This is a genomic window from Camelimonas sp. ID_303_24 (genome assembly GCF_053543495.1).
The window spans coordinates 1-56,072 of the sequence record NZ_JBLLJM010000002.1; the positions used below are offsets into that span (position 1 = coordinate 1).

The 56,072-nt window shown below is 66.3% G+C and carries 50 protein-coding genes and 1 pseudogene (1 of these 51 running past the window's edge); 23 read left to right on the top strand and 28 right to left on the bottom strand.

The window, feature by feature from the left end; genetic code table 11:
- The 4 genes from ACERNI_RS00600 to ACERNI_RS00615 all read right to left on the bottom strand — a co-directional run.
- A partial coding sequence (locus tag ACERNI_RS00600; RefSeq protein ID WP_448831781.1) for a trypsin-like serine protease occupies positions 1-1,941 on the bottom strand: 1,941 nt, incomplete at its 3' end.
- A 316-nt stretch (positions 1,942-2,257) separates the two neighbouring features.
- A complete protein-coding gene (locus ACERNI_RS00605) occupies positions 2,258-3,511 on the bottom strand; it encodes a cytochrome P450 (protein WP_448831345.1) in 1,254 nt (417 codons plus the stop codon).
- A 166-nt stretch (positions 3,512-3,677) separates the two neighbouring features.
- Positions 3,678-3,998, bottom strand: coding sequence for a 2Fe-2S iron-sulfur cluster-binding protein (locus ACERNI_RS00610; protein ID WP_191319042.1), 321 nt, complete (start codon positions 3,996-3,998; stop codon positions 3,678-3,680).
- Positions 3,999-4,231: 233 nt separating this feature from the next.
- Positions 4,232-4,873, bottom strand: a complete 642-nt coding sequence (locus tag ACERNI_RS00615) for a TetR/AcrR family transcriptional regulator (protein ID WP_448831346.1) — start codon at positions 4,871-4,873, stop codon at positions 4,232-4,234.
- Between the two features lie 376 nt (positions 4,874-5,249).
- Between ACERNI_RS00615 and ACERNI_RS00620 the strand changes: the two genes are divergently transcribed.
- Positions 5,250-5,504: a hypothetical protein gene (locus ACERNI_RS00620; RefSeq protein WP_448831347.1), complete on the top strand. Its 255-nt coding sequence runs from the start codon at positions 5,250-5,252 to the stop codon at positions 5,502-5,504.
- A gap of 141 nt (positions 5,505-5,645) precedes the next feature.
- Here the strand turns inward: ACERNI_RS00620 and ACERNI_RS00625 are convergent, their stop codons facing one another.
- Positions 5,646-5,924, bottom strand: coding sequence for a hypothetical protein (locus ACERNI_RS00625; RefSeq protein WP_448831348.1), 279 nt, complete (start codon positions 5,922-5,924; stop codon positions 5,646-5,648).
- Positions 5,925-5,928: 4 nt separating this feature from the next.
- Entirely contained in the window at positions 5,929-6,777 is an 849-nt protein-coding gene (gene panC / locus ACERNI_RS00630; protein WP_448831349.1) for a pantoate--beta-alanine ligase, read from the bottom strand.
- Positions 6,778-7,136: 359 nt separating this feature from the next.
- Between panC and ACERNI_RS00635 the strand changes: the two genes are divergently transcribed.
- Positions 7,137-7,853, top strand: a complete 717-nt coding sequence (locus ACERNI_RS00635) for a DnaJ domain-containing protein (RefSeq protein WP_448831350.1) — start codon at positions 7,137-7,139, stop codon at positions 7,851-7,853.
- A 457-nt stretch (positions 7,854-8,310) separates the two neighbouring features.
- Here the strand turns inward: ACERNI_RS00635 and ACERNI_RS00640 are convergent, their stop codons facing one another.
- A complete protein-coding gene (locus ACERNI_RS00640) occupies positions 8,311-9,807 on the bottom strand; it encodes a D-alanyl-D-alanine carboxypeptidase (protein WP_448831351.1) in 1,497 nt (498 codons plus the stop codon).
- A gap of 618 nt (positions 9,808-10,425) precedes the next feature.
- Between ACERNI_RS00640 and clpS the strand changes: the two genes are divergently transcribed.
- The 3 genes and pseudogenes from clpS (at position 10,426) to ACERNI_RS00655 (ending at position 13,904) form a co-directional block, all read left to right on the top strand.
- On the top strand, positions 10,426-10,770 hold the full coding sequence (gene clpS / locus ACERNI_RS00645) for an ATP-dependent Clp protease adapter ClpS (RefSeq protein WP_448831352.1): 345 nt from the start codon (positions 10,426-10,428) through the stop codon (positions 10,768-10,770).
- 20 nt (positions 10,771-10,790) lie between these two features.
- Positions 10,791-13,082, top strand: a pseudogene (clpA, locus tag ACERNI_RS00650) (ATP-dependent Clp protease ATP-binding subunit ClpA); the annotation flags it as partial.
- 624 nt (positions 13,083-13,706) lie between these two features.
- The gene (locus ACERNI_RS00655; protein ID WP_448831353.1) at positions 13,707-13,904 is read left to right on the top strand and encodes a hypothetical protein; all 198 of its coding nucleotides are present in this window, start codon (positions 13,707-13,709) and stop codon (positions 13,902-13,904) included.
- 307 nt (positions 13,905-14,211) lie between these two features.
- Here ACERNI_RS00655 and ACERNI_RS00660 read toward each other — a convergent pair whose 3' ends face one another.
- The 3 genes from ACERNI_RS00660 to ACERNI_RS00670 all read right to left on the bottom strand — a co-directional run bounded on the left by ACERNI_RS00660 (position 14,212) and on the right by ACERNI_RS00670 (position 16,424).
- A complete protein-coding gene (locus ACERNI_RS00660; protein WP_448831354.1) occupies positions 14,212-14,637 on the bottom strand; it encodes an HIT family protein in 426 nt (141 codons plus the stop codon).
- Between the two features lie 114 nt (positions 14,638-14,751).
- On the bottom strand, positions 14,752-15,948 hold the full coding sequence (locus tag ACERNI_RS00665) for a GNAT family N-acetyltransferase (protein ID WP_448831355.1): 1,197 nt from the start codon (positions 15,946-15,948) through the stop codon (positions 14,752-14,754).
- A 5-nt stretch (positions 15,949-15,953) separates the two neighbouring features.
- Entirely contained in the window at positions 15,954-16,424 is a 471-nt protein-coding gene (locus ACERNI_RS00670; RefSeq protein ID WP_448831782.1) for a RidA family protein, read from the bottom strand.
- 452 nt (positions 16,425-16,876) lie between these two features.
- On the opposite strand from ACERNI_RS00670, the gene ACERNI_RS00675 reads away from it, so the two are divergent.
- Positions 16,877-17,806 (top strand): cell envelope integrity EipB family protein, encoded by a 930-nt coding sequence (locus tag ACERNI_RS00675; protein ID WP_448831356.1) that lies wholly within the window; start codon positions 16,877-16,879, stop codon positions 17,804-17,806.
- Between the two features lie 18 nt (positions 17,807-17,824).
- The gene (locus ACERNI_RS00680; protein ID WP_448831357.1) at positions 17,825-18,013 is read left to right on the top strand and encodes a hypothetical protein; all 189 of its coding nucleotides are present in this window, start codon (positions 17,825-17,827) and stop codon (positions 18,011-18,013) included.
- Positions 18,014-18,223: 210 nt separating this feature from the next.
- Here ACERNI_RS00680 and ACERNI_RS00685 read toward each other — a convergent pair whose 3' ends face one another.
- Both ACERNI_RS00685 and ACERNI_RS00690 read right to left on the bottom strand, forming a co-directional pair.
- Positions 18,224-19,534: a DNA polymerase IV gene (locus ACERNI_RS00685; RefSeq protein WP_448831358.1), complete on the bottom strand. Its 1,311-nt coding sequence runs from the start codon at positions 19,532-19,534 to the stop codon at positions 18,224-18,226.
- 236 nt (positions 19,535-19,770) lie between these two features.
- Entirely contained in the window at positions 19,771-20,067 is a 297-nt protein-coding gene (locus ACERNI_RS00690) for a DUF3572 domain-containing protein (RefSeq protein WP_448831359.1), read from the bottom strand.
- A 171-nt stretch (positions 20,068-20,238) separates the two neighbouring features.
- Between ACERNI_RS00690 and ACERNI_RS00695 the strand changes: the two genes are divergently transcribed.
- Both ACERNI_RS00695 and ACERNI_RS00700 read left to right on the top strand, forming a co-directional pair.
- Positions 20,239-20,610 (top strand): response regulator, encoded by a 372-nt coding sequence (locus ACERNI_RS00695; RefSeq protein ID WP_191319026.1) that lies wholly within the window; start codon positions 20,239-20,241, stop codon positions 20,608-20,610.
- A gap of 559 nt (positions 20,611-21,169) precedes the next feature.
- A complete protein-coding gene (locus ACERNI_RS00700; RefSeq protein WP_448831360.1) occupies positions 21,170-21,385 on the top strand; it encodes a hypothetical protein in 216 nt (71 codons plus the stop codon).
- Between the two features lie 43 nt (positions 21,386-21,428).
- On the opposite strand, the gene ACERNI_RS00705 is transcribed toward ACERNI_RS00700, so the two are convergent.
- The 11 genes from ACERNI_RS00705 to ACERNI_RS00755 form a co-directional block, all read right to left on the bottom strand.
- The gene (locus tag ACERNI_RS00705; protein WP_448831361.1) at positions 21,429-21,797 is read right to left on the bottom strand and encodes a YARHG domain-containing protein; all 369 of its coding nucleotides are present in this window, start codon (positions 21,795-21,797) and stop codon (positions 21,429-21,431) included.
- 518 nt (positions 21,798-22,315) lie between these two features.
- Positions 22,316-22,483, bottom strand: a complete 168-nt coding sequence (gene rpmG, locus ACERNI_RS00710) for a 50S ribosomal protein L33 (protein WP_132005784.1) — start codon at positions 22,481-22,483, stop codon at positions 22,316-22,318.
- Between the two features lie 227 nt (positions 22,484-22,710).
- Positions 22,711-23,913 (bottom strand): MFS transporter, encoded by a 1,203-nt coding sequence (locus ACERNI_RS00715; protein WP_448831362.1) that lies wholly within the window; start codon positions 23,911-23,913, stop codon positions 22,711-22,713.
- A complete protein-coding gene (locus tag ACERNI_RS00720; protein WP_448831363.1) occupies positions 23,910-24,674 on the bottom strand; it encodes an NUDIX hydrolase in 765 nt (254 codons plus the stop codon). The genes ACERNI_RS00715 and ACERNI_RS00720 overlap by 4 nt, the downstream gene beginning before the upstream one ends.
- Positions 24,675-24,773: 99 nt before the next feature.
- Positions 24,774-25,232, bottom strand: a complete 459-nt coding sequence (locus ACERNI_RS00725; protein WP_448831364.1) for a DUF983 domain-containing protein — start codon at positions 25,230-25,232, stop codon at positions 24,774-24,776.
- A gap of 201 nt (positions 25,233-25,433) precedes the next feature.
- The gene (gene rnr, locus ACERNI_RS00730) at positions 25,434-27,797 is read right to left on the bottom strand and encodes a ribonuclease R (protein ID WP_448831783.1); all 2,364 of its coding nucleotides are present in this window, start codon (positions 27,795-27,797) and stop codon (positions 25,434-25,436) included.
- A 445-nt stretch (positions 27,798-28,242) separates the two neighbouring features.
- Positions 28,243-28,899 (bottom strand): hypothetical protein, encoded by a 657-nt coding sequence (locus ACERNI_RS00735; protein ID WP_448831365.1) that lies wholly within the window; start codon positions 28,897-28,899, stop codon positions 28,243-28,245.
- A gap of 7 nt (positions 28,900-28,906) precedes the next feature.
- Positions 28,907-29,875 (bottom strand): ABC transporter substrate-binding protein, encoded by a 969-nt coding sequence (locus tag ACERNI_RS00740; protein WP_448831366.1) that lies wholly within the window; start codon positions 29,873-29,875, stop codon positions 28,907-28,909.
- Positions 29,876-30,093: 218 nt separating this feature from the next.
- Complete coding sequence (locus ACERNI_RS00745; RefSeq protein ID WP_448831367.1) at positions 30,094-30,408, bottom strand: DUF1971 domain-containing protein; 315 nt, start codon at positions 30,406-30,408, stop codon at positions 30,094-30,096.
- 215 nt (positions 30,409-30,623) lie between these two features.
- Positions 30,624-33,440 (bottom strand): type I DNA topoisomerase, encoded by a 2,817-nt coding sequence (topA, locus tag ACERNI_RS00750; protein ID WP_448831368.1) that lies wholly within the window; start codon positions 33,438-33,440, stop codon positions 30,624-30,626.
- 280 nt (positions 33,441-33,720) lie between these two features.
- Positions 33,721-35,409 (bottom strand): acyl-CoA dehydrogenase family protein, encoded by a 1,689-nt coding sequence (locus ACERNI_RS00755; protein WP_448831369.1) that lies wholly within the window; start codon positions 35,407-35,409, stop codon positions 33,721-33,723.
- 480 nt (positions 35,410-35,889) lie between these two features.
- Here ACERNI_RS00755 and ACERNI_RS00760 point away from each other — a divergent pair, with 480 nt between their 5' ends.
- The 4 genes from ACERNI_RS00760 to dprA all read left to right on the top strand — a co-directional run bounded on the left by ACERNI_RS00760 (position 35,890) and on the right by dprA (position 40,358).
- Positions 35,890-36,840: an aspartate carbamoyltransferase catalytic subunit gene (locus ACERNI_RS00760; protein ID WP_448831370.1), complete on the top strand. Its 951-nt coding sequence runs from the start codon at positions 35,890-35,892 to the stop codon at positions 36,838-36,840.
- A 54-nt stretch (positions 36,841-36,894) separates the two neighbouring features.
- A complete protein-coding gene (gene pyrC / locus ACERNI_RS00765) occupies positions 36,895-38,223 on the top strand; it encodes a dihydroorotase (RefSeq protein ID WP_448831371.1) in 1,329 nt (442 codons plus the stop codon).
- Positions 38,224-38,315: 92 nt separating this feature from the next.
- The gene (gene plsY, locus ACERNI_RS00770) at positions 38,316-38,939 is read left to right on the top strand and encodes a glycerol-3-phosphate 1-O-acyltransferase PlsY (protein WP_448831372.1); all 624 of its coding nucleotides are present in this window, start codon (positions 38,316-38,318) and stop codon (positions 38,937-38,939) included.
- Between the two features lie 39 nt (positions 38,940-38,978).
- The gene (dprA, locus tag ACERNI_RS00775) at positions 38,979-40,358 is read left to right on the top strand and encodes a DNA-processing protein DprA (protein ID WP_448831373.1); all 1,380 of its coding nucleotides are present in this window, start codon (positions 38,979-38,981) and stop codon (positions 40,356-40,358) included.
- 650 nt (positions 40,359-41,008) lie between these two features.
- Here the strand turns inward: dprA and ACERNI_RS00780 are convergent.
- Positions 41,009-41,194 (bottom strand): hypothetical protein, encoded by a 186-nt coding sequence (locus ACERNI_RS00780; protein ID WP_448831374.1) that lies wholly within the window; start codon positions 41,192-41,194, stop codon positions 41,009-41,011.
- A gap of 133 nt (positions 41,195-41,327) precedes the next feature.
- On the bottom strand, positions 41,328-41,786 hold the full coding sequence (ruvX, locus tag ACERNI_RS00785) for a Holliday junction resolvase RuvX (protein ID WP_448831784.1): 459 nt from the start codon (positions 41,784-41,786) through the stop codon (positions 41,328-41,330).
- Between the two features lie 662 nt (positions 41,787-42,448).
- Here ruvX and ACERNI_RS00790 point away from each other — a divergent pair.
- From ACERNI_RS00790 to ACERNI_RS00820, 7 genes are all read left to right on the top strand, one after another.
- Positions 42,449-43,147: a metal-dependent hydrolase gene (locus ACERNI_RS00790; protein WP_448831375.1), complete on the top strand. Its 699-nt coding sequence runs from the start codon at positions 42,449-42,451 to the stop codon at positions 43,145-43,147.
- A 298-nt stretch (positions 43,148-43,445) separates the two neighbouring features.
- Complete coding sequence (gatC, locus tag ACERNI_RS00795; RefSeq protein ID WP_448831376.1) at positions 43,446-43,733, top strand: Asp-tRNA(Asn)/Glu-tRNA(Gln) amidotransferase subunit GatC; 288 nt, start codon at positions 43,446-43,448, stop codon at positions 43,731-43,733.
- A gap of 91 nt (positions 43,734-43,824) precedes the next feature.
- The gene (gatA, locus tag ACERNI_RS00800) at positions 43,825-45,306 is read left to right on the top strand and encodes an Asp-tRNA(Asn)/Glu-tRNA(Gln) amidotransferase subunit GatA (protein ID WP_448831377.1); all 1,482 of its coding nucleotides are present in this window, start codon (positions 43,825-43,827) and stop codon (positions 45,304-45,306) included.
- 46 nt (positions 45,307-45,352) lie between these two features.
- Positions 45,353-45,985: a 7-carboxy-7-deazaguanine synthase gene (gene queE / locus ACERNI_RS00805; protein WP_448831378.1), complete on the top strand. Its 633-nt coding sequence runs from the start codon at positions 45,353-45,355 to the stop codon at positions 45,983-45,985.
- Positions 45,985-46,362 (top strand): 6-pyruvoyl trahydropterin synthase family protein, encoded by a 378-nt coding sequence (locus ACERNI_RS00810; RefSeq protein WP_448831785.1) that lies wholly within the window; start codon positions 45,985-45,987, stop codon positions 46,360-46,362. Before queE ends, ACERNI_RS00810 begins: the two co-directional genes overlap by 1 nt.
- A 53-nt stretch (positions 46,363-46,415) precedes the next feature.
- Complete coding sequence (gene gatB / locus ACERNI_RS00815; RefSeq protein ID WP_448831379.1) at positions 46,416-47,900, top strand: Asp-tRNA(Asn)/Glu-tRNA(Gln) amidotransferase subunit GatB; 1,485 nt, start codon at positions 46,416-46,418, stop codon at positions 47,898-47,900.
- A 226-nt stretch (positions 47,901-48,126) separates the two neighbouring features.
- On the top strand, positions 48,127-48,849 hold the full coding sequence (locus tag ACERNI_RS00820; protein ID WP_448831380.1) for a glutathione S-transferase N-terminal domain-containing protein: 723 nt from the start codon (positions 48,127-48,129) through the stop codon (positions 48,847-48,849).
- Between the two features lie 55 nt (positions 48,850-48,904).
- Here the strand turns inward: ACERNI_RS00820 and ACERNI_RS00825 are convergent, their stop codons facing one another.
- Positions 48,905-49,588 carry a TetR/AcrR family transcriptional regulator gene (locus ACERNI_RS00825; RefSeq protein WP_448831381.1) on the bottom strand — a complete coding sequence of 228 codons (684 nt, stop codon included), beginning with the start codon at positions 49,586-49,588 and terminating at the stop codon, positions 48,905-48,907.
- 184 nt (positions 49,589-49,772) lie between these two features.
- On the opposite strand from ACERNI_RS00825, the gene ACERNI_RS00830 reads away from it, so the two are divergent.
- Together ACERNI_RS00830 and ACERNI_RS00835 are read left to right on the top strand one after the other, a co-directional pair.
- Positions 49,773-50,939 carry an HlyD family secretion protein gene (locus tag ACERNI_RS00830; protein ID WP_448831382.1) on the top strand — a complete coding sequence of 389 codons (1,167 nt, stop codon included), beginning with the start codon at positions 49,773-49,775 and terminating at the stop codon, positions 50,937-50,939.
- 140 nt (positions 50,940-51,079) lie between these two features.
- The gene (locus ACERNI_RS00835) at positions 51,080-52,672 is read left to right on the top strand and encodes a DHA2 family efflux MFS transporter permease subunit (protein ID WP_448831383.1); all 1,593 of its coding nucleotides are present in this window, start codon (positions 51,080-51,082) and stop codon (positions 52,670-52,672) included.
- Between the two features lie 298 nt (positions 52,673-52,970).
- On the opposite strand, the gene ACERNI_RS00840 is transcribed toward ACERNI_RS00835, so the two are convergent.
- Together ACERNI_RS00840 and ACERNI_RS00845 are read right to left on the bottom strand one after the other, a co-directional pair.
- Positions 52,971-53,468, bottom strand: a complete 498-nt coding sequence (locus tag ACERNI_RS00840) for a CinA family protein (RefSeq protein ID WP_448831384.1) — start codon at positions 53,466-53,468, stop codon at positions 52,971-52,973.
- 65 nt (positions 53,469-53,533) lie between these two features.
- Positions 53,534-54,841, bottom strand: coding sequence for a bifunctional 2-C-methyl-D-erythritol 4-phosphate cytidylyltransferase/2-C-methyl-D-erythritol 2,4-cyclodiphosphate synthase (locus ACERNI_RS00845; protein ID WP_448831385.1), 1,308 nt, complete (start codon positions 54,839-54,841; stop codon positions 53,534-53,536).
- A gap of 383 nt (positions 54,842-55,224) precedes the next feature.
- Between ACERNI_RS00845 and dusB the strand changes: the two genes are divergently transcribed.
- A protein-coding gene (dusB, locus tag ACERNI_RS00850) for a tRNA dihydrouridine synthase DusB (RefSeq protein WP_448831786.1) crosses the window boundary here: on the top strand, positions 55,225-56,072 show its 5' portion. The gene runs 109 nt beyond the window's last position; the window shows 848 of its 957 coding nt (coding positions 1-848); it begins with the start codon at positions 55,225-55,227; the stop codon falls past the right edge of the window.

Consider the following 56,072-nt stretch of genomic DNA (forward strand, 5'->3'; position numbering starts at 1 on the left):
GATGCCGAAGCCGGTCTGGGCGTGGAAGCCGGACGGCGGCAGGGCGAGCAGGGCGCGGCTGAGGGTCGTAGCATCCATGGTGTTGAGGCTGGCGATGGCCAGGGCTGGCGTCGACGGGAACGGGACGTCATCGGCGTCGATGCTGTCGGCAAGCGCCCCGGCCTCGGGGGCAAGTTGGGCGGCGAGGCGGTTGAGGGGCGCGATGGCGATGCGGCCTGAGAGGTGGCGCAAGGCCTCCTTTCCAGTGACGACGGCGGTTTCGTCAGCCAGAACATGGCCGTAGTCAATGCCGGTTGCGGTGAGGATGATGCGGTTGTCGTCGGCGTGGGTTGCCCAGGTGAAAGCGGGCAGCGAGCTGGTGATTTCGCTGAAATTGCCGGTGATTTCACTGGCGCGCAGCACGGTGAAGGCCTGACCGGTCGCGGGGGCCTTGCCCATGACGGTGACGGCGAGCTTGCCGGAGATATCCGCCTTGCCGGAGACGACAAGCCGGTCTGCGTTACCGCTGTCGTTGACGCGCACGGCCATGGTTCCGGGCCTGAGCTGGACATAGTCGCCCCAGATGACCAGCGCGCCCGGCGTTGCGATCTTGCCGGGGGCAATCACCCCGCCATGCTGGACAAAGCTGCCATTGACGACAATGGCGCCGCCACCAGAAATCCGGCCGCGGAGCAGGCGAAGGCCCGCATCATCGTCGGTGGGGCTATCGGATACCCGGGTTTCGAGCGTGCCGTCCACGATCATTGTGCCCCAGAATAGCAGGGCGTCGAGCTCGACTCCCAGTCGCCGTCCTTCAGGAATCAGTATGCTGGCCTCGGCATTGCTGATGATCAGGCGGTCAATGGACGCGGATTTGTCGAGCCGGATCTGCGACGGTTCGGACAGGTCGGCTTCGTAATAGCGCCCAGGTTTGCCATGAGGCTTGCGGGTCATTGAGCCGTGGCGATTGTCGGGCGCTTCCAGGGGCGCGTCAGGCGCGGCATGGCGATCGGTCCATGCCCTGGGGTCGCTCCAGTTCCATGCGCCGGGTTTCGCTGTGACATGGCGCAAGGGATTGTTCTGAAGAATCCAGGCATAATTGTCCTGAACGGGCGCATAGCTATCGATTGCGCCATAGCCACTTCCGCCGCCATGAAGCGCGCCGATCTGTGTCAGGGAACCGTCCGCCATCACCATGAACAACGGGCCGCCACTGTCCCCCGCCCCTGGCTGTCCCTGCCAGGCGGGGACGGGAGATGTCTGTTTGAAGGCGTTGTGCACTTCCGGATGCGCCGGGTCCCGGAACTCGACCTCGATCAGGCCAGGCATGGCCTTGCCGGCGCCGTGCACCAGGCCGATTGTCGTGAGCGCCGTACGGCGCAGGGCATTATTTACGGTCCTTTTCGCCGACGCCACGCCTGCGCGGCCATAGCCTGCAATGAGGACGACCGTTCCGCGCGGGGGCAGCGGCGCGCCCGGCTCGAGGAGGTGGACAGGCTTGATGCCAGTGACAGGCCGGTCCAGCGAAAACAGGGCCATATCCCTGTGTTTTGTTTCGTGGGCCGGGTCGCTCCGGTTGTCAAAGGCAGGGTGCGCGATGAATCCGCTAGCCTGCCTGTCGTGCAGGGATGGATTGGCGGCGTTCTGGTTGAAATGAATCCATGTATATTTTAGTTCTTTTGAGATTTTATTTGAATTGGAATCATAGGCGCAATGTGCGGCGCTAAGAATTGTCCTATGATTAATTAGCGTTCCTGTGCAGAATGATTCAATAAAATTGTTATTTTCGTCGTAGGTCGTGATTGCAACGACGTTGTCATGCGCGTTGCCGGCGTCATGCCATCTTTTGATGCGCTGGATGAGCTTGTGCGGGCCGGGAAGCGTGGCGGCCGCCTGGTCGTTCAGGATGATGGCCGTCGCCGGGCGCGGCGCGCATGCCAGGGCGCCTGAGGCAATCACCATGACAAGGCGCGATGCGCGATGCGCCTGCAGCAGCGTGCGTCGCGTCAAGGGGAATGCTTGTTGCTGGCCGTCGCGGCATGTGTTATTTGAAGTCAATATCCTGCACCGTATAATATTGAATTAATATTGAAATAAAATATTAACGGGCTGCTGCAGTATTTTTTATTGAAAGTCAATTCAACGTGCTGATAATTTATTATAAATAATAATGATGTTGCTGAAATATATCACGCGCCCGATGCTGTCTTGCATCGGGCGCGCGCTGGTCATGCTGGTTTGTCCTGGAGGCCTGCGACTGGCCGGGCAGGCTGCCGGATCAGCGGGTGACGCGCACCGGGAGTTCCGTGTAGCCCCGGATAAACGCGGAAAAGACGCGCTTTGGCGGCCCGACCACTTCCACCTTGCTGAACCGCTGCAGGATTTCCTCCCACAGGATGCGCAACTGCAATTCGGCCAGGCGGTTGCCGACGCAACGGTGGATGCCAAAGCCGAATGACAGGTGCTGTCGCGGCCGGGCCCGGTCGATGATGAACTGGTCCGGGTTGTCGATGGCCTCGCTGTCGCGGTTGCCGGAGGCGTACCACATGGCCAGCTTGTCGCCCTTGCGGATCGTCTGGCCATGCATCTCGAAGTCCTCCAGCGCCGTGCGGCGCATGTAGGCCAGCGGCGTCTGGTAGCGGATGATCTCCGACACCATGGAATCGACCAGGGCCGGATTGGCCCGCAACTTGGCGTATTCGTCCGGGTTCTGGTTGAGGAAGCAGACGCCGCCGGTCATGGAGTTGCGCGTGGTGTCGTTGCCTCCGACAATCAGCAGCACCAGGTTGCCGAGGTACTCGCGCGGGCTCATGTTCCGGGTCGCCGGCCCGTGCGCCAGCATGGAAACCAGATCAGACCCTGGCTCCGCGTTCACCCGCTCGTTCCAGAGTTTGGTGAAATAGGCGAGGCACTCGGCCAGGATGCGCTCCCGCGTCGCCTCGGAGTCGACGTAGCCCCCGCCCAGGGTGTTGGCGGTGGCGCTGTCCGACCAGTAGGTGAGCAGCGCCCGGTCCTCAAAGGGAAAGTCGAACAGGGTCGCCAGCATCATGTTGGTGAGGTCGATGGAAACCTTCTCCACCCAGTTGAAGGGTTCGTTCAGCGGCAGGGAATCCAGCACCTTCTGCGTCCGCTCGCGGATCAGCTTTTCCATGCTTTCGAGATTTTGCGGCGAAACGATCGGCTGGACCACCTTGCGCTGTTCGTCATGCTTTGGCTGGTCCATGGCGATGAACATGGGCAGTTCTTCCCGCTGGTCCATCAGCGTGATGCCGCCAAAGGTGGAGGAGGAGGAAAACACTTTGGTGTTCACCTCCGTCGCCATGATGTCCTTGTAACGGGTCAGGGACCAGTATGGCCCGATGATCTTGTCCTCGCAGTAGTGAAGCGGCGCCTCCTCGCGCAGCCGGCTGAAATAGGGCTGCCAGACGTCCATCTCCATGTATTTGGGGTTGGCCGGGCTAAGCTCCTCCAGCGGAATGGTCCGGGCCCGCCCGGTGTGTTCGGCGATGAAAGGATTGTGGAAGGGATCCATGGTGTTCCTCCAGCCTTGAGCTGTTCCCGCTCCGCCAGGCGGACCGGCGCTCGGTGTTGTCTGACGCTACATTCTGTTCCTGGCGTTGCTGTCGACGTACTGGGCGGTCCGCCGCCGCCCCGCGCCGCCACGCCCTGAGAGGAGACTGGCTGACCGGGGCCTGATGTCAGTGCTGGGCGGCCGGCGTCTCCACGACAATGCCGTCGAGCGCGCTGGTCAGGATAATCTGGCAGGCGAGGCGCGAGTTCGGCTGCGCCGTGGCCGCGAACGAGAGCATGCTCGTCTCCAGTTCGGAGGGCTCGCCGCATTTGTCGAGCCACGCCTCATCCACGAAGACATGGCAGGTGGCGCAGGCGCATTCGCCGCCACAGTCCGCATCAATGCCGGGCACGTCGTTGAGAACGGCCACCCGCATCAGGTTTTCGCCCTCGGGGCCCTCAACGGTGCGGCTCTGGCCGGCGTGGTCAATAAATGTCGCGCTGGGCATTGGTGTCCTCCTGTTTGTTATCCGGATGGGGCGCAGCCGAACCGGACCGGCGCTCCGTCCCCCTGATTGCAACTGGGGCGCCGTGCGCCTGCCAGAGCCTTTGTCCTGAGCGAATCCTGGTCGATCAGTCGCTCCGTCTGACCGGAAGTGGCGCCAGTTTTTCTGTTGGGCGCATTCTGTTCGACCGGACGGCTTCGCCCGGTCGAAAAGCGTTGCCGTCAAACCGGAGCCAGTCATGGCTCCGGTTCGTGGGTTTTGTCCTCTGGCGCCTGGAGTGCGGCGCGCGCGGCGTCCGGATCGATCACGAGGCGCATCACGCCGTCGATGAGCGCGTCCGGATCGACGTCGCCGATATGGCTGCGAAACATCGGGTCATGGAGCAGGGCGGCAAGGCCGCGCACGGTGGCCAGTCCGAAAACCATGGCGTGCAGGGCGGAAGCGTCCTGGCGCCAGCCGGCCGCCTGGGCCGCGTGGGTGGCGCGCAACAGCGCCTCCATGCGTCTGCCGTGCGCCTGTTTGAGGGCGTCGTCGGCCTGCGCCGCCACCTCTGGATGTCGCCCGCTGCGGTAATAGGCCGGGTGCTCCAGGCTGAAGCGCACATAGGCGTGGCCGAGCGCGGCGAGGTGCTCCAGCGGATCGGCGCCAGCCTGGTTGCTGGCGGCGAAGGTATAGCGGCCGAGCGTTTCGTGACCTTCCGTAGCGAGCGTGCGCAGCAGGTCGACCTTGTCGCGAAAGTGGCGGGACGGCGCGGCGTGCGATACGCCAAGGTCCTGGGCAAGGCCGCGCAGGCTGAGGCCTTCAACGCCCTGTTCCGCGATGACGGCGGCGGCGCGCTCAAGCAGCGCCTTGCGAAGATTGCCATGATGATAGGTCATGGTCACGCCCGATGTAGTCAATGCCTACATCGAGAATGGCAAAATTTTCTGCCGGGTCAACCGCTACATTGGAATGATATCAAAAATGACATTCGCGCTTCCGGATTGACGCGCCTGGCGGCTGGCGGGACAAGGTTCTGGCAAAATGTGTGGCCGGACCGGCGTTGCGGAGGGAAAAATGCGGATGCGGGAGACGAAATTGTTCTCAGGCGAAGCTGCGTCTTCCTCGCCGTCCCCGGGCGCGGACGGCCGGCCGGGACGGGGGCGAGGCGAAAGCCGGGCCAGGGCGTCGGCCGGAGTCTTTATTATTTCGGGCGAATTCGGGTCGATCAGGCGATTCTGGCTGATCGGAAAGCGCTCTGGCGCGCTCGCGCTGGTGCTGGGGCAATGCGCCCTCGTGGCGCTGGCGGGGCCAGTGGTTGCTGGCGAGCGTCAGCCGGGGCAGAAGCGCAGCCCGGCGCAACTGCGGCATGACAGGTTGCAGGCGCCGCGGCCGGACGCCAAAACATTGGCCGACCGGATCGACAGGCGTGAACCGGGATCTTCCGGCAAGGGCGTCATGCGCTTCGGCGACACCGAAATCCGCGTCGGCGGACGCGCCAGCTTTGGTTATGGCTATTCGGGGCGCTGACAGGCTCTGGTCTGGCGATGTGTTGCCGGCCGGGGCGGGGAGCGTGGCTTGCAGGCCCTTCAATCGAAGGCAGTTCGCAGGCGCGCTATCTCTTTGATCTGACCCGGTTTCCAGGCGGCTTCCACCTTTCAGGGCAGCGCTCTAACGAGCGCGCTGGAGGCGGCAGACCTTGACGCGGCCACCGCGCCCGTCCGCCTTCCAGACGCAGCCTTCATGACGCGGCTTCCGGTCATACAGATAAATGCGCCCGCGCCGTCTGGCGTTGAAGGTCTGGTTGGAAAAATCGTGGCCGCCAACGCGGACATTGTTGCCAAAGCGCACTTCGGCGACAGCCGGAGCGCTGAAACCGCTGGACGCCGCCAGCGCCAGCGCCGCGAAAGCGGCGCCGCAAACAGGGCGGATCAGGCTGCGGCGTCGCATGCGCTCACACGCCGATGTTGTCGATCAGTCTCGTGGCTCCCAGCCGCGCCGCGACCAGCAGGCGCAGGGGGCCATCGGCGATGCTGTTGACCGCCGCCAGCGTTACCGCATGGCGGGCGACCAGATAGTCAACCTTGAACCCTTCCGATTCCAGCGTCTTCACGCCATCGGCCATGATGGGCGCGGCGGCGGCGCCGGTGCGCAGCCGCTCGGCGCAGACGCTGAGCACGCGGGCGATGGCCGGCGCCAGGGCGCGGTCTTCCGGCGACAGGTAGCGGTTGCGTGAGGAGAGGGCGAGGCCGTCCGCCTCGCGCCGGGTCGGCGCGCCGATAATCTCCACGGGGATGTTCAGGTCGCGCACCAGCTGGTTGATCACCTGAAGCTGCTGGTAGTCCTTCTCGCCAAACACGGCCACGTCAGCGCCGGTTTGCAGCAGCAGCTTGGCGACCACCGTTGCCACGCCGTCGAAATGGCCGGGGCGGTGAGCATCGTCCAGTCCCGCCAGGGCCGGACCGCCGATGCCGATGCTGGTGGCGAAGCCCTCCGGATACATGGCTGCGACGTCCGGCGTCCAGGCCAGATCCGCGCCCACGGTTGCAAGCAGGGCAAGGTCCTCGGGCAGGGTGCGCGGGTAGCGGGAAAAATCTTCGTTGGGGCCGAACTGCTTCGGATTGACGAAAATGGAGACGATCACCTTGTCAGCATGCTGCTGCGCCAGCCGCACCAGCGACAGGTGGCCATCATGCAGGGCCCCCATCGTCGGGGTCAGCGCGACGCGGGCGCCTTCGCGTCGCCATTGCGCCACCTTCTCCCGCAGTTGCGCCACTGTGGTCGCCGTTTCAACGCTGCTCATGTGCTGGCTCCGTATTCTGCGTTGTGGCCGACAGCGGACCTATCGCGCATGCGCGTCGCTGGCAATCTGCCCATCTGGCGATATGGCCAGGACGTATGGCGATGGCGCCCAGGATGCATGGCGTCCCGGGATGCGCGCCGGCGAAGATGTGTGGCGGCGAAAATGCCTGGCGGAGCAAGGCGGGCCGCCCTGTCGACCAGAATGTTGACCAGGATGTCGCCCATGATCCCGGCAGGATGCGCATCATGCGCGAATGCGGTAGAGCAGATCTGGAGCGGCGGCTGAACGCGGACCGCGCGATCATGAAACGCGCGAGATCTGGAACGCGCGAGATCTGGAACGATGGAGAATTCTGGCGGATGGCGCTGATCGCAGGTCTGGTTGCCGTTGCGGCGCTGTGGTGGCTGCTCACGCAATATCGCAAGGCCGACATGGCGAAGCTGGCGCCGCTGTTGCGCAAGGCTGGCGGCATCGCGGCGTTTATAGTCGCCGGCGTCCTGCTCCTGCGCGGCCGGATCGACATGGCGTTACTGGTCGCCGGCACCGGCGCCTGGGCCTATGGCGAGCTGCCCTTCCGGCTTCCGTTCAATCTGCCGTTTCAGAAGGGCGCGTCTTCCGGACGGGTGTCGCGCGCCCGCTCGGCCTTTATCGAGATGACCGTCGATCATGACAGCGGCGCCTTCGACGGGCAGGTGATCGCCGGGGCGCGGGCGGGAGCCCGACTCGGGGCCCTCGGGCTGGCAGAGCTGATCGCCCTGCGCCGCGACTGCCTGGCGCGCGATCCGGATGGGTCGCGGCTGCTAGAGGCTTATCTCGACAGCCGGTTTCCCGCATGGCGTGAACACGCTGATGGAGATGGCGACGCGCGGAGCCGCGGCGGGCGTCCGGGGGCGGGCGCGATGACCGAAAAGGAGGCCTATGAGGTCCTGGGCCTTGCTCCGGGGGCCGGGGCCGAAGATATCCGGCGCGCCCATCGCACGTTGATGAAACGCCTGCATCCCGACCAGGGGGGCACGACGTGGCTGGCGGCGCGGGTCAATCAAGCCAAGGATATTTTGCTGGCCCGGCATCGCTAACTCCACCAAGTCATTTTCAGGCGAGGCGGAACGGGCCTCGCATCAGGAAAATGCGTCAAACCGGAAACCTGGAGCGGACCCCAGGCGGCGATCAGGGCGTCTCCCGTCGACGCGGACCTTTGCGGATCCGGGTTCGTTCGGGGGCCACGCCCGGAAATATCGGGCCGGGGCGCGCTGGCCGACGCTGGAGAGCGCCCCGGAATACTGTGCTGCGCGCCGCGGTTGGCGTGGCGGCCGTTGCGTTGCTCCCGGCCTCCCGTCTCCGGGGGCGTCCGGGGCGCAGCTCTCCCGTTGCCCCTTAAGCCATTGGCTGGTTCAGGGGCCGGGATCACGCTGCGGTGTGCTTCAGTTCCTGTGTGGCGCGACGGGCAGGGTGGGCGTGCGGCGCCCGATCAGATGAGCGTTGCGCCGCCGGCGCCCGGGCGCCGAAAACAGAAGAGGGCGTTGTCCAGCGCGATCAGCCGCGCGTGGCGAAACACTCGTAGCCATTGTCCTTCAGGGCCCGGCAGGCGTCTTGCGCGCCCTTTGGACCGAAGCCCGAGAAGCGGGCGCGCCACAGGGTCGCCTTGCCGCGCACCACCTTTTCGGTGAACGGCGCCGCGGTTTTGAGGTATTCGCTGGCGCCGCGCGCCTCGGCCAGAAGCTGTTTGGCGGAGGCCTCGTCTTCCGTTGCGCCCAGCTGGATCACCCAGGATCCGCCGCGGGCGACCGGAGCCGTTTCTGGCTCCGCCGCCGGCGCTTCCGGCGCGGCTGCCTGACGGGCGGGCTGGTTGGCCTTGTTCCTGATCAGCCGGGCAAGGCCCCGGGAGTCGAGTTCACGCGGCGCGGCGGGCTCGGTTTCCGGCGCATAGGCGAGGCGCGTGACCGCCGCTGAATCCTGCTCGTTGCGCGGAGCCACCCAACGGAAGGTGGACGGCGTCGCCGTGTCCGACGCCGAGGCCGAGGCAACCACCGGGCGGACGCCGCGCGCCGGCAGATCGGCGGGACGCGGCTCCGGGCGAGGCGCCGTGGCGGCCGCAACCCGGGAGGCTGCGCCGGATTCGCCAACCGGCGGGGCAATGCGGGCGCCGGCATAGGCTGTCGGTATGTGCTCGGCCACCAGCGACGCCATGATGCGGTCGCGGATGGCTCCGGAACGGCCGCCAAGCACGATGCCCACGATGTGCCGGCCATTGGCGCGCGCCGAGGTCATCAGGTTGAAGCCGGACATCCGGGTGTAGCCGGTCTTGATTCCGTCCACGCCTTCCACCGCGCCGAGCAGGCGGTTGTGGTTGCCGATGGTCTGGTTGCCGAACTGGAAGCTGCGGGTGGAGAAATAGCCGTAGTACTGGGGGAAGCGGTCCTGCACGGCGCGGGCCAGAATGCCGAGGTCGCGGGCGGTGGTGATCTGCCGCGCGTCCGGCAGGCCAGAGGCGTTGACGTAGACGGTGCCGGTCATGCCGAGCGCCCGGGCCTTCCGGGTCATCATCTGGGCGAAGCGCGCCTCCGAGCCGCCGATATTCTCGCCGACGGCCGAGGCGATGTCATTGGCAGAGCGGGTGACAAGCGCCTTGATGGCGTTCTCGACGGAGATCGAACCGCCGGGGCGGACGCCGAGCTTCGACGGCGGCATCGCGGCGGCGTGAGCCGAAACCCGCAGCTGCGTATCCAGGCGCATGCGGCCCTGCTCCAGCTGCTCGAACAGCATGTACAGGGTCATGACCTTGGTGATGGACGCTGGATGACGGCGGGCGTCCGGGTTCTTCGCGTAGAGGGTCTTGCCGGTCTTGGCGTCGATGACGATCGCCGCGAACGGCGGATCGTAGGCCTGGGTGGCGCCGCCATGATGGCGGATGCGGTGCTTCTTGCGCGCCTCGGCGGGGGCGACGCTGACTGACGCGGTGACGACGACGCCAAGCGCGACCGTCAGGATCCAGCGTACATTCCGTCGCGTTGTGCTGTGACCAGAGACCATGATCGTCAGTTCCGCTGTCGTCCGCTCGTCGCCAGGTCCGGCGCCGCATCTGCAAGGGGTGCTGTGTTCGAGCTGAACCTGCCACGATCGCGGTTACCGGAGCGTTAAACGGAAGGCGCGCCGGTGGCTGGAAAGGTGGACCTGGGGCGGTTGCGCCTGACGCATGCGATGCTTCCACGCCGCCCGGCGCGGCGTGCGCGCCGTGGGAAAGTGCTTGCGCATCAATGGCCGTGCGCCGGCATATGCCTGAGCTTGTCCACCGTGGGCGGGGCGGGACGTTCGTGCGAGGCCGGCGTCCCGCTCCGGGACGGGCTGGCGGCATTAACCAGAACAATAAAATTTCGCCGCGCGTTCATCGGGTAACGTTCATCCAGTTCCAGGAAATGATGTCTGGAATGGCGTTCGCCCCCTGTTTCAGGGGCGCGGCCGCTGGCAATGCGATTTTCGTGGCGATGGCCGCAGGCGATGGGCTGGCGAAGCCGCCCGGGGAGGACTAGATTATGAGCAGCGCGCTTCGGGACCGGTCCGCGGCGCACGGATGATCAGGCGAGACGACGCGCGACGATGTGGAAAAAACTGCTGGAGGAAGCGAAAGCCGGCGCCGACCGGGAACGCCTCATGGGAACCCGGCGTGGCAATGGCGGGTCCCCCGGCGGGCCTGACGACCAGCAGGGAGCTGGAGCGGCCCTGCTGACCCGCACGCGTCCGAAACGTCCGGACATGTACCGGGTGCTGCTGCTGAACGACGACTACACGCCAATGGAATTTGTCGTTCAGGTGCTGGAGCAGTTCTTCAACAAGTCGCCGGAGGATGCGACCAGGATCATGTATCACGTTCACCAGACGGGAGTTGGCGTTTGCGGCGTTTACACCTTTGAAGTGGCCGAGACGAAGGTCGCCCAGGTCATGGATTTTGCCCGCCGCCACCAGCACCCCCTGCAATGCGTGATGGAGAAAAATTGAACCGCGCATAGGGGAAGCCGTTGCCGACATTCTCACGGAGCCTCGAACAAGCCCTGCATCGCGCGCTCGCCCTGGCGAACGAACGCCGCCACGAATACGCGACGCTTGAGCACCTTCTTCTCGCGCTGGTCGATGATCAGGATGCGTCGGCGGTCATGCGCGCCTGCGGCGTTGATGTGGACGTGCTGCGCCGGACCCTGTCCGACTACGTGGATACCGAGCTCAGCAACCTGATCACCGACGGAAGCGAGGATTCCAAGCCGACGGCCGGATTCCAGCGGGTGATCCAGCGCGCCGTCATCCATGTCCAGTCGTCTGGCCGGGAAGAGGTCACTGGCGCCAACGTGCTGGTGGCGATCTTCGCCGAACGTGAAAGCCACGCCGCCTATTTCCTGCAGGAGCAGGACATGACGCGGTATGACGCCGTCAATTACATCAGCCATGGCATCGCCAAGCGGCCAGGCATGTCCGAGTCGCGGCCGGTGCGCGGCGAGGAGGACAGCGAGCCGCGCGCCGCGTCCTCCGACAATGATGACAGCGCTCGCAAGAAAAAGGGCGACGCCCTCGACGCCTATTGCGTCAACCTCAACAAAAAGGCGCGCGAGGGCCGCATCGATCCGCTGATCGGCCGGGCGAAGGAGGTGGAGCGCACCATCCAGGTGCTGTGCCGCCGCCAGAAGAACAACCCGTTGCTGGTGGGCGACCCTGGCGTGGGCAAGACCGCCATTGCCGAGGGACTGGCCCGCAAGATCGTCGCTGGCGACGTGCCGGAAGTGCTGCGCGAGGCCACGGTCTATTCGCTCGACATGGGCACGCTTCTGGCCGGCACCCGCTATCGCGGCGATTTCGAAGAGCGCCTGAAGCAGGTGATGAAGGAAATTGAGGCGCACCCCAACGCCATCATGTTCATCGATGAAATTCATACGGTGATCGGCGCGGGGGCGACCTCGGGCGGCGCGATGGACGCCTCCAACCTGCTGAAGCCGGCGCTGGCCTCCGGCGCGCTGCGTTGCATCGGTTCGACCACCTACAAGGAGTACCGGCAGTATTTCGAGAAGGACCGGGCGCTGGTGCGCCGCTTCCAGAAAATCGACGTCACCGAACCGACTGTTCCGGATTCAATAGAGATTCTAAAGGGGTTGCGGCCATATTTTGAAGAGTTTCATCATGTCCGCTACACCAATGACGCGGTGAAGGCGGCGGTGGAGCTGTCGGCCCGTTACATCCAGGACCGCAAGCTGCCGGACAAGGCGATCGACGTCATCGACGAGACGGGCGCGGCCCAGATGCTGCTGCCAGAAAGCAAGCGCCGCAAGGTGATTGGCGTGCGCGAGATCGAGACGACCGTGGCCACCATGGCGCGGATTCCGCCGAAATCGGTGTCACGCGATGAGGCCGAGGTGCTGCGTCACCTCCAGGAGACGCTGGAGCGGGTGGTGTATGGCCAGGACGACGCCATCCGGGCGCTGTCGTCGGCCATCAAGCTGGCGCGGGCCGGGCTGCGCGATCCTGAGAAGCCCATTGGCTCCTATCTGTTCGCTGGCCCTACGGGCGTCGGCAAGACCGAAGTGGCGCGCCAGCTGGCGGCGTCGCTTGGCGTCGAGCTGATCCGCTTCGACATGTCGGAGTACATGGAGCGACACACCGTGTCGCGGCTGATCGGCGCGCCGCCCGGCTATGTGGGCTTTGACCAGGGCGGCCTGCTGACCGATGGCGTTGACCAGAATCCCCATTGCGTGCTGCTGCTCGACGAGATCGAGAAGGCCCATCCGGACCTGTTCAACATCCTGTTGCAGGTGATGGATCACGGCAAGCTGACCGATCACAATGGCAAGCAGGTCGATTTCCGCAATGTCATCATCATCATGACCACCAACGCGGGCGCCGCCGACATGGCCCGCGCCGCGTTTGGCTTCACCCGGGCCCGGCGCGAGGGCGACGATCAGGAGGCGATCAACCGGCTGTTCACGCCCGAGTTCCGCAACCGTCTCGACGCCATCATCTCCTTCAGTCATCTGCCGAAGGAAGTGGTGTCCAAGGTGGTCGACAAGTTCATCATGCAGCTTGAGGCGCAGCTTGCGGATCGCAAGGTGGCGATTGAGCTGTCGGATGGCGCGCGGGCCTGGCTGGTGGATAACGGCTATGATGACGCCATGGGCGCCCGGCCGATGGGGCGGCTGATCCAGACCGCCATCAAGACGCCGCTGGCGGACGAGGTGCTGTTTGGTCGCCTGAAGGACGGCGGCGCGGTGCGCGTGGTGGTGAAGCCTGGGGATGATGGCGGCCCGGACGCCCTGATCTTCGAGTACCCGCCGCTCAAGCCGGAGCCGCGCAAGGAGCCGGAGCAGGAATCCCAGCCGGAAGCGGTGATGCAGGGGGCGGGCGAGGCGATGGCAGGCGGCAAGTCTCCTGCAAGCGGCAAGTCTCCTGCAAGCGGCAAGTCTCCTGCAGGCGGCAAGTCTCCTGCAGGCGGCAAGTCTCCAGCAAGCCGCAAGTCTCCAGGTGGTGATGAGCCATCCGGGGGTGGCGCAAGCGATGCGTCTGGCGCGCGGCGGAGCTCGCCCAAGGTTAGCGCGAAGGCCGCTGGCGACAGCAAGACGGCGGCGAACCCACGGCGGCGAGGCCGGGTGGGCTCCAGGGACGCAAAGGCGACGCCGACGAAGAAGAACGGCGACTGAGTGGGAAACGGCGCTTGCGTTGTCTGGTGACGCAAGCGCCGGGTTTCCGGATGCGACCTTGCTGCTGACGTGAAGTTTTTTGCAGCTTGTGCGCGCCAGCCCCTTCCATTTGCCGTCAACCTGATCCAGGCATGGCGGATGCGGACGGTTGCGACGCTGCGCGACCGTAAACGCTTTTGTTTGGCATAGAGGCGTGCTCTCACCGTTCAGGACAGCTGTCGCGAACGGTGTGCTTCGTCTGTAGGACCTGCCGGGGGAATGATGGGCGCCTGGAATGAAGCGCGTCGCGAGCGCCGTCGCAGACGCAAGCGGGTGGAGGAAATCCTCGGCTGGATCGTGGTGCCGCCGCTGCTGATTGGCATATGGCTGGCGGGAAGCTATCTCTACACGGCGTTCGAGGAGCCGATCTCCCAGGTCGTCCAGGCGGTGCAGACGATACTCAACAAGCAGCATTGATGACGCGGCCGGGCGGTGCGGCGGCCACAGGCGGCCGTTTCGCCGGGTGCTTCAGGAGCGGTATGACTGCCCGGATGCCCGCACGCACGTTGCGGGCATTTGCATTATCGCGAGAGAAAATCCGCGCAAGTTGTTGAAATGTCGGTTCTTGGATGGCGTTGAGCCCTTGCCGGCGGACGGTGAGCGGACAGGCATCCCGGATGCGCCATCGCGCGCCGGGTGAGGCGTTGCGCGCAGGGGCATGTCATCGGGCGGCAGCCGGCGGGGCGCCTGATGCGGGCGCCCCGGCTGGTCCAGGCGTTGCCGTTCAGCCGTCGAGGGCCTTGCGCAACTGCTCGGCCTGGGCGGCCAGCACTTCGGGCTTTGCCACTTCCTGGGCGGCGGGGCGCAGCGGCGCGCCGTTCCAGCGCGGCAGCACATGGAAGTGGGTGTGGAACACCACCTGGCCGCCGGCCGGCTCATTGGCCTGGAGGATGGTGATGCCATCGGCCTTGAAGGTCTCGCGCGCCGCCAGGGCTACCTTCTTGATGGTGCGGGCCACCGCGGCGAGGTCCTCCGGCTCCATGTCCAGAATGTTGCGCGACGGCGCCTTGGGAATCACCAGCACATGGCCCTCGGTGCGCGGCATGATGTCCATGAAGGCATAGGTCAGTTCATCCTCATAGACCTTGTGGCTGGGCAGTTGCCCCTTGAGGATTGCCGCGAAAATGTTCTTGGGATCGTAAGCCGCCATGATGCCCCCAGCAGAAGCGCTCCCGTGTTCACGGCAGGCGCTCCATGTCGTTGACTGGCAGATGTGGCAAGCATCGCAGGCCCGGTCAAGCGCATCCCGGTTTTTGCGCCGGCATCAATCCGCGTGACGGAACGGCAGCATGCTTTCCAGCTCCGCCTGGGCGGCGTCCACATGGCGGCCTTCGCGCACCAGAAATTCGGCGATCGCCCGTTTCAGCCCTGGATGGGCAATGTCATGGGCCGAGAAGGTGGCGACCGGCCGGTAGCCGCGCGCCAGCTTGTGCTCGCCCTGGGCGCCGGCTTCCACGCGGGCCAGGCCATGTCGGATGGCGTAGTCGATGGCCTGGTAATAGCAGACCTCGAAATGCAGGAACGGATGATCCTCGATGCAGCCCCAGTGGCGGCCGTAGATGGCGTCCGGGCCAAGGAAATTGATGGCCCCGGCGATGTAGCGGCCATCGCGCTGCGCCATCACCAGCAGCACCCGGTCTGCCATGCTGGCGGCGATGCGATGATAAAAATCGCGGGTGAGATAGGGGCGGCCCCATTTGCGTGAGCCGGTGTCCTGGTAAAAGGCGAAGAACGCATCCCACGCTTCGGCGGTGATGTCGGCGCCGGTGAGATGGGTGATGGCGACGCCGGCCCCCAGCGCGTCGCGGCGCTCGCGGCGGATGGCCTTGCGCTTGCGCGCCGCCAGGCTGCCCAGGAAATCATCGAAGCTGGCGTAGCCGTCGTTGAACCAGTGAAACTGCTGGTCGCGTCGCAACAGAAAGCCATTGTCGCCAAGCAGCCGCCATTCGTCATGCGGAAGAAACGTGACGTGGGCGGATGAGGCGTCGGTCTGGCGGCGCAGGGCGAGCAACCCCTTCACCAGCGTGGATCGCGCCGCCGCCGCCAGTGGTCCTGGGCGCGTCAGCAGGCGCGGGCCGGTCACCGGCGTGAAGGGCGCGCACACCTGCAGTTTGGGGTAATAGGCCCCGCCAGCGCGCTCGAACGCGTCGGCCCAGCCGTGATCGAAGACATATTCTCCCTGGGAATGGGATTTGAGATAGCAGGGCGCCGCCGCCAGCAGGTTGCGGGCCGCGTCTTCCACCGCCAGGTGCAGCGGTAGCCAGCCGGTCTCGGCGCTGGCCGAGCCAGACTGCTCAAGCGCATGGAGAAAGGCGTGGCGTATGAATGGGTTGCTGTCGCCTGCGCAGGCATCCCACGCCGTGGCGTCAATATCCGCGATGGCGGAGGCGACGCGCACGGTGAGTTCGCCGGCGCCGATTTCCCCCGGTTCATCCCCATCCCCTGTTGGCGGCTGGACCATGGCGGTCACCGGACCTCGAACATGCCTTCCACCTCCACTACGGCTGACAGCGGCAGCGAGGCGACGCCGACGGTGGAGCGGGCGTGGATGCCGGCCTCGCCGAACACCTCCACCATGAAATCGGAGGCGCCGTTCATCACGCCGGCAAGGGCGTCGAAGTTCGGCCCGGAGTTGATGAAGCCGCCAAGGCGCACGCAGCGCAGCACCCGGTCGAGGCTGCCAACGCTGGCGCGCAGTTGCGCCAGCAAATTGATGGCGCACAGGCGCGCCGCGCCGGTGGCGTCCGCCGTGCTGACCCCGGCGCCGACGCGGCCGATATGGTGCGGCGCGATCTTGCCGTCGGCGCCCAGGCAAAGCTGGCCTGAAATGATGACGAGCGATCCGGAGCGGATGAACGGCGTGTAATTGGCGATGGGCGCCGCCGGCACTGGCAGGGTGACGCCGAGTTCTGCAAGACGTTGCTCAACCTTGCTCATGGTCATGTAGGGTTCGCTCCATCTGTGACCGGGTTGTCGCCTTGCCTGAACCTGGCGGCGGCGATGCTGACGCCAGACCCCGTGAGGGTTCTGGCCCATCAGGGCGCCGCCGCCCCACCAGTGTTCAGGCGCTGTGGGCGTGATCGCTATTATGCCCGGTTTGTCTGTTTTGCCGTAACGTCAGTCGGCGCGCGGATCTCGCGCCCATCCAGGCGTTTTTCGGCAAACCTGATGTCAGTTTGCGTCAGGCAAAGCCGTCAGATCAATGGCTGGAGCAGGTGCCGGGTTCAGTATGAACGGGTTCCTGCTTCCGCCATGGCGGCGGGCAGTTTCCCCTCCGTCGTCCTGGGGGTATATCAGGCCAGTTGCCATGTCAGGCGCCCAGGGGCGTCCAGGCTGGCATACGGGGGGCTTTGCAGTCTGGTTCTGGCCATGCCAATCATGGAGCACTCATGAGCACGAAACGCATTGCGGCCAATTTTTCGCGCGCCGCGGCCAAGGCCACCGGCATGAAGGCCACGGGCATGAAGGCCGGCATGAAGGCTGCTGGTCCCGGCCTGCTGGCGCTGGCGCTGGTCGGGGGGAGCGCCCTTGCCGCCGGGTCAACTGGTGGGGCCGGGATGCCGTTGGCGCCCCATCGCGCCGTCTATGACCTGTCCCTGGCCGACAGCAGCAACAGTCGCTCCATCACCGGCGCCAGCGGCCGCATTGCCTATGAGTTTTCTGGCGACGCCTGCACCGGCTACAGCCTGGATTTCCGGCAACTGGCGATTCTGGAGCGCTCCGAGGGTGAGGCGCAGCAGATCGACATCCGCTCCGCCACCCACGAGGAAGCCGATGGCTCCAGCTTCCGTTTCCGCCAGGATACGGCGCGCGGCGATGGGGACGAGCGGGTGCAGGGGGTGGCGAAGCGCACGGCCGACGCCGGCATCGCCGTCAACCTGACCCGGCCCGAGCGCAAGGCCTTCGAGGCGGCCGGGCCGATCGCCTTTCCCTCCGGGCATCTGCAGCGCATCATCGCCGCGGCGCGGGCCGGAGAAAGCACGCTGGCGGTGAAGCTGTATGACGCCGCCGAGGACGGGGCCAAGGTGTTCGACACCTTCGTCGTTATCGGCAAAAAAGCGTCGCCATCGCCGGAGCGGCCGATTGAAGACGCGGCGCGCAAGGCCGGGCTCGACAAGGTCGATCGCTGGCCGGTCAGCGTGTCCTATTACACGCCCGGCAGCGGCGAGCGCACGCCGATCTACGCCATTTCGTTTGACCTGTATGAGAACGGCGTGAGCGGCTCCATGCGCATGAATTACGGTGATTTTTCCATTCGGGGAGAATTGCGCACCCTGGAGCAGCGTGGAACCGGCGCCTGCTCCGGCGACAAAAAATAGGCGACAAGAAACGGCTGGTTGCCGGAGGCGATCATGGGCTCTTTCCAGATCAGCAAGCCGTGCAATCCGCTGTGTCCGAACGCATCGCTCACCGCGCAGGGCGCCGCCTTCGTGGCGAGGCTTGCCGGGGACAGGATGCGCGGGCGCATGGACGGCCTGTGGGGCGGCGGCCGTCTCCGGATTGACGACGCGGCCATCCGTTTTTGAAGCCAACAGCCTGAAACGGATGTTGCGGGACAATATCGCTCCCGTCCGCATTGTGCTTGCCAGCATTCGCACTGTGCAGATGGAGGGCGGCCGGGTGACGAAAATCGTCGCCGTGTATCATGACGGCGGCATTTTCCACTTCAGATGCAATGGGTCGCGGGGGGCAGCGGACGCCCGGCGCGGCGCCATTTCCCCCGGGGCTGAGGGCGCTCAGGTCCGTTTCTGCCGCAGGCTGATGCCGCGGAACACCGCCTTGTCGCCGAAGCGGCTGCGCAGGGCGTCGATGGCGTGCTCGGCGTCGGCCTCGCGGCGCGCCGTCTGGTCAGCCAGATCGCCGCGATCCGCATCTTCGCCAGGTTGCAGATCGCCTGCGCCGACTCCAAGCAGCCGCCAGGCCTGCCGACCGCGATGGGCGGCGCATTCCTGTTGCAGCAAGGCGTGCGCCGGTTCGTACAGCCGGCGGGTCAGCTGGGTCGGCGGCATGCCGGCGCGGGTGCGGGTCACCAGGCGAAAGTCGGCGGTCTTCAGCTTCAGCGTGACGCCGCCCGTGGCCAGATTGGCGGCCTTCAGGCGGCTGGAGACCTTTTCACACAGCCGCCATAGCACCGGCTCCAGCGCCGCCAGATCGGCAACGTCTTCCTCCAGCGTGGTTTCGGCAGAGATGGATTTGGTCGGCCGCTCCGGCGTTACCTTGCGATGGTCGACGCCATGGGCCAGCTGCGACAGCCGCAGGCCCTCCTTGCCGAACAGGCCGGCGAGGGTGGCCGGGGAAGCGGCGCGCAGGTCCGAGATCAGCCGGTAGCCGCGGCTTTCCAGATTCTTGCGCGCCACCGCCCCCACGCCATGGATCATCGAAACCGGCCTTGGCCCGAGAAACTCCACCGCTTCGGCCTGGCCGATCACGGAAAAGCCGCGCGGCTTGTCCAGATCCGACGCCACCTTGGCGAGAAACTTGTTGTACGACAGGCCAACGGAGACGGTGACGCCGACCTCCGTCTCGATGCGCTGCGCCAGCCGGGCCAGGCTTTCCGCCGGCGAGCCATGGTGCAGCCGCTCAGTGCCGGAAAGGTCCAGAAACGCTTCGTCGATCGACAGCGGCTCCACCAGCGGCGTCAGTTCACGCATCATGGTGCGGATTTGCCGGCCAACGGCAACATAGCGGGCCATGTCCGGACGGATTACCACCGCGTCCGGGCACAGCTTCAGCGCCTGGAACATGGGCATGGCCGAGCGCACGCCGGACATGCGCGCCACATAGCAGGCAGTGGAGACAACGCCGCGCTTGCCGCCGCCGATGATGACCGGCTGGTCGGCCAGCTCCGGCCGGTCGCGCTTTTCCACCGAGGCGTAAAACGCGTCGCAGTCGATATGGGCGATGGTCAGCTGATGCAGCTCAGGGTGGACAGCGATGCGCGGACCGCCGCAGGCGCGGCAACGCCAGCGCCGCCCGGGCGGGGGCGGCGGCGTGCGACCGAGGCAGTCGCGGCAAAGCCCGGATGCTGCTGGCGGCTGGTCCGGCATCGACGTGTCAGAGCCCGTTCTGGCGCGCAACCGCTGCGGTTGGCGCAAATCCGGCCATGAAGAACCGGAAAGTGCTGATTTTTTGGGGCTATGCGTTGTCCTGGCGGGACGCAACGCCCATTTTGCTGAAAGCGTCTGGAGCGCTTTCCGGTCCGCCAGAATCGGCTGATCGATCGGAATTCGCTCAAGACAAGGACATTGGAACAGTTCGCGATCCCGATTGAACGGAAACGGCTCTAATCGTCCACTGGCCGCTGGCCCGCGTCAATCATCAGCCGGCGGCAGGCCGGGGCGATGCTGGCCGGGTCAACGCCGGCGCTGGCGGCGAAAGCCATGACCATCATCTCGTCCTGCAGCAGGTGCTCAAGCACCGCGACCAGAAAATCCGGCTTGCCAGCGGCGGTCCGCAGCCCGTCGACCGTCAGGCCGGAGAGGGAGAGAAAATCACCGAGCCGCTCCTCGTCTTCGGCCAGAAAGCCGAGGGCCTGGATGGCCAGGGCGGCGGGGTCGGGGGCGCCGCGTTTCTGGAGCATGTCTTTTTCACGCGGAATCAGCATTGTTTGTCTTTCGTTCAGGGTTGAGTCCCTAGGTTGACGGTGGCCAGGCGTGACCTTGGCCGCAAGGGCGCGAAAGCCGGCCGCCGACACAGCCCGGATATCGCGCTCCAGGAACCTTTCACCGGCCCCCATATTGGATCGTCGCGGATGAGCAAGACCATACTCATTGTCGAGGATAATGAGCTGAACATGAAGCTCTTTGGCGATCTGCTGGAGGCGCATGGCTACCAGACGCTGAAGACGGCCCAGGGATCCGAAGCCCTGGAGCTGGCGCGCGCCCACCGGCCCGATCTGATCCTGATGGACATCCAGTTGCCGGATGTCTCCGGACTGGAGGTGACGCGCTGGATCAAGGAAGATCCGGCGCTGCGGCATATCCCGGTTATCGCCGTCACCGCCTTCGCCATGAAGGGAGATGAGGAGCGCATTCGCGAGGGCGGCTGCGAGGGCTATTTGTCCAAGCCGATCTCCGTCGGCAAGTTTCTCGAAGCAGTGCAGAATTACGCCGGGCCAGCCTGAACGGGCAGGCCGCGGGCGGGCGCCAAAACCGGGGTGGCGTCCGATTCGTCGTTGCATTCCGCGCGCGACGCATTAGGGTGTGGACAAGCGTGACAGGCGGCGGGATGCCGGCTGGCGCACGCACGAAACAGCCCGGCGATGCTCAGGTCCGCCGCATCTCCTGGACGTCACGGGCTCAGGCCGGGATGGAAGCGACGCGCCTTTGGCCAGCTTCCTCCCGGCCGCTCTTTTTTCAACGCATGGTTTCCGTTTTGTGGACGGCGCCGGGCCTGTACACGGCTCTGTTGCCGCGTGCGGCCGCGCGCCGGTCCGCCGCGACAAACGGCTCGCCCCGCCCGGTCCATATCGGCGCGCTCCCGCTTCTCCCGCTGTTCGCGCGCTGGTTTGCCGCGCGCTTTCGGGGCTGCAACCGACCCGCTGCAAGTTGCGGGCGAAAGATCAATCGCCTCGCCGGAATTGTCCCCGGAAGCCGGTGGCTATCGTAATTCACGGTTAACCGGCCCATGGCGAAATGATGACGCGAACGCTTCGATTCGCGCGTATCACCCGGATGAGTATCATGGGCAATGTCGTACAGTTCCGCATGCGGCCGCGGTTCGAGAATTCTGTCATCGACAACGACGAGGACATCGATCTGATGACGGCGCTCGACGTGGCGATCCGCGATTTGCGCGATATTGCCGGAATGTGCGACCGGCCCGAAGCCCGCGAGCAGGCCAACGCCTGCCTCAGCATGCTGGAGCGGGCCTATGCGGAGGCCGCCCAGGCCTGGTGATCCCCCCGAAGGTCTGGCGCGGCCGGGGGGGCTGCGCGCCTGTTCAGGGCGTGCAGCCAAGGCCGAGTTCAGCGGCGCGGATTTCGTTGATGCGCATCCGCTGCACATGACTGAGCGGTACGTCGGCCTCGTTGTCATACTGGCAGCCGGCGTTGCCGAAGGTTGTGATGGCGCGTCGGGTTTTGAAGCAATAGCCGGCGCCCTTGTAAATCTCGTTCCGCTCCGTCCAGAGATCGGTGCAGGCGCCGCCCTGGACCCGTAGCGCCGGCGCGCGCGTCGCCGCCGAAATGGCCGGGTGGGCCGCCAGGCCATTGGCCGCCGCCAAGGCCGGGGCCAGCAATGTCGCCAGCGCCAGCACCGTGGCCAGGCCAGGGCCGCGTCCGGTCGCCGCCGGTTTCCCCTGCATCCTCATCCGCTCCTCCATGCCTGTATTGGCGGCGTCGCCGCGCGCCTCGCCCAGCCAGCGCCATGCCTGCGCCCGCTGTCGGGCAGGTTTACTGGATAGGGCTTCGGCGGCCAGGCGGCGATGGGCGTCCGGCCGCACCGCGTTCACAATACGGCCAGTGGCGGCGGGACGGCTCTGGTCCGATCCCGGCAAGTCCACGCCAGCAGCAGGTTTGCCTCGGTCGTAACGCTTCGCCAGCTGTCACGCTACATCGGCCGTGGCGCTGCGCAGCCGCTTCTCCGCTCCATCCGTCATGGCCGGACTTGCCCCGGTCATGACGCGGTGGCAGTGGCGGGATTCGGTGGCGGGGCGGCGGCCAGGATGCGGGCATGGCGCGGAAAGGCGAGGCGGCTGCCTGTTGGCGCGGGGCGGTCATGCACCGCGCGCAATCACCAGCGCCCATAAAAAAACCGCCCATGGCGGGCGGTTTGTCGGCGACGCGGGTGCGTCGCGGTGGGCGTCCGCAGGGAACGCCCGAAGCCGGATCACTTGATCTTGGCTTCCTTGAACTCGACGTGCTTGCGCGCAACCGGGTCGTACTTCTTGATCGCGAACTTGTCCGTCATGGTGCGGGTGTTCTTCTTGGTGACGTAGAAGTAACCGGTGTCAGCAGTGGACACGAGCTTGATCTTGATCGTAACGGCCTTGGCCATGGTCGAACCTCATCCGGCGGGCTCGATCCCGCGCCCGGCAATATAAAAAGGCCGGCGAAGCCCGGCCAGGAAGATGTGTGGGACATGCCGCATTGGCCGCTGCAAGTCAATACATATCGTATCGCCGCCGGGTTGGCGTGGGGGCCCCTTTGTGGTCTGGGCCGCCCAAATCCCTGTCATACGGGCGTTTTTCCCGTCCGCGCCGGCAATGCGTTGTGCATTGCCGCTTATCCGCCGCGGCGCGTGGCGAGCCGGCCGATGGCGAAGACGGCGTAAAGGCCGAACAGCCCGGCTATCACCACCGCGAATCCATGCGGGATAATGCGGTCGAAGCCGAATCCCACCAGTGGCGGGCCCAGCATCATGCCGAGATTGTACAGAACGATGAACGCGGCGTTGGCGCTGGCCAGATCGGCGCGGTCGGTGAACCGCGCGCCCAGATGCGCCAGGCCGACCGTGTAGAGGCCGCCGCCGACGCCGCCCCATGCCAGGAGCAGGATTTCGAGCCCCCACGGAACCCGCGTCGCCAGCGGCATGCAGGCGGAGGCGACAAGCCCGAACAGGCCAATCAGCAGCAGCAGCAACCGACGGTCCATGCGGTCGGAGATCAGGCCGATGGGGATCTGCAGCAGCATGCCGCCCAGGGCGACGAAGCTGACCAGGAACGCCGCCTGCTGCTCGGTGTAGCCAAGCCGCAGGCCATACAGGGGCAGCAGGCTGAAGCCGCCGGTTTCCACCGCGCCGAAGACGAAGGCGGCGAAGGTGGCGAGCGGCGCCGCCAGAATGAAGAAACCGACGGAATGGCTGGAGCTGTGGTCAAGCTCCGGCGTGACGTCGCGGGCGTGCAGCAGGGGCAAGAGCCCAAGCGCCATCAGCGCCGCGCCGGTGAGATAGGGGGCCCAGCCGGCGGTTCCGACCAGGCTCAGAATGAACGGCCCGGCGGCGAAGCCCAGGGAGAGGAACGTGGCGTAGACGCCCATCACCAGGCCGCGCCGGGAGGCGGGGGCGGCGGCGTTGATCCAGTATTCCGACAGCACGAACAGGGCGCCGAGCGCCGCGCTGTAGAAAAAACGCAGCACGAACCAGGCCGGCAGCCACGGCAGGGCGCGGAACGCCAGCAGCGTCAGGGCGGTGACGCCAATGGCGAGGGCGATCATGGCCCGCACGCCCAGCCCGGCTGCAAGGCGCGGCACGAAGGGCATCACCAGAATGCTGGCGAAGCCGGCCATGGCGGTGTTGAGGCCGATCATGCCGCCGGACGCGCCCATGCGCTCCATTTCGAGCGACAGCAGCGGGATCGACAGGCTGAGGCCGACGCCGATCAGCGAAACCAGCAAAATGGCGCTGGCGAGAGCGCGCAGATTGAGTGGTTCCGATGGCGGCTCGTTGGCGTCCGGGTTTGCGGGAAACGCTCCTGAAGTGCTTGTCACAGTTCCTCGCGCTGAAATCCGCCCCGCTTCGGATTGTAGAAGGGAACGGGCAATTCGTGGTGAAAGCCAAGGGCCGTGCGCTGCTCCAGCTCCTTGAGCACCACCGTGGTGATGGACGGCAGATCGAGCTGGCGCGCCTCTTCAATCTCGACCCAGACAAGCTCGGTCAGTTCGGTGTCGGCGGTGACGACGCCGTCGATGCGCTCAGCGATCTGGCTGGCGTCAACCGCGAAGAACCGCGTGTCGAAGCGCTTGGGACGCCCGGGCGGCGTGATGGCGCGGGCGATGAAGCGCAGCGGCTCCAGATCCGGCGTCACGCCATGCCCGGCGAAGTCGCTCCAGGGGCCCTGGGGCGCGCGCTTTGCCGTAACATCAAGCTTGCGGCCGAGCAGCAAGCCGGTTTCCTCGAAGGTTTCGCGAATGGCGGCCAGCGCCAGGGCGCGGCCGCGCGACACCGCGGGGCGGACGGTGCGGGTCAGCAGCTTTTCACCAACCACCGGGTGAAGATCGTTCACCGGCGTCATGAAACGGTCGTTGGTTTCAATGCGCCCGCCAGGAAACACGAATTTGCCGGGCATGAACCGATGCCCCGCGTGGCGGCGCCCCATCAGCACCTTGGGATGCGCGCCCGTGCGGTCGAGAATGATCAGGGTGGCGGCATTGCGCGGCCGGATTGTCGGAAACACCGGCTCGTTGCGCTCGCTCTCCACCAGCATCTCTTCATCGGTCATTACAGCGTTGTTCGCGGCGTTGATTGTCATGGACGTTTCTCCCTTTGTCAGGGCGCCGTCTGATGCGGCGCCAGCGCGGCCTTGCATGCGGGGGCAGGGCTCCCGCACTGGCTGCGTCTGCCGTTATGTTTACGTGTTATGAGGGACCGGGCGCGGCGGCCGGCCGGGGCCCGCCAGATGGGCGCTGTCGTCCTCACCGCCGAAACCGTGCATGCGGTTGGCCCACTGCAGGCCGACGACGGCGCCCTTCACCGGCTGCATCAGCCACAGGCCAAGGATGATGGTCAGCGCCGGCCACAGGGTCATATGCGCCCACACCGGCCATTCCATGTAAGTCTCGGCCAGCAGGATGCCCGTGCCGACCACATGGGCGACAATGGTGATGACCAGATAGGGCGGCAGATCGTCGGCGCGGTGGTGGCTCAATTCCTCGCCACACGCGGCGCAGGCCGGATTGACCTTCAGGAATTTGCCGAAGATGCGCCCCTCGCCGCAGGCGGGGCAACGGCCCGACCAGCCGCGACGCATGGCTGGCGCCGGCTCGCGCGGCGTATCGCCAGCGTAAGGGGATTGCAGTTCATAGCCCATTGGTCACTCCCGCCGGCTTGTCGCACACACTCTGTCGGAACCGTTGTAATCGCGGTTCTGGTCCGGGGAAAGGCCAGCCAGCGGTGGGCAGGACTGCGCGCTGGCATGGATGGCGCATGCTCCGGTGCGCGGTCCCGTGCGGCGCGGCTTGCACAATCGCGCGCGGATCTGGCGGCGCGCGGCGCTGGATGCGCCCGGGCGTTAGCGCTCGCGCGGCGCCCGGCTGCGCTCCAGCATGGCTTTCTTCGCCTTTTTCTGTTCAGCGAGGCGGCCTTTCAGCCCCTTCGGCGCCTTGGCGCCGGACTTGCCCTTGCCGTCTTTCTTCGCGCCAATCTTGCGGCCGGCCAGGCGCGAGCGCCCGCCGCCGCTGCGGCCCATCAGCTCGAAACGCAGGGCGCCGGCGATAGGCGCGGCTTCAGCCAGGCGCACCTCTACCTGGTCGCCGAGGCGCAGGGTGTCGCCGGTGCGGGAGCCGACCAGGGCGTGCAGCGATTCATCGTGCCGGTAGAACTCGTCGCCGATGGTGGCTGCGGGCACGAAGCCGTCGGCGCCGGTGTCGGCCAGGCGCACGAACAGGCCGGCGCGGGTGACGCCGGAGATCTGGCCCTGGAAGGTGGCGCCGATGGAGTCGGCCAGGTGGTGGGCGATCAGCCGGTCGATGGTTTCGCGCTCGGCCGCCATGGCGCGGCGCTCGGCCACCGAAATCTGCGCGGCGACTTCGTTGAGCTGCGAACGGGTAGTCGAGGCCGGCAGGCCATCGTGGCCCAGCTTGCAGACGGCGATCAGCGCCCGGTGAACGATCAGGTCGGCGTAGCGGCGGATCGGCGAGGTGAAATGGGCGTAGCGGCGCAGGTTGAGGCCGAAGTGGCCGCAATTGTCGGCGGAATATTCCGCCTGGGCCTGGGAGCGCAGCACCACTTCATTGATGAAGGTCTTGTGCCGCGTGCCGTCCACCTGGGCGAGGATGCGGTTGAACAGCTCCGGCCGCACATTGCCTGTTTTGGCCAGCTTGATGCCGATGGAAGCCATGACTTCGCCAAGGCCGCGCATCTTCTCCAGCGAGGGCTCGTCGTGGATGCGGTAGAGCAGTGGTGAACCGGTGCGCTCCAGGGTTTCCGCCGCGCAGACGTTGGCGAGGATCATGAACTCCTCGATCAGCCGGTGGGCGTCGAGGCGGGGCGGGATGATCACCCGGTCGAGCATGCCGTCGGCGTCGAGCAGCAGCTTGCGCTCCGGCAGGTCCAGCGCCAGCGGCGAGCGCTTGTCGCGCGCCTCGGCCAGCGCCGCATAGGCTGCCCACAGCGGTTTCAGCACCGGCTCCAGCAACGGGCCAGTGACCTCGTCGGTCAGGCCGTCGATGGCCGCCTGCGCCTGCTGGTAGGCCAGTTTCGCGGCCGAGCGCATCATCACCCGGTGCACCGAATGGCGCAACTTGCGGCCATGGGCGTCGATGACGATGCGCATGGCCAGGGATGGCCGGTCCTCGTGCGGTCGCAATGAACAGAGGTCGTTGGAGATGCGTTCCGGCAGCATCGGCACGACGCGGTCGGGGAAATAGACCGAATTGCCGCGCTCGCGCGCCGTGCGGTCCAGTTCGCCGCCGGGGCGCACATAGGCCGCGACGTCGGCGATGGCGACGGTGAGGACGAAGCCGCCAGGATTGTTGGGGTCGTCATCCACGGCGGCGTGTACGGCGTCGTCGTGGTCCTTGGCGTCGGCCGGGTCAATGGTGATGAGGGGCAGTTCACGCCAGTCCTCGCGGCCGCTCATGCCCAGCGGGCGGGCCGCCTCCGCCTCGGCCAGCGTCGCGGGCGAGAAGACATGCGGAATGCCATGGGCGTAGATGGCCAGCAGGCTGACCGCCTTCTCCGACGACAGCGAGCCGAGGCGCTCGCGCACCCGGGCGTGCGGCCTGGCGAAGCGGCCGATCTTCGACACGCTGACCGACACCAGATCGCCGTCCTTCGCCTCGCCGGCGTCGCCGGGGCGGATTTCCAGCAACTCCTTGCCGAGGCTTTTCTTGTCGACCGGATCAATCCAGCCGCCGCCTTCCGGCCGGGCGCGGAACACGCCGAGCGTCTGCGGATTGGCGCGGCCAATGATCTTGATGGGGCGTCCGGTATAGGCCGGGCCGCCGTCCGGCTCCGGCAGCCTGGAGACGCGCAGCAGGGCCCGATCGCCGACGCCGGGAACCGGCTGATGGCCTTTGGCCGGACGGCGCGGCAGGTTGATGATGATTTGTGGCGCTTCGTCGTCGTTGTCCCACTCCGCCGGACGGGCGATGAGTTCGCCATCGGCGTCGCGGCCGGTGATGTCCGCCAGCACCACCGGCGGCAGCCCGGCGGCGTCGTGCAGCGCGCCATGGCGGCGGTTGATGAGGCCGTCTTCCTCCAGCTCCTTCAGCAGCCGTTTCAGCCAGATGCGCTGGTCGCCGCCGATGCCGAAGGCCCGGGCGATATCGCGCTTGGCCACCTTGCCGGGGGCTGAATTGATAAAGGCGACAATGGCTTCACGGGTAGGCAGTCCAGCAGGCGCCTCGCCCTCGTCCCCGGCTTCGTCCGTCAGGTTCGCGGGGAGCGCGGCGGCGTCCGCGAGGCGCTGGGCGGTTTCCTTGCGGGCGGCGCGCGAACGGGTGGCGCGCGGCGCGGCGCGGGAGGAGGACGGGCGTTTGGAGCCGGGACGACGGGTCAAGACTTTTCCGGAGCTGGAGCATTTTCGAGGAAAGTGGACCCACTATTCCCGAGGAAAATGCATCAATACAAAAGGCTGGCGGCGCGCCGCGATCAGCAGGCGGCCTCAAGGGGCGCTGTTCCATTGTGGCGCCGGCTGCAGCCCGGCAACAGGGCGGAAGGGCGCGCGGGCGGCGCGAGCCCCTGTTTGCCATGAACCTGCGGCAAAAGCGAGACAGTCTCCCGAGGGCGTCAGGGCGTCCAGGGCGCAAGAGACGTCCAGGACGCAAGAGACGCCCAGGGCGCAAGGGACGCCCATCACTTTCAGGACGTTCAAGACGTCAGGGGCGTTCTGTGTCGCCGGCCGATTGTTCGTCAGGGCGCGGCATGTGGTGAACTGAAACCTGCGCCACTGCGAGCCGGTGAAACAGCTGCCGGCGGCGCAGGATCGGGGTCCAGTCGTAGAGGAACATTTCGGCCGGGCGCCACAACACCACCCAGCCAATGATTACCAGGCTTTCGCTGACCACCTTCGCGAACGGGTGGGTATAGTGCTGCGCCACCGCCCAGCTCAGGAACATGAACAGGCTGAGCATGGCGAAGCCGACGAGCAACGCGATCCGCCCATCCCGGAACAGGGTTTTCATCTCCCGCGCCGCGCCCGCCTCGCGGGTCCGGAACCAGCCATTGATCGCCTGCTGCAGGTCGCCGTCGCGATGCCTGTCGGTATCGGCGGACTGAAGATGCACGACGATGCTGATTGGCTGGTTCTTCGGAAGATCCTGCGCCCAGTCGAGTATGTACTGCTCGGCGTCGGGCGCCAGATCGCGTTCGCTAAAAGGAAATGGATCAAGCGTGTTGAACAGTTGCGCGCTGTCCGTCAGTCGCAACGCGATCGCGCCGTTGTTGCCTGTATGCGCCATGTCGTCCCCGGACAGGGCGAACCGGCGGACGTTGATCGCGCCAATGGCGCGCGGCGAAACCGCAGCCGCTTCCACCGGCGCCTCAGGACTGGAATGAAACGTCAAGCAACGGCGCGACGTCAATCTTTCTTTCGAAAACCCCGAAAGCCGTCGCCTGGTCGGCGGCCTGCTGCAATTCGGCGACCAGCGCGGCGTCGATCCGCGCGTTGCTGGCGCGGTTGACGTCGAAAGCCCGCAGCAGCACGTCTTCCGGCATCCCGGTTAGCCTGGAATTGTAGGCCGCATAGGCGGGTATGTTGCCGTTGATCCAGTCGATGCCCTTGCGCACCCGTCCGCGGAACGCCGCCAGCTGTTCCCGCTTCCTTGTGATGGCCGCCTGCGAGGCCACCAGCAGCATGATCGACGGCGTCAGCCCCTGGCCGTCGCGCAGCACCCGGGCGTCGGCGCGCAGCAGCACCTGGGAGATGAACGGGTCCCAGATCGCCCAGGCGTCGATGCGGCCGCCGCTGAAAGCGGGCAGCGCCTCCGGCGGCGCCATGAAGCGGATATTGACGTCCTTCGGGTCGACGCCGGCCTCCTTCAGCGCCGCCTTGATCAGAAATTCGCCCCAGCCGCCGCGGGTTCCGGCGATCGTCTTGCCGCGCAGATCCGCAACGCTGCGGATGCCGGAGCCATTGCGCACGACGATGGCCTGGCCGGCCGGGGCGTTGCGCACGGCGGCGATGGCGCGAATGGGCGCGCCGTTGCCGAACACGGTGAGCACCGAGAAGTCGCCGGTGTAGCCCACGTCCAGCGCGCCGGCATTGATGGATTCCAGGATCGGCGCGGCGCTCTGGAACTCGCTCCAGCGCAGGTCGAAGGGCAGGCCATCGCCATTGCCGGAAGCCTCGATCAGCGAACGCAGGCCGCCTTTCTGGTTGCCAATGTTGAGCTGGGACGCGCCGCCGGCCGCCGCAGGCAGGATCATGCGGTGCGACAGCGCGGCGATGCCAGCGGCGCCGCCGCCAAGGGATGCCGCGAGGCGCAGGAATGAGCGACGGTCAAATGCCATGACAGGCCCCATGATGATGGACGGCCTGCAGGTCGGCGACGGGCGGAAGTGGAGGGATCGGCACAGGAGAAATCTCCGGACAGTGAAATGCTGTCCCCACTGCCGCATATCTTTCAGTCCATAGTCAATATGCTGATATTATTATAGAAATTACTTTTCTGTTGTGAGGGCGGAATGAAAATATGCTTTCGGTTCCCCGCCATTGGCCGAAAATGTTTTCAAGGGAGGGATTCCCCGGGCTGGCCCTGACGGTAGAACGTGATGAAAAAACGGCCGGGCGTCACGAAGCTGACGCGATGTTCGACCCCGGGCTCGATGATGATCTCTTCGTCTGCGGACGCAATCACCACGGCTGTTTCGGGAGGCTCCAGGATAAACCGGACCGTTCCGGCGAGAACCCGGAGCAAGCCCCACGTTCCCGCTTTTGTGGCGTGGGCGGCCATGAGTTTTTTGGGCAGATTTACGTCTGTGAACTCAGGAGAGCGCCCATAGGGCTCCAATCCTTCCGGGAGGGCGACAGGAATTCCCGCCATGCTGTTCTCCTGGCCACGGAATGGATCAGGGCATCCGCCGCCCCAGACTGACTGGAGACTGGCTGGCGGATGCGCCAGGGCGGCCGTGCGCCGCGCCCTTGCGGGCAATATCCCATGTGAACAAGGGAACCCATAGCATTTCCTGCAAGGAAATGCGCCGCGCAGAGCGTGAGTTTTGCAGGTCGCGGATGCATCAGCATCTTCGCGACCTGGCGTCAGTCATCCCACGGAACGCCGCCGTCGCTATCCATCGCGACCTTTTTCGCGGCAGTTTTGCGGGCGGCGGGCTTCTTCGTTTCGGTGGCCGCTTCTTCAGCGGCGCCGGTCGCGCCCTTTTGGGCTGCCGGTTTTTTCGCGGCGGTCTTTTTGGCCGGGGCCTTTTTCTTTGGGGCCTCGCCCGCTTCGTCTTCGTCGTCGGTTTTCTGGGCGGCTTTCGCGGCGGCTTTCTTTGTCGTCGCCTTTTTGGCGGTCGTGGTTTTGCCGCCCGCGGCCTTGCGGGCAGGCTTCTTGCCGCCGCCGGACTCGCGCTTCTTCTTCAGCAGCTCAACGGCTTCCTCGAATGTCACCGCGTCCTGGGTCATGGTCCGGGGCAGGGTGGCGTTGGTGGTTCCGTCGGTGACGTAGGGGCCGTAACGGCCGGCCTTGACGACGATCGGCTTGCTGCTTTCCGGGTCAGTTCCCAGCTCCCGGCCAGGGTCCGCCGCGCCGCCGCGTCGGCCGCCGCCCTGTTCCTTGGCGATGATCAGGTCGATGGCGCGATTGCCGCCAATCTCCAGCACATCGTCATCGCGCCCGATATTGGCGTACATCTTGCCGTGCTGGACGTAGGGTCCGAACCGGCCAATGCCGGCAAGAATGGGCTCGCCGGTTTCCGGATGCTTCGCCACCTCGCGCGGCAGCGACAGCAGCGCAAGGGCTTTTTCCAGGTCGACCGAGCCGGCGCTGGTTCCCTTGGGCAGGCTCTGGCGTTTCGGCTTCTCGCCCTCGCCAAGCTGGGCGTAGGCGCCGAAGCGGCCGTCGCGGATGGTCACCTCAAGGCCGGTGGCCGGATCGGTTCCGAGGCTGCGCACGCCAGGGCGGCCCTCATCGCCGCCGCCGTCCTGGTCCGCGCCCTGGGCCAGCTGGCGGGTGTAACGGCATTCCGGATAATTCGAGCAGCCGATGAACGAACCGAAGCGGCCGAGCTTCAGCGACAGCTGGCCGGTTCCGCACGACGGGCAGACGCGCGGATCGACGCCGTCCTCCCGCTTCGGGAAGATGTGCGGGCCCAGATATTCGTTGAGCGCGTCGATCACCTCGGTGGTGCGCAGGCCCTTGGCGCCATCGATGGCGACAATGAAATCGCGCCAGAACTCGTTGAGCACCGCCTTCCAGTCAATTTCATGGTTGGAGACGCGGTCGAGCTGCTCCTCCAGTCCGGCGGTGAAATCATATTCCACATAACGGCGGAAGAAGTTCTCGAGGAACGCCACGACAATGCGGCCGCGATCGTCCGGAACCAGGCGCTTCTTGTCGATGCGCACGTAGTCCCGGTCCTTCAGCACCTGCAGCACCGAGGCGTAGGTGGAAGGGCGGCCGATGCCCAGCTCTTCCATGCGCTTGACGAGGCTGGCCTCGGAATAGCGCGGCGGCGGCTCGGTGAAATGCTGGCTGGCGTCGATGGCGCGCTTCTTCAGCGCTTCGCCCTGGCTCATCGGCGGCAGGCGGCGGGTGTCCTCGTCCTCATCGCCGTCGTCGCGGCCTTCCTGATACAGCTTCAGGAAGCCGTCGAACTTCACCACCTGGCCGGTGGCGCGCAGCTCAAGGTTCCGGCCGCCGGCTTTCGCGCCGATATCGACCGTGGTGCGCTCCAGCAGCGCCGATTCCATCTGGCTGGCGATGGTGCGGGTCCAGACCAGCTCGTAGAGCCGGGCCTGCTCGGCGTCCACATAACGGGCGACTTCAGACGGCTTGCGGCTGAGATCGGTCGGGCGGATGGCCTCGTGCGCCTCCTGGGCGTTCTTGGCCTTGGCCGAATATTTGCGCGGGGCCGACGGCACATAGCTGTCGCCATACATCTGGCCGATGACCTTGCGGGTCTGGGCGATGGCCTCCGGGGCCATGTCGACGCCGTCGGTTCGCATATAGGTGATGAGGCCGACGGTCTCGCCGCCAATCTCCACGCCTTCATACAGCTTCTGGGCGGCGCGCATGGTGGCGGCCGGGGCGAGGCCGAGCTTGCGCGAGGCCTCCTGCTGCAGGGTGGAGGTGGTGAAGGGCGGCCACGGATGGCGCTTCGCCGGCTTGGCCTCCACCGAGGCAACGGTGAACTGCGCCTTGTCCAGGTCGGCCTTGAAAGCCTCGGCCTCCGCGCCGGAACCGATGTCGAGGCGGGTGATTTTCTTGCCGTCGGCACCGACCAGGCGGGCTTCGAACGGCGCGTCCTTCGCCGTCGACAACTGGGCGACCAGCGACCAGTACTCGCGACTGACGAAAGTTTCGATCTCGCGCTCGCGGTCGCAGACGAGGCGCAGGGCCACCGACTGCACGCGGCCGGCCGAGCGGGCGCCCGGCAGCTTGCGCCACAGCACCGGCGACAGGTTGAAGCCAACCAGATAATCAAGGGCGCGGCGGGCAAGGTAGGCGTCGACCAGCGCCTGGTCGATGGCGCGCGGCGCCGCCATGGCCGCCTGAATGGAATCGCGGGTGATGGCGTTGAAGGTCACGCGCTCCACGTCCACGCCCTTCAGAACCTTTTTCTGGTTCAGCGCTTCCAGCACGTGCCACGAAATGGCCTCGCCTTCGCGATCCGGGTCGGTGGCGAGAATGAGCTTGTCGGCCCCTTTCACCGCTCTGGCGATGTCGGACAGGCGTTTGGCGCCCCGGTCCTCCAGCTCCCAGACCATGGCGAAGTCCTGCTCCGGATCGACGGAGCCGTCTTTCGCCGGCAGGTCGCGGATATGGCCGAACGACGCCAGGACCTCATAGTCCTTGCCCAGATATTTGTTGATTGTCTTCGCTTTCGCCGGAGACTCGACGACGACGACTTTCATGGGCTGCCACTGTCCATTGCGGTGAGGGGGCCAGCGGACGGCCCGCGCGGGGCGGGGCCGGATCGCTGGCGTGAACGCGCCGGAACGGCGGCGGGCCATTCACGAACACGGGCGGAATATGGGCGTCGCGCTGCTGTCCGGCAATTATCGATAACAGGCCAGACGGCGGCGGACATGGTCTCAGGGTCCGGATGAATGGGTCAAAGCCGGCGACCTGTCAAATCGCCGGCATCGCCCCGCCTGAACCGGAGCGCGGGTTTCGGGGGCCTGGCGCGCGCGCTCAGATCAGCGGCAGGGCCCGCTCCAGCAGTCGCGGGGCGAGATCGCTGACGTCATTGGCGCCGTAAATGCGGCGCGGCGTCGCCAGGCGGGTGCGCGCCCAGGCTTCCGCAATGGCGGCCGGGGCGGAGCGGCGAAGGGCGGCGGCGGTGGCCAGGGCGGCCAGCCGGTCCGCGGCGAAGCGGGCGCGCCATTCCGGATTGTCGCCGCGCAGGGCGTCGCCGAGTTCCTTCGCCGCCTCGGCCACGCCCGGCATACCCCTGGCCTCCTCGGCCAGCTGGCCGGCGACGGCGACCATTTCGTCGGCCTCGCGGCTGGCGGCGCGCAGCACGTCCAGCGCCATCACATTGCCGGAGCCTTCCCAGATGGCGTTCAGCGGCGCCTCGCGATAGAGGCGGGCCATCGCGCCGTCCTCCACATAGCCGTTGCCGCCAAGGCACTCGAGCGCTTCATAAATGAAGCCCGGCGCGGTCTTGCAGACGAAGAATTTGGCGGCTGGCGTCACCACGCGGGCAAACGCCGCTTCGGCGGGCATGGAGCCGCCGGCGTCGAAACTGGCGGCGAGGCGCAAGGTGAGGGCGGTGATCGCCTCCATCTCAAGCGCCAGATCGGCCAGCACCAGGGTCATCGCGGGCTGGTCCACCAGCTTTTTGCCAAAGGCCATGCGATGGCGGGCATGGTGGATGGCCTGGGCCAGCGCCATGCGCATCAGGCCGTTGGAGCCGCTGACGCAATCGAGCCGGGTGTACTGCACCATGTCGATGATGGTGCGAACGCCGCGTCCCTCATCGCCCAGGCGCCAACCGAAGGCGGCGACGAACTCCACCTCCGACGACGCGTTGGATTTGTTGCCCAGCTTGTCCTTGAGCCGCTGGAATCGCAGGCCGTTGACCGAGCCGTCCGGCCGGAATCTGGGCACAAGGAAACAGGTGAGGCCGCCGGGGGCCTGGGCGAGGACCAGGAAGGCGTCGCACATGGGCGCCGACATGAACCATTTGTGGCCGGTGATCTCGTATTCATCATCCTGCACCGGGGCGGCGGTGGTGGTGTTGGCGCGCACGTCCGTGCCGCCCTGCTTCTCGGTCATGCCCATGCCGAGGTTGACGCCGCGCTTCTCCCAGAACGGCAGGAAACGCGGATCGTACTGGCGCGAGCGCACAAAGGGCAGCCACTGGCTGAGACGCTCCGGCGATACGGCGAGGCTGGCCAGCGAGGCGTGGGTCATGGTCAGCGGGCAGACGTGACCGGCCTCGACGCCCGAAATGACGCTGAGCCGGGCCGAGCGGGCCACATGCCCCCGGTGGGTGCTGTTGGCGCCAGCGCTGCTCTTGCCGGCGATGCCCTTGCCAATGCCTCCCTCGCCCATGCGGTCCCAGGTGGAGGCGTGCAGGCCGGCCTCCATGCTGGCGGCCATCAGCGCGTGATAGGCGGGGTGAAACTCCACCTGATCGGCGCGTTCGCCCCGGGCGTTATGGGTGCGCAGCTTCGGCGGATTTTCGTTGGCGAGGCGGCCTAGCTCGAACCGCTCCGCCGCGCCCCAGGCTTCGCCAAAAGACAGCAGGCCTTCCTGCACCGGGTCCACGCCGTTTGCCGTGAGGGCGTCGAGCAGCGGCTGGTCGAGCGTCACCAGATTGACGTCAACGAAGGGCGGGGCCTGGTTGAAAACCCGGTGCGTATCATATGCCGACATGCAATGCCCCCTTTGTGCCCCCTCAGTCGTTTCGACTGCGCGCGTTTGCGTATTTTTTACAAAGCATAGTGAGGCGCGGGCAGGGTGCAAGCCGCAGAAGCCAAACCGGAGCGGGCAGGCCGGAAAGGGCGCGCCAGAGCGGCGCCAGGGCTTCCTTGCGCCAGGACTTCCTTGCGCCAGGGCTTCCGCACATCCCGATGCATCCGGAGCTCCGGGGGACGTCAGGGCTCCGCAGAAAACCAGATGGGCGGAAATCCATGTGGATGACGGGCAAGCGCCCCCCCGCGCGGCGTCTGTCGCGCGGACAAGCGGATGGCGACGGTTGACTGCGCCGGGGGGCAGCGGAAATGATGCCCCGTCCCGGATGGGTTGCTCCCGCCAGGCGCTCCGGATCGCGCTGGCTCCTTCGCGGGCCCGCTTCCCGGTTTTATCCCGGTTTCTTGCGGACGATCCCGATTCCCCATATAGGCGGGCCCCAGCATGAGCGCCTCCCCAATCCTCCCGGCATTTCCGCACCGTCACCTGCTCGGCATCGAAGGGCTGACGGCCGCCGAACTGACCACGCTTCTCGACATGGCCGATGAGGCCGTGGCGGTGAGTCGCCAGGTCGAGAAAAAGCGCGCGACCCTGCGGGGCCGCACGCAGATCAACCTGTTCTTCGAGCCATCGACCCGGACCCAGTCGTCATTCGAGATCGCCGGCAAGCGTCTCGGCGCCGACGTCATGAACATGTCGGTGGCCTCATCTTCCGTGAAGAAGGGCGAGACGCTGATCGACACGGCGATGACCCTCAACGCCATGCGGCCGGACATCATCATTGTCCGCCACGCCCAGGCGGGGGCCGTGCAGCTTCTCTCGCAGAAAGTCGCCTGCTCCGTGGTCAACGCCGGCGACGGCGCCCATGAGCATCCGACCCAGGCGCTGCTCGACGCTTTGACCATCCGCCGCAACAAGGGGCGGATCGAAGGCCTCATCGTGGCGGTGTGCGGCGACATCCTGCATTCGCGGGTCGCGCGCTCGAATATTCTTGCGCTGCAATGCCTTGGCGCCAGGGTGCGCTGCGTGGCGCCGACGACGCTGCTGCCGCCGGCGATCGAGCGTTTCGGCGTGGAGGTGCACACCGACATGAAGTCGGGCCTGAAGGACGCGGACATCGTCATGATGCTGCGCCTGCAGCGCGAGCGGATGAGCGGCTCCTTCATCCCCTCCAGCAAGGAATATTTCCGCTACTGGGGTCTGGACGAGGAAAAGCTGGCCTGCGCCAGGCCGGACGCGCTGGTGATGCATCCCGGGCCGATGAATCGCGGCGTGGAGATTTCCAGCGAGGTCGCCGACGGCGGCCGTTCCCTGATCCGCGAGCAGGTGGAAATGGGCGTCGCCGTGCGCATGGCGGTGCTCGAGGCCGTGGCGCAGCACCTGCCGGACTATTGACCGGCGCTGCATCGCAAACAGACCAGCTTCACCACGGTGTCCAGGGGCAAGTTGATGACCAACCCGTTGATGACCAATCCGCAAACGACCCGCCAGACGCACGTCCGGGCGCTCGTCAACGCCGACCTCATCGATCCGGCCGCCGGCCGCCGGGAGCGCGGCGCCGTGCTGATTCGCGACGGGCTGATCGCTGACGTGGTTCGCGGCGCGTCACCGCAAACGCCGGAGGGGGCTGAGGTCGTCGATTGCCAGGGGGCGCTGGTGGCGCCGGGCGTCGTCGACATGCGCGCCTTTCTGGGCGAGCCGGGGGCCGAGTATCGCGAAACCCTCAAAACCGCCAGCCGCGCCGCCGCCGCCGGCGGCATCACCACCCTGGTGTCGACGCCGGAAACCAGCCCGCCGGTGGACAACGCCGCGACGGTGGACTTCATCCGTCGCCGGGCGCGCGACAACGCCATCGTCCACGTCGCCCCCGCCGCCGCCCTGACGCGGGGCCTGGAAGGGCTGGAGCTGGCCGAATACGGCTTGCTGCTGGAAGCCGGCGCCGTGGCCTTCACCGACGGCGCGCGCTCCATCGCCAACGCCCGCGTCATGCAGCGGGCCATGGCCTATGCGCGCAATTTCGACGCGCTGGTGATGCATCACGCCGAGGACGCCGACCTCACCGGCGAGGGCGTCGCCACGCCGGGCGAACTGGCGAGCCGCATGGGCCTGACCGCCGCGCCGCGCGAGGCCGAAACCATCATGCTGGAGCGCGACCTGCGCCTGGTGCGGATGACAGGCGGGCGCTACCACGCCGCGATGATTACCCATGCCCAGTCGGTGGAGCTGATCCGCCAGGCCAAGGACGAGGGCCTGCCGGTGACCTGCGGCGTTTCGATCAATCATCTGGCGCTGAACGAGCACGACATCAGCGGCTACCGCACCTTTTTCAAGGTGAGGCCGCCGCTGCGCGCGGAAGAGGACAGGCTGGCGTTGCTGGAGGCGCTGGAGGACGGGGTGATCGACGTCATCGTGTCCGATCACAACCCCCAGGACGTGGAGGCCAAGCGCCTGCCGTTCGGCGAGGCGGCGGCTGGGGCCATTGGCCTGGAGACGCTGCTGCCAGTGGCCTTGCGGCTGGCCAACGCCGGTTCCGTCAGCCTGGCCCGCGTCCTCGACGCGTTGACGGCGCGGCCGGCGGGGTTGCTGGGCCTGCCGTGCGGGCGACTGGTCAGGGGCGCGGCGGCGGACCTGATCGTTGTCGATACGGACAGCGCCTGGGTCTACGGGCGCGAGGCGATCCGCTCGCGGTCGAAAAACTCGCCCTTCGAAGGCGGCCGCATGGAGGGCCAGGTGCTGCGCACCCTGGTCAGCGGCGTTGACGTTCACGTTGCGGACTGATCTGCCCCAGGTTGCGGAATGATATTGGCGGCATGGCGTTGGCGGCGTGGCGTTGTTGGCGTCCGCGCCCAGGAAATCGGCGGGAGATCAGGATGAACGCATGGCTCGACGGCGCCCCGGTGGGCGCGCATGGATGGCAACTGGCCGCCGCGGCGCTGGTGGTTGGCTATCTGCTCGGCTCCATTCCGTTCGGCATGATCTTCACCCGGCTGTTTGGGGCGGGCGATCTGCGCAAGATCGGCTCCGGCAACATTGGCGCCACCAATGTGCTGCGCACTGGCCGCAAGGGGCTGGCGGCCGCGACGCTGCTCTGCGACGCGCTGAAGGGCACGCTGGCGGTGCTGCTGGCCGCGCCGTTCGGTCTGCTGCCGGCGCTGGCCGCGGCGCTGGGCGCCTTTCTCGGCCACGTGTTTCCCATCTGGCTGAAGTTTCGCGGCGGCAAGGGCGTCGCCACGTTCCTTGGCTGTCTGATCGGGCTGGAGCCCCTGGCGGCGCTCGTCTTCGCCGTGGTCTGGCTGGCGATCGCCTTCACCACCCGTTACTCGTCGCTGGCGGCGCTGGTCGCGGCGGCGGCGGCGCCGGTCGCGCTGTTCCTGCTCGGCGCCCCGGCCACGGCCTGGCTGTTTATTCTGCTTGCGTTATTGTTGTGGCAGCGTCACCATGAAAATATCAGCAGGTTGATGAGCGGCAGGGAGAGCCGGATTGGCGGCAAATAACGTCTGTCATCACTTTTACAATACTTCGCGGCCCGGGTAATGGCGCCGCCGCTCCGCCTGCTTGACGATCGGACGCGGTTTGACTGGCTGCGATTGCTGCGAACGGACGGCGTCGGTCCCAGGACTTTCTTCAAGTTGTTTTCCCGATATGGCAGCGCCGGCGCGGCGCTGGAGGCTTTGCCGTCGCTGGCCGTTCGCAGCGGCCGGGCGATCACGCCGCCGCATCCGGACCTGATCTCGCGGGAACTGGACGCGGCGGAGCGGATGGGGGTGCGATTTGTCGCCCGGGGGGAGGCTGGCTATCCGCCCGCCCTGCGGGTGATCGACAGCGCGCCGCCAATGCTGGCGATCCGTGGGCAGACGGCTGTGCTGGATCTGCCGTGCGTGGCCATCGTAGGCTCTCGCAACGCCTCCGCGAGCGGTATGCGGTTTGCCGAAACGCTGGCGGAAGGGATCGGCGGCGCCGGCTATGGCGTGGTTTCCGGCCTGGCGCGGGGGATTGACGCGCGCGCCCATGCGGCGAGCCTGCTCACCGGAACCGTGGCGGTGCTGGCGGGCGGCCACGACCGCATCTATCCACGCGAGCACGCCGGGCTGCTGGACGCCATTCTGGAGCGGGGCGCGGTTGTCAGCGAGATGCCCATGGGCTGGACGCCGCGCGGGCGGGACTTCCCCCGGCGCAACCGCATCGTTTCAGGCATGTCGCTGGGCGTGGTGGTGGTCGAGGCGGCGTTACGCTCCGGATCGTTGATCACCGCGCGGTTCGCAGCCGAGCAGGGGCGCGAGGTGTTCGCCGTGCCTGGATCGCCCATGGATCCGCGCGCCGCCGGAACCAACCGGCTGTTACGCGACGGGGCGACGATCTGTTGCGCCGCCACCGACGTGATCGAGGCGTTGGCTCCCATGCGCGGCCGCGATCCCGTCGCGGACGATGTCAGCGACGGCTTGTTGGAAACGCCGGCTGATATCGAAAGCCCGCTTTGGGATGAATTCGACGCGGACATTCTGGATGGCGCCCCCGAAGACGCCCCCCAAGATCTCCTTGGCCGCGCCCCCGGCGGCGACTTTCATGGAGGTTCGGGGAGGACGGCGGCGAGCGCCTTCGCGGCCCTGTCCGCGCCGCTGTCGTGGGCGTTCGAGGAAGGCGCGGCGCCATTCGCCGCCGCCCCGCCGGAGCGCGCGACTGATCTTGCCCGCAAAACGGGGGGGCAGTCGCCGGTCAATCCGGATCTGGTCGCTCCAGCCGTTGCTGTCGCCCGGTTGCTTGGGCCATCGCCACTAACCGTGGACGACCTGATCCGCCTGTCGGGTCTCAGCGCCGGCGTGGTCAATGCAGCCCTGGTCGAGCTGGATCTCGAAGGCCGGCTTGAGCGGCATGGGGCCCAGGCCGTCTCACTGGCTGCGACGGCAGCGACCTGAGCCTTTCCCGGCGCGGTGGGGCCGTCATGGATGGTCGTCTGCCAGCGCCGGCGCGGCGCCAGATTTCGGGCCGGGGTTGGAGCGCTTTCCGACCAGACAGAAACGTCCGGCCGATCAGAAATCGCTCAGAACAGAGGATGGAGGAGCCGTCTCACGCCAGTTGCGCGGACCGATGGCGAAATGATTGTGTGGTTGCGGAACCGGGGCGCGGTATCCATGTGCCGTCATCGTTTTCGGCTTCGCCAGGTCGCCTTTCCCTGCGGTGGCCTGACGGATGTTCTGCCCCTGCCTTGACCTGCTGGTCCCCTGATCTGCCGGTCCCCTGATCTGCCTGCCCAGATCTGTCTGCCCCTTGATCTGCGCGACCATGACGGGCCGGGATGGCCGCATGGGCGTCACGCAAACGCGGCGGCGGCGTGAAGTCTGTCCTGGTCCATGACGTGTTTCTGGAGATTGAAGCGCTTCCTGGAGGCTTCAGTAATTAACGGGCTGCTTTGGGATTTCGTCGTATGACTTCGATTATTTAATCAGGCTATCAATTTATTCTGTCCGGCTGGCGGGCCGGGATATTTCCACGCGGTGTCCTTCCGCTGGTCCAGCAGGCGGGTATCGGCGCCTGGCGGCGGGCAAAGATGGCGGGTGGGGGATGTTCAGTCGGCCGCGAGGTCGGACGATCGCGCCTGCTCCTGCGCTTCCATATTGGCCATGGTCAGGAAATATGCCAGCAAATCCAGATTCTTGTGTCTTGCGAGGTGGTACAGTTCGAGGGTGATCTGCTCAACGTATTGGGCGATGTCTGCGGCCGATGGCTCTGATGCCGGCAACAGGCGGGACACGTCGTGCTCTGGACTGGGAGGTTTCATGGCAGGCCATATGCTTGATGTGGGCTAAAGGGCGCTCAACTTAAACACGGCCGTCAGGAAAACATTGTCGCTATTATAATGCAATCGTTAGTTGAGGGGGTCTGATTTAGACTTGCGGGCTGATTGACCCAGCGCCAAGCTGCGCCAGGCGATCGAGGGCGCCTTGCAAGATATAAGAAGCTGCAAGCTTGTCGACAACTTCGCCACGTCTGGCGCGCGATGCATCCGCATCTATCAGCATTCTGGTGACGGCGGCAGTGCTGAGGCGTTCATCCCAGGTCGCCATCGGTATTTCGGTAAGTTTTGCAAGATTTCGCATGAAGGCCGCGGTGGCCTGCGTGCGAGGTCCCTCGCTGCCGTCCATATTGAGCGGCCAGCCAAACACCAGCCCACCCACATCGAATTTGTCAATCACTTCAAGCAGGCGGGCCGCGTCCGGCGTGAATTTCTTGCGCTGGACCGTTTCCAGCGAGCTGGCGACTGTCAGGTTGATGTCCGAGAGCGCAAGGCCGATGGTTTTGGTTCCCAGGTCGAGGCCAAGCAGGCGCTTGCCTTTCGGCAGCATCAGAAACTGGCGAAGGGCGTCGTTCGCGGGGTCCTGCGTCACGTCCTGGGGGGGATTGGTCATCGCCATGTCTCCTGTCGGGGCTCCTGCCGGGCGGCATGCGTCTGAAACAGGCTCCGCCCATCAGGACGCTGATTGCGCCTTATCGGCCTGACGCATCATATCTTTTAATGCAAAGCGATGCGCCGCCGCAAAATCCTCCGACGTCGCTCTCAACGCCTTCTGACGCGTGGAAGCGGGCCTGTCCAGAGCGCTGCCGCCGATGATGGATCCACTGATGAGGTCCCGGGGCGGGGCAAAGTCGCCCGCGGTCGCCCGCCGCGCTCGCCGCCATGGCGATTGGCGACCTTTGCTGTTTGCGACAACCAGCGCGGGGGTGATTTCGGAACGGTCTTGCCTTAAACCTCCCGACAGGCGCCGTCGCGCCGGAAAGGCGCGGCTGGCGGGGGTGGGATTGGGTTCTCCAGAACCTGAGTTTCACGCCATCTGTCTGGTTTGACGCATTTTCTTCATGATAAGTGGCGATCACTTTTCGCGAAAATGCTCTGGAGCGCGATGTGTTCAGCTTGCAACGCATCATCGCTCCAGCTTTTTGATTTCGCATGATTTTTCGCCCACAGGCGGTATCCGCTTGTTGGCGTCATGCTCCAGGGGAGAAACAGATGCAGATCACATGGTATGGTCACTCGGCGTTTCGTCTCGATTTCGGCGGCCGCGCTGTCCTGATTGATCCGTTCTTCACCGGCAACCCGTCGTTCGACGGCGACATCAGCGCCATCGAGAAGGGCGTCAGCCATATCCTCATCACCCACGGCCATGGCGACCATGTCGGCGACACCGTCGACATTGCCAAACGCACTGGCGCGACCGTCGTCACCAACTATGACCTGTGCATGCATCTGGCGAGCCAGGGCCTGGAAAAGTTCGAGCCGATGAACACCGGCGGCACCGTCGATGTCGGCGGCTTCCGCGTCACCCTGGTGCGCGCCGATCACTCGGCCGGCATGATCGAAGCCGGCGTCGACCGTCCGCTGGGCAATCCCAACGGCATCATTGTCCGCGCTGAGGGCGAGCCGACGGTTTACGCCATGGGCGACACCGACGTGTTCTCGGACATGGCGCTGATCAATGAGCTGTATGCGCCGGACATCGCTTTCGCGCCGATTGGCGACCGCTTCACCATGGGCGCCGAGCACGCCGCTTTCGCCGTGCGCAAGTTCTTCAGCCTGAAGGCGGTGGTGCCGTGCCACTTCGCCACCTTCCCGCTGCTCGACCAGGATGCCCGCAAGTTCGTCGACGCCATGGAAGGCGCGCCGACCCGCGTGATCCTGCCGACGAAGAACCAGCCTTTCACGGTCTGATTTCTGGCATGAACCTGGCGTCTCCGGCTTGATGGCCGGCGCGCGCGGCCGGATGGACCGGAACGGGTCCATCCGGCTTTTTTTGCTTTTCGCGCCTATCCGTTCTTGCGCGTGGGCCGCCATTGTTGCAGCGCCGGTGGCCTGGGTGCTATAGGCCGGCATCCATCCGGCGGCGCGCCAGAGGCATGCCCCGGGCAGTCCGAACCCCATAATTCCTGGCGTTGCTCCGTCATCGTGCTGGCGGAGAGGTCATCGTCAGTGTTGGTCCAGAACCAGCGCCAGAACCAACGGAGGCGGCATGTCCGTCGATGCGACCACTGTCCGACGTATCGCCCATTTGTCCCGCATCGCGGTGAGCGATGAGGACGTTCCGCACCTTGAGGGTGAGCTGAACTCCATTCTGGCGTTCGTGGAGCAACTCGGCCAGGTCGACGTGTCCGGCGTCGCGCCGCTGACCTCGGCCATGGCCATGTCCATGCGTCTGCGCGCCGATGAGGTCACCGATGGCGGCTACGCGGCGAAGGTCGTGGCCAACGCGCCGGTGACCGAGGACAATTTCTTCCTTGTCCCAAAGGTGGTCGAGTAAACGCGGCGCGCCTGTTCGCCGTCGCTTCCGCGGCGCGGGCCTCCGGTTCGCCTCACATTTGCAAGTTTGCCCCCGAGTTTGAAAGACGCACATGTCCGATCTGACCGATCTCACCCTGGCCGAGGCGCGTGACGGGCTGCGGGCGAAGCAGTTCTCCGCCGTGGAGCTGACCCGCGCCCATGTCGAGGCCGTGGAGCAGGCGCGCGCCCTTAACGCCTATGTGCTGGAGACGCCGGAGAAGGCGCTCGCCATGGCGGCGGCCAGCGACGCCCGCATCGCCGCTGGCGCGGCCGGCCCGCTGGAAGGCCTGCCGCTCGGCGTCAAGGATCTGTTCTGCACCGAGGGCGTGCGCACCACCGCCTGCAGCAAGATTCTGGGCGAGTTCATCCCTGGCTACGAGTCGACCGTGACGGCGAAGCTGTGGGCCGACGGCGCGGTAATGCTGGGCAAGCTCAGCAATGACGAATTCGCCATGGGCTCGTCCAACGAGACCTCGTGCTTCGGCCCGGTGACCTCGCCGTGGCGGCGCGACGGCTCCGACGCCGCCATCGTGCCCGGCGGCTCGTCCGGCGGCTCGTCGGCGGCGGTCGCCGCGAAGCTGTGTCTCGCCGCTACCGCCACTGACACCGGCGGCTCGATCCGCCAGCCGGCGGCCTACACCGGCACGGTGGGCATCAAGCCGACCTATGGCCGCTGCTCGCGCTGGGGCATCATCGCTTACGCCTCGTCGCTGGATCAGGCCGGGCCGATCGCCCGCACGGTGCAGGACGCGGCGATCATGCTGAAGTCCATGGCTGGCCTCGACCTGAAGGACACCACCTCGTTCGACGCGCCGGTTCCGGATTTCGAAGCCGCCGTGAAGCGTGGGGTCAAGGGCCTCACCATCGGCATTCCGAAGGAATACCGCTCGCCGGGCATGTCGGCGGAAATCGACGCTCTGTGGGAGCGCGGCGCCCAGTGGCTGCGCGACGCCGGCGCCAATGTGGTCGAGGTTTCGCTGCCGCATACCCAATACGCCCTGGCGGCCTATTACATCATCGCCCCGGCGGAGGCGTCCTCGAACCTCGCCCGCTATGACGGCGTCCGCTACGGCGTGCGCGTCGACGGCAAGGACATCGCCAGCATGTACGAGAACACCCGCGCCGCCGGTTTCGGCCGCGAGGTGAAGCGCCGCATCATGACCGGCACCTATGTGCTGTCGGCCGGTTATTACGATGCCTATTATGTGCGGGCCCAGAAGGTGCGGGCGCTGATCAAGCGCGACTTCGACGCGGCGTTCGCCAATGGCGTGGACGCCATCCTGACGCCGACGACGCCCTCCGCCGCTTTTGGCCTTGGTGAGAAAATCGAGGCCGATCCGGTGGAGATGTATCTGAGCGATATTTTCACCGTGACGGTGAACCTGGCTGGTCTGCCCGGCATTTCGGTGCCGGCGGGGCTGGATTCGCAGGGGCTGCCGCTGGGGCTGCAACTGATTGGCAAGCCGTTCGACGAGGAAACCCTGTTCGCGGCCGGTGAGGTGATCGAGCAGGCGGCGGGCCGCTTCGCGCCAGCCGCCGCCTGGTGGCGCTGAAAGGTTCGCCCGTCCGGCGCTTGCCCGGCGGGACTGGAGCATGACCATGACCTATGCGGTCAAGGAGATCTTCAAGACGTTGCAGGGCGAGGGCGCCCAGGCCGGCAGCGCCGCCGTGTTCTGCCGCTTCGCCGGCTGCAACCTCTGGAGCGGCCGGGAAGAGGACCGTCACAAGGCGGTCTGCCAGTTTTGCGACACGGACTTCATCGGCATGGACGGCGAGGGCGGCGGGCGGTTTGCCTCCCCGGTCGCGCTGCTGGACGCCATCGAGGCGGCCTGGGGCGCCGGACGCGTCAACCGGCTGATCGTGTTCACCGGCGGCGAGCCGCTGCTGCAACTGGACGGGCCGGTTCTGGCCGAGGCGCGCCGCCGCGGTTTCCGCTGCGCGGTGGAGACCAACGGCACCATCGCCGCGCCGGAAGGGCTGGACTGGATCTGCGTCAGCCCGAAGGCCGGCGCGGATCTCGCGCAGCGGCGCGGTCATGAACTGAAGCTGGTGTTTCCGCAGCCGACGTTGATGCCGGATGCGGTTTCTGATCTTGATTTTGCTCACTTTTTTCTGCAGCCGATGGACGGTCCCGACCGGATCGCCAACACCGCCGCCGCCGTTCAATGGTGCATGGATCACCCGCAGTGGCGACTGAGCGTGCAGACCCACAAGGTAATCGGTATTCCGTGATGTTCGAGCTGTCGAAACAGTTCCGCTTCGAGGCGGCCCACACCCTGCACCGGGCGGCGGAAACCCACGAGGTGGAGAGCAGCCGGCGCATTCACGGCCATTCCTACCGGGCCGAGGTGACGGTGCGCGGCCGGCCCGACCCGGCGACCGGGATGATTGTCGATCTCACCCTGTTCGAGCGGGCCATGGAAACGGCGCGCGACGGGCTGGATCACCGCTTTCTTGACGAGGTGCCGGACCTGGGGCCGGCCACCATGGAAAACCTCGCCCTGTGGATCTGGCGCAAGCTGCATCCCGCCTGTCCCGGCCTCGCGGCGGTGACAGTGCACCGCGATTCCAATGGCGAGAAATGCACCTATTTCGGCGAGGCGGCCTGAGCCCCCGCCATAACTGGATGTGAAGCGGCGAAAGCCGCCGGAAGGATGACCTGATGAATGCTCCCGTGCGCATGCCAAAACTGATCAAGGGCGCCACCGGCGACTGGGAAGTGGTGATCGGCATGGAGGTGCACGCCCAGGTGTCCTCCAACGCCAAGCTGTTCTCCGGCGCCTCGACGGAATTTGGCGGCGATCCCAATGACCACGTATCGCTGGTGGATGCAGCGATGCCAGGCATGCTGCCCGTCATCAACGCCGAGTGCGTGCGCCAGGCCGTGCGCACCGGCCTTGGCCTGAAGGCGCAGATCAACCTGCGCTCGGTGTTCGACCGCAAGAACTATTTCTATCCGGACCTGCCCCAGGGCTACCAGATCAGCCAGTTCAAGGATCCGATCGTCGGCGAGGGCGTGCTGACGATCGACCTTGAGAACGGCGCCCAGGTCGCGGTGGGCATCGAGCGTCTGCATCTGGAGCAGGACGCCGGCAAGTCGCTGCATGACCAGCACCCGACCATGAGCTTCGTTGATCTCAACCGTTCGGGCGTCGCCCTGATGGAGATCGTCTCGAAACCGGACCTGCGCACCTCGGAAGAGGCCAAGGCCTATGTGACCAAGCTGCGCTCGATCCTGCGCTATCTTGGCACCTGTGACGGCGACATGGAGAAGGGCTCGCTGCGCGCCGACGTCAATGTCTCGGTGCGCCGTCCTGGCGAAGGTCTCGGCACGCGCTGCGAGATCAAGAACGTCAATTCCATCCGCTTCATCGGCCAGGCCATTGAATATGAAGCCCGTCGCCAGATCGGCATCATTGAAGACGGCGGCGTGATTGACCAGGAAACCCGCCTGTTCGATCCAGGCAAGGGCGAAACCCGCTCGATGCGCTCCAAGGAAGAGGCGCACGATTACCGGTATTTCCCCGACCCGGACCTGCTGCCGCTGGAATTCGACCAGGCGTTCGTCGATGGGCTCGCCGCCCATTTGCCGGAACTGCCGGATGAGAAGAAGGCGCGATTCATCAACGCGCTTGGCCTGCCGGCCTATGACGCCGGTCTGCTGGTGGCGGACAAGGACACCGCCGACTACTTCGAGGCGGCGCTGGGCGTGGGCGGCGCAAAGCGCGACGCCAAGGCCGTGGCCAACTGGATCATGGGCGACATTTCCGCTTTCGCCAATTCGGTCAGCAAGGCGGTGTCGCAGACTTTCATCACGCCGGAACAGGTGGCGGGCATTGTCGATCTGATCGGCGAAGGCGTTATTTCCGGCAAGATCGCCAAGGACGTTCTGGCGATCATGATCGAAGAGCAGGGCGGCGATCCGCGCGCCATCGTTGAAGCGCGCGGCATGAAGCAGGTGACCGATACGGGGGCCATCGAGAAGGCCGTCGACGAGATCATCGCCGCCAACCCCGAGAAGGTCGCCCAGGCAAAGGAAAAGCCGACGCTGGCCGGCTGGTTCGTGGGCCAGGTGATGAAGGCGACTGGCGGCAAGGCCAATCCGCAGGCGGTCAACGATCTGGTGAAGGCCAAGCTCGGCCTCTGAGTTGTTCACGCCCCGGCGGGTGGGATCGCAGGATCTCGCCCGCCACAGGTCCCTGTGACCTTCACTTCCCGCTGCAATTGCTTTCGGAGCGGCGATCTGACTATGCTGGCGCAAGTAGCCAGCGGGCCCGCGACAGCAGAATAACAATGGAAACTGTCAGGCTTCGCGGGCAGGCAGGCGCGCACCGCCAGTCGCTGGCGGCGTGCGGGTTGCGGGAGGTTGATTGATGGCGGAAGCCCCGACCGGGCCGATCGAACTGTTTTACTGGCCAACGCCCAATGGCTGGAAGATTTCGATCATGCTGGAGGAATGTGGGCTTCCCTATGTGGTCCGGCCCGTGAACATCGCCAAGGGCGAGCAGTTCCGGCCGGAGTTTCTGGCCATTTCCCCCAACAACCGCATGCCGGCGATCATCGACCCGGACGGGCCGGGCGGCGCGCCGATCTCTGTCTTCGAATCCGGCGCCATCCTGCAATATCTCGGCCGCAAGACCGGCCAGTTTTATCCCGTGGACGAGCGTCAGCGCGTCGCTGTCGACGAGTGGCTGTTCTGGCAGGTGGCGGGGCTCGGCCCCATGGCCGGGCAGGCGCATCATTTCCGTATCTACGCGCCGGAAAAGCTGCCTTACGCCCTGGAGCGCTACACCAATGAAGTCGCCCGCCTGTACGGGGTGATGGACCGGCGGCTGGCGGGGCGGGAATGGCTGGCCGATGTCTATTCCATCGCCGACATGGCGACCTATGGCTGGGCCCGCATGTGGGAGCGGCAGGGGCAGGATATCGCAGCGTTTCCCCACGTGCAGAAATGGCTGAAGCGAATGGAGGCCCGGCCAGGTGTGCAGCGCGGCCTGGCGGTGCGCGCCGAAGACCGCGACAAGATCAATCTGGCCAACGATCCGGCGGCGCAGAAGATCCTGTTCGGCGCCGGAGGCGGCGCCAGGGACGCGTGATGCGGACAGGGCAGGCCGTGGCCCAGCCCACTGGCGCTGGGGGACATGGCGCCCATCAGCCCCTGGGGCTGTAATGACCCATGAACATGTCGAGCGCTGAGGCGACGGTTCGCTGGATGGCGGCCTCGGAGGTGTCCGATGGGGCGCCAAAGAACAGCGGTTTGACGATGAAGCCCTGACACAGTTCATAAAACTGCGCCGCGGCGAGGGGGGCGTCGGTGATGTCGAGTTGTCCCCGCGCCGTGCATTCGGTGAGATAGCCGGACAGATGATTGATGCCGTGCTCGGGGCCGGCTTCGTAGAAAATCCGGCCGAGGGCCGGCAGCTTGATCGACGCGGCGATCACCATCCGCACCATGGCGATGTGTTCAGGCTCCAGCATGCGGCGGACAAAGCTGACGCCGTAGGCGTGCATCACCGCCCGCACATCGGGATCGTTACGGTCCAGAATGGCCTGCTGTTCCGCAGCCGCCTGGAGGTCGGCCCGCACCAGATCGGCGAACAGCCCTTCCTTGCTGGTGAAATAGACATAAAGCGTGCCCTTCGACACGCCAGCCGCCCGCGCCACTCCGTCCATGCTGGCGGCGTCAAACCCCTGGGAGCGGAAGACCTGGCGTGCGCCGGCCAGGATCTGGTCGCGCTTGCTGTCGGGCGGCAATTGCGTTGTCACCGCGCCCGCTGCGTTGTCAGTGCGGGTCTGGGTTTCCTGCAATGCATGCCTGGATGCAGGCGAAGTCATTCTTTGCATACCTCAATGCGCCGGGCGGCATGTCCTTGTGGAAGTTCGGCGGCCCCCGGGAACCGTTGTGGGTTCGGGAATGTTATCCGTTTCATCCATTGACTGAACGGTTCGGTCAAAATAATCAACTGTTCTCTGTCGGGACAAGGCGCCGGACAACGAAAGCGCGCCTGGAGATGTTTTGATGAGCAGGCAGGATGATGCAGGCGGTATGGGCGGCGGCGCCCCGGCAGGCCAGCGCCAGGACGGTGTGCCCGTAACCGGGACAACTGATCACGTTACGACCCAACCGCGCCGGAGCCGCAAGAAGGTCATTCTGGGCGCCCTTGGCGTTGTGATCGCCGGCGGGGTCGTCTGGGCGGGCGCCTGGTGGTGGACCGCCGGCCGGTTCATGGTCTCGACCGACGACGCATATGTGCGCGCCGACATCACCCTGCTGGCCGCCAAGGTTTCCGGCTATGTGACCGAGGTTCTGGTCGACAATAACCAGGACGTGAAGGTGGGCGACGTCATCGCCCGCATCGACGCTGGCGACTACCGTCTGGCGCTTGATGCGGCGCGCGGCAAGGAAAAGACCCAGTTGGCGGCGCTGGAGCGCATTGCGCACCAGATCGACGCCGCCCGCGCCGTCGTCGCCCAGGCCGAGGCGCAAATTCCGGCCGCCGAGGCCGACGTCATTCGCACGCGCGCCGAACTGGAGCGCCAGAACAAGCTGGCCCAACGTGATTTCGCCAGCCAGCAAAAGCTCGAGCTGGCGCGGGCTGACCGGGCCCGGGCCGACAGCGCGCTGATGGCGGCGAAGGCGGCGCTGGAATCAGCCAGGGCCAACGTCGCCGTGCTGATCGCCCAGAAGGGCGAGGCTGAGGCTGTGCTGAACGAATATCGCACCGCGACCGGCAAGGCTGAACGCGACCTGTCCTTCACCGAGGTGCGCTCGCCCATCAACGGCGTGGTTGGCAACAAGGCGGTGCAGACCGGCCAGTATGTCCAGCCCGGCCAGCGTCTCGCGGCGCTGGTGCCGCTGGATGAGGTCTATATCGACGCGAATTTCAAGGAGACGCAGATTTCCAGGCTGAAGCCCGGCCAGAAAGTGGAAATCGTCGTCGACGCCTACCCGGACCGGCATTTCACCGCGACGGTGGAGAGCCTGTCGCCCGCTAGCGGCGCGCTTTTCAGCCTGTTGCCGCCAGACAACGCCACCGGCAACTTCACCAAGATCGTGCAACGCATGCCGGTGCGCCTGTCCATCGACCGGCAGGAGGCCGCGGAGCACGTGTTGCGTCCTGGTCTCTCGGTGATCGCCACCGTGGACGCCCGCACCGGGCCAAAAGCCCAGGCGAAGGCGCAGTGACCCGGTTGGGAGCCGGCCGGGCATCTGGCGCTCCGGAGCGGCGCGCGTTCCGGGGCGTTTGAGACAGCGCCGCGGCGCGAAGACGATATGCCGGCATGACCATGGGCAGCCTTGGGTCAGACGGTCAGAGGACTACGGTCATGACAGCCGCCGCCACCGCATCCGGGGTCGCTGGAGCCGCTCCGGCGACGCCGGCGGCGCAGCCACTCGACAAACGCCGGTTCATCGCTTTCATCGCGATGGTCTTCGGCATGTTCATGGCGATTCTGGACATCCAGATCGTCTCCGCGTCGCTGCCGCAGATCCAGGCTGGCCTGAGCGCCAGCTCTGACCAGATCCCCTGGGTCCAGACCAGCTACCTGATCGCCGAAGTGATCATGATTCCGCTGTCAGGCTTCCTGTCGCGGGCGTTGTCGACGCGCATTCTCTTCACCATTTCCGCCGCCGGCTTCACGTTCATGAGCCTGATGTGCGCCACGGCCACGTCGATCGAGCAGATGATCGTCTACCGCGCCCTGCAGGGGTTCGTGGGAGGCGGCATGATTCCCACCGTGTTCGCGGCGGCGTTCACGGTGTTCCCGCCGGAAAAGCGGCCGATCGTTTCGCCGATCATCGGTCTTGTCGCGACGATGGCGCCGACCATCGGCCCCACGATTGGCGGCTACCTCACTGACATCTTTTCCTGGCACTGGCTGTTTCTGGTCAATATTGTGCCCGGCGTGGCGGTGACCATCCTGTCGTTCACGCTGATCGACTTCGACAAGCCGGATTTCCCGCTGTTGCGCCGGTTCGACTGGATGGGGCTCATCACCATGGCCCTGTTCCTCGGAAGTCTTGAATTTGTGCTTGAGGAAGGCCCGCTAAAGGACTGGTATTCCGACGAATATATCGTCATCTTTACTGTCGTCGCCATCGTCGCCTCGGGGCTGTTTTTCTGGCGAGCGCTCACGGTGGACGAGCCCGTCGTCAATCTGCGCGCCTTCGGCAACCGCAATTTCGCGGCCGGGTCGCTGTTCAGCTTCGTCATGGGCATCGGCCTGTACGGACTGACCTATCTTTACCCCATCTATCTGGCCCGCATCCGCGGTTACTCGCCGTTGCAGATCGGCGAAACCATGTTCGTCACCGGCGCGGCGATGTTCCTCTCGGCGCCGTTCATTGGCAGGCTGTCGGCGGTCATGGACCAGCGCGTGCTGATCGGCATTGGCTTTGGCGCATTCGCGCTGGGCACCTGGATGGTGACGGGCATCACCGCCGACTGGGATTTCTGGGAGCTGTTCATTCCGCAGATCCTGCGCGGCGTGGGCATCATGGCCTGCATGGTGCCGGTGAATAACATCGCCCTCGGCACCTTGCCGCCCGATGAGGTGAAGAACGCTTCCGGCCTGTTCAACCTGACCCGCAATCTCGGCGGCGCCGTGGGCCTGGCGCTGATCAACACCATGCTGAACAACCGCATGGACCTGCATCTGCAGCGTCTGGCCGAGCAGGTGACCTGGTCGCGCGACGTGGCGCTGGAGCGGCTTTCCGCCCTGACGGGCGCGATGGCGGCGCGGGGGTCTGACGCGGAAATGGCGGCCCTGAAGCAACTGGCGCAACTGGTGCGGCGCGAGGCGACGGTGATGGCCTTCGCCGACGTGTTTTACCTGCTGAGTTTCCTGTTTGTCGCGCTGATCTTCCTGACGCCGTTCATCAGCAAGCCGGACGCCGGGGTGCAGGTGGACGCCCACTGAGGGCGTGGGCCCGCCGCGGGAACTGCGCCCGCCTGGCATGGCGGCGTCTGCCGGACCTGGGGTTTCCCGATCGCGCTGCGATGACCAGTACCGCGACGCCCAGCGCAAGCGGGCCTGCGATGGCCAGGAGTTGTCATTGCAAGGGGTATCTGCAGGGCGGTTCGTCGCCATCTGCCGCGACGGGCCGTCGGGTGGCGCGCGCGGATGATCCGCGCGCCCATGAGCGCTGGAGATTGCGGGCGCTGAACCTTCCAGTCGCTGGACGATCCGCGACGACGGGGGCTTGCGTGCGGGGCGATCAGCCCTCGGCCATCTGACGCAGAAGCTCGAATGCCTGCAACACCGACTCTGCGCGGATGGCCTCGCGGCCAATCTCGCCAAACCGGCGCTCCACATGCAGGGTTTCGCGGCCTTCGCGGGCGGCGGCGAAATGCACCAGGCCGACGGGCTTTTCCTCACTGCCGCCGCCAGGGCCGGCGATGCCGGTGATGGCGACGGTGACGTTGGCGGGGCAGCGCGACAGGGCGCCGACAGCCATGGCCCGGGCCGCCTGTTCACTGACGGCGCCAAAGCGCTCCAGCAATTCCTTCGGCACGCCAACCATTTCGTGCTTGGCGCGGTTGGAATAGGTGACGTAGCCGCGATCGATGACGTCTGACGCGCCCGGTATGCCGGTGAGGGCGGCGGCGACCAGGCCGCCGGTGCAGGATTCGACCGTGGCGAGCGTCAGCCGGTAGCGGCGGTAGAAGGCCAGCAAATCTTCAGCCTGCCGTTCAATGTCCGGCGAGATGACCATGAGCGCTTCCCGTTGATGTGATCACGTGGCTGGAGCGACGCTCCGGCGTCGCATGAATGGCGCCTTCAGCCCGGCAACCGGACGCTGGCGACGGCCTGGGCGGCGATGCCCTCGCGGCGGCCGGTGAAGCCCAGCCGCTCGGAGGTGGTCGCCTTGATCGAAACGGCAGTTTCGCTGACCCCGACAATTTCTGCAATCCGCGCGCGGATGGCGCCGCGATGCGGGCCGATCTTCGGGTGCTCGCAGATGATCACGACATCGAGGTGGTCGATCACGCCGCCGCGCGCCCGCACCAGTTGCACCGCGTGGGCGAGGAAGCGGTCCGACGACGCGCCGGCCCATTGCGGGTCGCTGGGGGGGAAGTGGGTTCCGATGTCGCCGTCGCCGATGGTTCCCAGCAGGGCGTCGGTGAGGGCGTGCAGCGCCACGTCGCCGTCGGAATGGGCCGTGACGGCAAGATCACTGGCGATGCGCACGCCGCCGAGCCAGATGTGATCGCCGGGCACAAAGGCGTGCACGTCATAGCCGATGCCGGTGCGGCTGATCAGGCTGGCGGCCGGGGCCTGATTATGCGCTGGCCGGGAATCCCGTGCGCCAGGGTTATGGGCCCCGAAATCTCGCGTTCTGGAATGCTGCGGGGGGAAATCATGCGGATGCGTGAGCTTGCTGTTGGCGGCCTCACCGGCGAACACGTGCACCGGCAACCCGGCCCACTCGGCGATCGCCGCGTCGTCGGTGAATTCCGCCGGCTCGCTGGTTGCGCGCCGGTGGGCGTCGACAATGGCGGCGAAGCGGAAAGCCTGCGGCGTCTGGATGGCGCGCAGGGTCGGGCGCGGCAGGGTGGCGGTGACCAGGCCGCTGGCGTCGACCGCCTTGATGGTGTCCGACACGGCGAGCCCCGGCACGGCGGCGCCATGGGTTCTGGCGGCGGCGATGGCGCGCAGGATCAGGTCGGCGCTGGCCCAGGGCCGGGCGGCGTCGTGAATCAGCACCAGGGCCGGCGGCGCGGCCATGGAGGCGAGCGCTTCAAGACCGTGGCGTACGGAGGCCTGACGGGTGGCGCCGCCATCCACCGACATCAACCGGCCGGCGTATTCCGCGCCGAGGCCAGCCACTGCGGCGTCAAACAGGCCGCGATCTTCCGCCCGCACGACAACGACAACGCGACGGATGTCCGGCAGCGTGAGAAAACCGCGCAGGCTGCGCAACAATACCGGCTCGCCGTCCAGATCCCGATATTGCTTGGGCGCGCCGGCGCCAGCCCGCTCGCCGCGCCCGGCGGCGACGATGATGGCGTCCGTGGCGCCCTGATCCGCGCCCGTGGACGTCTCGTTGCGCTCCCGCTGGGGCGGCGCTGCGTGTTGACCTGTCATGAATGGCTCCAACCTCAGGCGCCCCTTTAGTGCATCTTGCGGCTCAGGGGAAATGGCGCGGCGCCGGCCGGCGCGGACGGGAGAGGCGCGACTTACCGCAAGGCGGCCGGAATGACTGCGGCAAGACCTGGCCACTGCGCCTGTCCACGGCGCCTTGCCATGCCGCCTGTTCATGCCGCCGTCCACGACCCGTTCAGGTCCCGTTTCGGTCACGATCTGTCGTCAGTCTCCCGGCTGCGGCAGCCATGACGGATTGCCGAAAGCCGGCTCTGGCGCTGGAGGCGGCGCGCCGGTAAAAGACATGGATCATGAACGACCAGGCGAGGCGTGGTTTTCACGCCATTGACAAACTGCGGGCCGGGGGCGGCGCGGCGCTGGCGCCCATGTCCGGCGTGACGGACGTCGGCTTCCGGCGGCTTGCCGGGCGCTTTGGCGCGTCCCTCGTGGTCTCCGAAATGGTGGCCTGCCGGTCGTTCGCCCATGGCGACGCGGAGGCGTCCACCCGCGCCGAAGGTGCTGGCGTCGATGTGCATGTGGTGCAACTCGCCGGGTGCGAGGCGCACTGGATGGGCGAGGGCGCCCGCGTCGCCGAGGCGGCCGGGGCCCATGTCATCGACATCAATATGGGCTGCCCGGCGCGGAGCGTCACCGGCGGCCAGTCCGGCTCGGCGCTGATGCGCGATCTGGATCACGCGTTGACGCTGGTGGAGGCGACCGTCGCGGCGGTGACGGTTCCGGTGACCTTGAAAATGCGCCTTGGCTGGGACGATGCGACGCGCAACGCGCCCGAACTGGCGCGACGGGCGGCGGCGGCCGGCGTCGCCATGGTGACGGTGCACGGACGCACCCGCCAGCAATTCTACAAGGGCAGCGCCGATTGGCGCGCGATCCGGGCGGTGCGCGAGGCGATCGCCCTGCCGCTCATCGTCAATGGCGACATCGCCACGGCTGACGATGCGCGCGTGGCGCTGGAGCAGTCCGGAGCGGATGCGGTGATGGTTGGTCGCGCCGCCCTGGGGCGGCCGTGGCTGGTGGGTGAGATCGCCGCCAGCCTCACCGGCGCGACCCACCAGGCGCCGGACCATGCGCAGCAGGTCGCCGCCATGTGCGAGCACTATGAGTGCATGATTGGCCTCTATGGCGTTGACGTGGGCGTGCGTCACGCCCGCAAGCATCTGGCCGCTTTCGCCGGGTACGCCGGCGCCCCCGCCGAACTGCGCGCCGCCCTGAC

Excerpts from the sequence above, each read along its gene's own strand:
- ACERNI_RS00745 (WP_448831367.1), bottom strand. The coding sequence starts at position 30,408 with ATGGCGGGAATTCCTGTCGCCCTCCCGGAAGGATTGGAGCCCTATGGG.
- ACERNI_RS00640 (WP_448831351.1), bottom strand. The coding sequence starts at position 9,807 with ATGGTCTCTGGTCACAGCACAACGCGACGGAATGTACGCTGGATCCTG.
- ACERNI_RS00660 (WP_448831354.1), bottom strand. The coding sequence starts at position 14,637 with ATGGCGGCTTACGATCCCAAGAACATTTTCGCGGCAATCCTCAAGGGG.
- topA (WP_448831368.1), bottom strand. The coding sequence starts at position 33,440 with ATGAAAGTCGTCGTCGTCGAGTCTCCGGCGAAAGCGAAGACAATCAAC.
- dprA (WP_448831373.1), top strand. The coding sequence starts at position 38,979 with ATGGCGCCGCCGCTCCGCCTGCTTGACGATCGGACGCGGTTTGACTGG.
- ACERNI_RS00675 (WP_448831356.1), top strand. The coding sequence starts at position 16,877 with ATGAGCACGAAACGCATTGCGGCCAATTTTTCGCGCGCCGCGGCCAAG.
- gatA (WP_448831377.1), top strand. The coding sequence starts at position 43,825 with ATGTCCGATCTGACCGATCTCACCCTGGCCGAGGCGCGTGACGGGCTG.
- ACERNI_RS00615 (WP_448831346.1), bottom strand. The coding sequence starts at position 4,873 with ATGACCTATCATCATGGCAATCTTCGCAAGGCGCTGCTTGAGCGCGCC.
- ACERNI_RS00845 (WP_448831385.1), bottom strand. The coding sequence starts at position 54,841 with ATGACAGGTCAACACGCAGCGCCGCCCCAGCGGGAGCGCAACGAGACG.
- ACERNI_RS00840 (WP_448831384.1), bottom strand. The coding sequence starts at position 53,468 with ATGGTCATCTCGCCGGACATTGAACGGCAGGCTGAAGATTTGCTGGCC.
- gatB (WP_448831379.1), top strand. The coding sequence starts at position 46,416 with ATGAATGCTCCCGTGCGCATGCCAAAACTGATCAAGGGCGCCACCGGC.
- ACERNI_RS00835 (WP_448831383.1), top strand. The coding sequence starts at position 51,080 with ATGACAGCCGCCGCCACCGCATCCGGGGTCGCTGGAGCCGCTCCGGCG.
- ACERNI_RS00825 (WP_448831381.1), bottom strand. The coding sequence starts at position 49,588 with ATGACTTCGCCTGCATCCAGGCATGCATTGCAGGAAACCCAGACCCGC.
- ACERNI_RS00755 (WP_448831369.1), bottom strand. The coding sequence starts at position 35,409 with ATGTCGGCATATGATACGCACCGGGTTTTCAACCAGGCCCCGCCCTTC.
- ACERNI_RS00725 (WP_448831364.1), bottom strand. The coding sequence starts at position 25,232 with ATGGGCTATGAACTGCAATCCCCTTACGCTGGCGATACGCCGCGCGAG.
- ACERNI_RS00665 (WP_448831355.1), bottom strand. The coding sequence starts at position 15,948 with ATGGTCCAGCCGCCAACAGGGGATGGGGATGAACCGGGGGAAATCGGC.
- ACERNI_RS00635 (WP_448831350.1), top strand. The coding sequence starts at position 7,137 with ATGGCGCTGATCGCAGGTCTGGTTGCCGTTGCGGCGCTGTGGTGGCTG.
- ACERNI_RS00670 (WP_448831782.1), bottom strand. The coding sequence starts at position 16,424 with ATGAGCAAGGTTGAGCAACGTCTTGCAGAACTCGGCGTCACCCTGCCA.
- ACERNI_RS00830 (WP_448831382.1), top strand. The coding sequence starts at position 49,773 with ATGAGCAGGCAGGATGATGCAGGCGGTATGGGCGGCGGCGCCCCGGCA.
- plsY (WP_448831372.1), top strand. The coding sequence starts at position 38,316 with ATGAACGCATGGCTCGACGGCGCCCCGGTGGGCGCGCATGGATGGCAA.
- ACERNI_RS00695 (WP_191319026.1), top strand. The coding sequence starts at position 20,239 with ATGAGCAAGACCATACTCATTGTCGAGGATAATGAGCTGAACATGAAG.
- ACERNI_RS00625 (WP_448831348.1), bottom strand. The coding sequence starts at position 5,924 with ATGCGACGCCGCAGCCTGATCCGCCCTGTTTGCGGCGCCGCTTTCGCG.
- rpmG (WP_132005784.1), bottom strand. The coding sequence starts at position 22,483 with ATGGCCAAGGCCGTTACGATCAAGATCAAGCTCGTGTCCACTGCTGAC.
- ruvX (WP_448831784.1), bottom strand. The coding sequence starts at position 41,786 with ATGCTGCCGAAAGGCAAGCGCCTGCTTGGCCTCGACCTGGGAACCAAA.
- ACERNI_RS00790 (WP_448831375.1), top strand. The coding sequence starts at position 42,449 with ATGCAGATCACATGGTATGGTCACTCGGCGTTTCGTCTCGATTTCGGC.
- queE (WP_448831378.1), top strand. The coding sequence starts at position 45,353 with ATGACCTATGCGGTCAAGGAGATCTTCAAGACGTTGCAGGGCGAGGGC.
- ACERNI_RS00810 (WP_448831785.1), top strand. The coding sequence starts at position 45,985 with ATGTTCGAGCTGTCGAAACAGTTCCGCTTCGAGGCGGCCCACACCCTG.
- ACERNI_RS00605 (WP_448831345.1), bottom strand. The coding sequence starts at position 3,511 with ATGGATCCCTTCCACAATCCTTTCATCGCCGAACACACCGGGCGGGCC.
- ACERNI_RS00700 (WP_448831360.1), top strand. The coding sequence starts at position 21,170 with ATGGGCAATGTCGTACAGTTCCGCATGCGGCCGCGGTTCGAGAATTCT.
- ACERNI_RS00760 (WP_448831370.1), top strand. The coding sequence starts at position 35,890 with ATGAGCGCCTCCCCAATCCTCCCGGCATTTCCGCACCGTCACCTGCTC.
- ACERNI_RS00820 (WP_448831380.1), top strand. The coding sequence starts at position 48,127 with ATGGCGGAAGCCCCGACCGGGCCGATCGAACTGTTTTACTGGCCAACG.
- clpS (WP_448831352.1), top strand. The coding sequence starts at position 10,426 with ATGGGAACCCGGCGTGGCAATGGCGGGTCCCCCGGCGGGCCTGACGAC.
- ACERNI_RS00705 (WP_448831361.1), bottom strand. The coding sequence starts at position 21,797 with ATGAGGATGCAGGGGAAACCGGCGGCGACCGGACGCGGCCCTGGCCTG.
- ACERNI_RS00720 (WP_448831363.1), bottom strand. The coding sequence starts at position 24,674 with ATGACAATCAACGCCGCGAACAACGCTGTAATGACCGATGAAGAGATG.
- ACERNI_RS00610 (WP_191319042.1), bottom strand. The coding sequence starts at position 3,998 with ATGCCCAGCGCGACATTTATTGACCACGCCGGCCAGAGCCGCACCGTT.
- ACERNI_RS00685 (WP_448831358.1), bottom strand. The coding sequence starts at position 19,534 with ATGCCGGACCAGCCGCCAGCAGCATCCGGGCTTTGCCGCGACTGCCTC.
- pyrC (WP_448831371.1), top strand. The coding sequence starts at position 36,895 with ATGACCAACCCGTTGATGACCAATCCGCAAACGACCCGCCAGACGCAC.
- ACERNI_RS00690 (WP_448831359.1), bottom strand. The coding sequence starts at position 20,067 with ATGCTCCAGAAACGCGGCGCCCCCGACCCCGCCGCCCTGGCCATCCAG.
- ACERNI_RS00740 (WP_448831366.1), bottom strand. The coding sequence starts at position 29,875 with ATGGCATTTGACCGTCGCTCATTCCTGCGCCTCGCGGCATCCCTTGGC.
- gatC (WP_448831376.1), top strand. The coding sequence starts at position 43,446 with ATGTCCGTCGATGCGACCACTGTCCGACGTATCGCCCATTTGTCCCGC.
- ACERNI_RS00655 (WP_448831353.1), top strand. The coding sequence starts at position 13,707 with ATGATGGGCGCCTGGAATGAAGCGCGTCGCGAGCGCCGTCGCAGACGC.
- panC (WP_448831349.1), bottom strand. The coding sequence starts at position 6,777 with ATGAGCAGCGTTGAAACGGCGACCACAGTGGCGCAACTGCGGGAGAAG.